Raw genomic sequence first — 57,671 nt, forward strand, 5'->3', positions numbered from 1 at the left:
TCGCACATAGCCAACCTGCTGAACCCTGCCAAAATTGTAATCGGTGGCGGTGTATCTGCAGCAGGTGACGCTCTATTTTCGCTGATCCGTAAGTCTTTTGATTCCTACACATGGAAAATTGCCGCGGATTCATGCGAAATCCTGCCGGCTACACTGGGTAATGACGCCGGTGTGATTGGGGCTGGCTGGCTAGTAAAGCAAGGGGAATCCAAGTAAATCCAGTAGTGATTTCTATCAATAGCTAGTAGATGAAGATGACTGTTAGAATCGTTATCCTGATTCTGTGATTATGTCAGTTCTGCTGATCGGTTATAACTATTATACAAGCTTGGCTCCTACTAAGAGCCAAGCTATTTTTTATTTCACTAATAAATTCTCCCGTTTAAAGAACTTCGCTGCCACTTTAATCGCTATGATTACATAGACAAGCGAGGTGAACATTACTAGAAGAGCATGCATGGGTTGAAGCTCACCATAGAAAATCTCTTTAAAAATCGCCACTCCATTAAAGATCGGCAGCAAATAGTACGCATATGGAATATCAATCGGATTAAGAGGCATCATCAGGTAAGCCGGTACTAATCCTACCAAGACGAGTGGTGTCATGTATGTCTGTGCTTCCTTAAAGGATTTGGCAAAGGAACTAATGCTTAGCATGACGCCGGCAAACATAGCTGCCAGCAATATTAGCACCACAAACAACACGATGAGCGAGCTAGTGGTGAAAAATTGCAAGGAGAGTCCTCCCGCATCGTGATTAATGGGGATAAACGAAAAAATTACCGATACACTAAGCACCGAAGCCAACGAGCTGACGCCACTCATAATCATGACGGTAAATAGCTTCGCTGTTAACACGCTATTAGCTGTTATCGGGGCACTTATCAATGTCTCCAGTGTACCTCGTTCCTTCTCTCCTGCAATTAAATCTGTTGCGGCTGGCAAGCCCCCAGAGATGAGCGAAGCAATCATAAGGATAATCAGAACCCCGGATAAAATACTTCCAGACACCTTCTCATCGCTTGCTACGCTTTCAAATGTGGTTTGCATTGGCTCTATCGCCCCAATCGTCAAGCCCACACGCTGTAAACGCTTGGAGACAACCTCTTTTTCATATTCTTTTATGGATTTTTCAATTAACGTTTTCGCATAAGTAGACTTTTGGTTAGAAGGATCGTACCAAACTGTAATATCAACAGACTCACCAGCTTGAAGCTTACTCTGCAAATGCTCCGGTAATCTAATGAACGCTCTTGCATCACCATTCTTAATTGCTGCTAGGGGGTCTTCTACCTGAATCATTTTTACACCAACATTTTTTTGCAAGATTTTCACAAGCGGATGCTGACTATCTGCATTAACAATCAGCGGCACGAAGGATTGCGCCTCTTTGGCTACCCCATTCATAGAAAAAGACATTAGAAAGACCAGTAATGGAACAACCACCAAAGGAATGACTAACGCTCCAATCCACGTTTTTCGGTCCCGAATTAGGTCGGTCATTTCCTTTTGAAAGACAATCCAGATATGCTGTCTATTCATTTTCTTTCTCACCTCCGACCGCTCGCATAAAGATGTCGTCCATATCCTGCAGATCATAGCGTTTGCGCAAATCCGAGATGGTGCCCTCCACAATCATCTTTCCTTTATGCATGATCGTTACTCTGGAGCATAGCTTCTCTACTTCCCCCATGTTATGCGTGGAAAATAAAATCGTTTTGTTCTGTTGCTGTAATTCTTTAATTAATCGCCGAAATACACTAGCTGCTGTAATATCTAACCCTGTGGTAGGCTCGTCAAATAAAATTACCTTAGGATCATGCACTAACGATCTGGCAATCGCTACCTTTTGCCGCATTCCGCGGGAAAAAGGCCCCACACGACGATCCAAGAATTCACTCATGTCCAATTGCTTGCTAACCTGTTCAATCCGCTGATCTAAGAGCTTCTGGTCCAGCCCATGCAGCTTTCCTATGTATTGAATATTTTCCCTTGCTGTCAGCCTAGCGTACAGCTCCACATCTCCGCCAAACAATAATCCAATACGCTTGCGGACTTCCATCGGATGTGTTTTAACCGAATAACCATCCATGATAATATCGCCGCTGGTAGGAGTCAAAATTGTCGCCATCATGCGCATCGTAGTAGTCTTACCCGCTCCATTTTCCCCCAAAAGCCCCAGTACCTCTCCCGGTCGACACAGAAGCGATAGTCTGTCGACAGCAACGACATCTTTAAATGCTTTTGTCACATTCTGTACTTCAATCATAGATACCCTCTCTTTCTTGAAAAAAACGCGGTTCTGCCTAATTCTGCTCGTTTCCCCAGCTTTTTTATTTTATGTAGGCATCCCTTTGCTTTGTGACTATACATTTTTTTCATAAATAGATACAATGAAAGCTTGCAGGGATTATTGCTTCACTTCTTCTATTTTACCGCAAGTTTCTCCGACTGCCTTACACAAGAAAAAAGAAGGCCTCTATTGATCAGCCTTCTTGTAGATTATTCTAACCGCTACGCATTATGCACCTGTTCATCTACAACTTCTTGAAGCCACTTCGCTACAAAAGGATGCGGCAGGTATGTTTTACCGCTGTAGGCATAGTTTAAGCCATCCAGATTGGAGGGGATGACCTTCTTAGTGAAATATCCCTCGCTTAAGAATAATGGAATCACAATCGTCCTGCCTTGATTGATTGCTTCCTCCGCCCGAGAACGAAGATTGTCCGGATGCAAAGTTCCATAGGTAGCCTCAGAGAATTTCAAGCGCTCCTTCAGAGTCTTGGTCATGCTCTGTAATACTTCTTCCCACTTCCGATGATTTTCACCTTCGTCTGCTCCGTGTCCAACCAGGAACAGGATCTCTTCTTGCGGATCTGAGGAAAGCTCTCGAATCCGTTCTTCTAAAATATCTAAAATAAACGGGTGATCGTTCATTGGCGGGCAATAAATCATTTCCATTGTTGTTTGCAATCTTTCCCAATCAGCATCCAATTTATTATCGGTAGCACCTAACAAATAGCCGATCTCATCAATATGTGTACTGCCTTCTGCAACAAAAAGGGGAATCGCAATGACTTTTTCTACACCGCGAGCCTCAAGTTCTCGTAGACCATCCTCAATGAGGCGTCCTTCTACCATTTCCAGAAAACAGGTGGTGTAAGGTACCCGGATGTCTAAACTAGCAACTGCTTGATCCACGAGCTCTACCCATGCTGCACTGCTGGAACCATGACCTATTATGAGTACTCCGACTTGCTTCATTCCGTGCTTCGCCCCTCTATCTATGTCGTTTCTTGTTTGCGATTGTAGATCATATAACCGCTAAATAAGAATAGTTATCAAATAATACAAATTCTATTATGCAAAAATTCGAGGGGAACTGCAATCATTCAAGTGTCATAAACGCGCGTTGTCACAAAAATGTGATATTTTGGTCAAAAATATGTCTATTTCTACTCTGTATCGACGGAATTTTGGCATCTCATACTAATGATGAATATTTTTCTTTCCACTTTTCTATAGAAAACGTTGCAAATAGCTTAGTGAATGATTCAGCGTCATTAAAATAGTGGCGTGATTCTTTGGCCTGAGGATTTTGTTCTAAAAAAAGAGTAGCTGCTACTTGATTGACAGGCACTCCTTCCTTCTCTTGATCGTACACTCCCTGTTGGGCTAGAAGTTTCTCGAAATAGCGGACATAGGTAACAGTAAGCGTTTTCGTTTCTGTCCCTACTTGATAAATGACAACTGATCGTTCAAAGGTGTCAGCAGGTGAGCCTCCTTTTCCAGCGGGCACACTTTCCCCTATAACAGACAGAATTTTCATTATCTCTTCCCCTTTTATTCGCATACTCGCAGACCTATATCCTTTATTATAGAATAGAGTGACTATTTCCACAAACTAGTGCATTCCTTTTTAACCCATTACAAGCGTCTTTTCATCTCATAATATCTAGTTTGAGCAATTTTTTAGCAGGAAGTGTATTACATCCAAATTCATACATTTACATTCTCGCCTTGCTAAGCAGTAGCAGTGTTGATTCTTGTCGTCCTGTACACTCGATTTCAGAGTAAACCGACACACAAGTGACTCCTTAGCAAAGCGTGTCATTTCTTGGGAAATAAATCCGACATCTTAGGTGACAGTCAATGGTCGCTCATATACCTTCCGAATTAGCTCCTCCACCTCAGCTTCATGCATGGATATATCACCAACTTCTCCCCATCTGCCTATGCTAGTAATTAAATCTATAGAAGTAACCAAACGTTTGTCGTAAAGAAACGTTACTTGTTTATCAATCAGCTCATAGGTAACGCCCGCTGGTAATGGGAATGGTTGAGGAATTGTCTTATACTCAACCTGTAACATGCTAGGTAATCCAATCTGTTCACGCAATTGCTCGATACTGCCGTCTGAAATGATCGTACCATGGTTGATAATCATCACTCTCGAACAAATAGATTCTATATCATCCATATCATGTGTGGTGAGGAGAATCGTTTTTTGCTCTTGTTTATTGATCTGCTGTAAAAAAGTCCGAATATTGGTTTTCGCAACCACATCCAGCCCGATTGTCGGTTCATCTAAAAACAATACATCCGGATTATGCAGCAAGGCAGCCACCAGATCAGCTCTCATGCGTTGCCCTAAAGATAGTTTACGTACAGGTGTATCAATAAACTCTTCTATATGTAAAAGCTCATCATACTGCAATAAGCGCGAACGATACTCCGCCTCCTCAACCTTGTACATTTCCTTGATAATTTCAAAAGAATCACGGACAGGCAAGTCCCACCATAGCTGGGTACGTTGCCCAAATACTACGCCAATTTGATGAGCCAGCTTTCTACGCTGACGCTCCGGATGCAGACCGCTAACCCTGATTTCACCGGAAGAAGGATGCAAAATGCCGCAAAGCATTTTAATGGTTGTAGATTTTCCTGCTCCGTTTGGGCCAATGTAGCCGACCGCTTCTCCTTTGCCAATCTCAAAAGAAATATCATGAACGGCATGTACAATTCGTTTTTCCCGTGAAAAAAGGCTGCGAATCGAGGAAAAACGACCCGTTTTCGGCTTTGCCAGCTCAAAATGCTTATGAATTCCTCGTGCTATAATCATCGTCATTCCTCCACTCCTTCCTCTATTAATTGCCTGTGCTGTGATAATGCCTGATACCAAAATTCCAAAAGGAAATAGCCGCTCCAAGGAAAGCAAGGGCAATAAGCGGGCTAACCAGTAGTTGTATCCAGCTTCCTCCCTTGTCTAGTAAATAAGAAAGAGCGGTATAGTTAACAAACGCAATCGGCATCAATGTAAAAAACAATGTTTTTAACCATCCGGTATACAAGCTGATCGGATATTTAGAAGCATTCATGGGAGCATAAAATAAGAAAACCTGTAAATCACTGATTCTTCCCAGCCAAAAGCTGAATGTAGCTACGATCAGCGACAAAGAAAAACAGATTAGCGCTCCCCCTATAATGATAATAGGCATCCACATCAGGATCCCTGTAATATCCTGTCCATGCCTCACCAGTTGAAAAAAAGAGTAGCCGCAGACAAGCATACCCTGTCCTAATTGTCCCAGTCTGCCAATATCAAGATTGCGACTTAAAAGCAAAACCAATGGAGAGATGGGGCGAATTAATAACTGATCGAATTCTCCCTGTAATATGTATTTTTCAAATTCATGAATTTCGCAAGCAAACATTCGGAACAACGCCTCTGAAATGCTAGCAAACCCAAAAATTAACCCTAATTCATAGAGAGTCCACCCTTGGATGTCAGTAAACTTCCATAATAATACGGTTATTCCCAAAAAATCGACTAAAAGCAAGAGCCCTATCATCACATTCGAAATAATGAAATTCCATTTATATTGCATCCGTGAGCGGATACTTGCTCGCAGTAAACGTCCGTAAATTCTCAGCATCGCTCGCTCTCCCTCCTAACCGCCTTGGATTTCCAAGCGTTTTTGTGCGAATCTAGCCAAGATCATATTACATACGGTCAGCAAAATAACCCACACCGCCTGGATAAAGATAGCTTGTGGAGCCTGCTTTTCTAGTAGAATCATGCTTGGATAATAGAGGATACCTGCATAAGGCAAGTAAGATAGGATCATCTCAAAAGAACGAGGGAAAAATTCCAAGGGTAACATTTGACCACCTAGTAATAGCATGAAGGACTGATTTAAATAGTGAGCCCATTTTACTTCGGTACTCCAAAAAGCTAAAATACCCACCATGAAATATAAATTAAGGCCAATCCCCACCGCACAGAAAGCCGATAAGAAAAACCATACTAAGGTTATGAATTTCGTAGGCACATAAAAACCAACAACACAGGAAAGAATCAAATAAATCGGAAGAAACCGATGGAAAAAATTATAAATAACCCGGCCTATTTCCTGACTCACTGTATAAAAATAAAAATGAATGGGTTTCATGATATGCAGGGAGATTTGTCCCGTACGAACCCATTCAGGTATAGAAAGTCCTGGAGTAAGAAAAGTAGTGATCCATAGCATACATTGGGTGAGAACCAAATAAAAGAGAACATCATGTAAAGCAAGAGGACTGAGTGCTTCTTTTCCATTCATGACACCTGTCCAAATCGCCATCATGACAAAGCTGAAAATACAGCTTCCTAGCGTGTTAATAAAATGAGCCATGCGATACTGAATGCTTGCCTTGTAGGTTTTAACAGCCAGTACATAATAAACCATAGCCTCCCTCCTTTATCTACCTGCATTTTTATTCTGAAAAATCAGTCAAGAGTTCCATATTAGCAAAATCTACTTTCTTTGTAAAGGAAAAAGTTCAGAAATTTTCATTGGATATTCCAAACTTTATTACAGCAAAAATTCCTTTCCTCATCCATTTAGTTGAAACAACAGAAATGCCTACCTCGTCTATGACGAAGCAGGCATTCGTTTCCGTACATTCATCTAACAACTTCAAGTCAAATACTAGATTAAATAGCGGAAGTAAATATACAGCGTTGAAATCACAATGGATAGAATCATAAGTGGAAAACCGATTTTCAGGAAGCCAAGGAATGTTATCTTTTCTCCTTCCTTAGCCGCAATGCCGGCAACGATCAGGTTAGCACTCGCTCCAACTAGAGAACCATTGCCACCCAAGCATGCTCCTAGCGCCAGACTCCACCATAGGGGTTCCAGGTTGTCTATACCCATTCGCCCCATCTCCTGAATCATTGGAATCATAGTTGCAACAAACGGAATATTATCCACGAAAGCAGATGCAATGGCACTCAGCCACAGAATTAGCAAAGCCGTTGCGGTAACGTTTCCTTTTGTTAGATTAACCGCTTCCTGTGCAAGAGATGCAATAATTCCGGTCTCGACAAGTCCTGAAACAAGTACAAATAACCCTACGAAAAAGAAGATGGTTGTCCACTCGACCTTAGTCAAGGCTTCCTCTAAATAATGCTCGCCTGTAATTAATAACAATAAAAAGGCACCGACTAAAGCTACTGTTGCTGATTCAAGATGAAGTACTTGATGTAAAAAGAAGCCAATGATCGTCAGTGTTAAAACGATCAATGATTTTACTAATAACGTCCGGTCTGTAATCTCAGCAGCGGCATCCAGCTTCATAAGCTTTTGGCGCAGCTCTTCTTTTGTATGCAGTTGCTTGCGGAACATAAAAGCAAGCACTACAATCGTAACCACAGCGATAAACATAGAGATAAGGGTCAAATTATTGATAAAGGCCACGAAAGAAAGCTCCTTGACAGCACTTCCAATCATGATGTTAGGCGGATCACCGATCATGGTTGCTGTGCCTCCGATATTTGACATCAGGATTTCTGACATCAGATACGGAAACGCAGATACCTCTAATTTTCGCGTAATGCTAAACGTAACAGGTACCATCAATAAAACGGTAGTTACGTTATCTAAAAAGGCAGAACCTACAGCAGTAATGAGCGATAACGCAATTAAAATATACAGCGGGCTGCCCTTTGCCTTTTTAGCTGCCCAGATCGCAATAGCTTTAAACAATCCTGTCTTGGCAGTAATCGCAACAATAATCATCATTCCGATCAGTAATCCAAGCGTATTAAAATCAATATGGTGTAATGCGGTTTCTTGGCTAACAATTCCTAGCATAACCATACATACCGCTCCCACCATCGCAATAATGGTGCGGTGAATTTTCTCTGAAATGATAATGGCATACGTAACCAAGAAGATTACAAGTGCAATGATTGCCTGTTGTTCCATATCTGCCTCCCCTAAGCATTCTTGTACCTTCTGTTAAATGATTTGTCCATTTTTTTATTCCGTCATCCATTTTACCTAATATCAACTATAATCTCTAGGTTTTATAGGTAAAAAAATCCTGCAAAGCACCGTTTTTTTCTTTCCAAGACAGGAAAAAACGAACTTTGCAGGCCAGTTTCTCATTCTATAGGATCATTCTAAAATTGAGGGTTACCTATCTACATACCCTCTCCATTTGTGAGCACTACTTCATCTCCCTCTTTCAAACCGCTCACAATCTCCACGTATTCTGCCCCCTCAATGCCTATTCCCACGTCTTTTGGCACCGGATTTCCACTTGGGTCCTTAACCATAACCGTAGCTTTGCCTTCCTCCATTACTTCTACAGCATTAACCGGCAAACGCAGGACATTGTCTTTCTTATGAATATAGATATCACAATCACCGCTCATGCCATGCTTCAGTTGACTGCTATCCTCAACAGCGATTTTCACTTCGAAACGCACCGATTTATCCTGCTTGCTTCCCTCTTTCGGCAGTTCTGTTACCGTACCCTTAAATGCTTTTGTTCCAAAGGCTGTGATAAATACATCAACATTTTGTCCGACTTTCACTTGTGGGAAATCTAGTTCATCCACGGCTGCTTTAAAGGTGACAGAGGAGGTGTCCATAATGATTGCCGCAGGATCACTGCCAAGCGCTTCTCCCACCTTCACATTCAATTTCGTGATCTCTCCGCTAATTGGAGCAACTACTCTTCGCTTGGATAGGTCACGCATCTTTTGGTCCATCCCAAGCTGGGCTTCCTTCCAATTTAATTCCTTCTCTTCGATCTCTGATTTATCTGCTTCTCTATCCATTTTCGCTAGGAGCTGATTCTTTTTAATGGTGTCTCCTTTTTTAAACAGAACCTCGCCAACTTTACCAGTGGTACCTGCTAAAATTTCGATATCATCTGCTTTGGTAAAAGGAGTATTTCCCTGGCTTGCGTATTTTAAGCCTTTGGCATCCGTATACTCAACTGAGCCAAGGTCATTTACATACAAGGCTCCAGAATTTTTGACCAAGACGTCTACAGCATGCTGAGCCATCTTTCTGTCTTGCTTGGTTCCTTCCATATCAATACGGTCGATTTCACCATCTACATAGGTCATTGAGCTTGGTACAAATACCTTCACCTTTTGCCCTTCCCGCAGCAATTCCGCTTCATAAGGGGAGAAGTAGCCTGTAATCTTTAAATAATTGGGGTCATTTACCTTTGCAATGACCGTCTCAGGCGATACACTGTCTCCGCGTTTAACCGATATCTCTTTGACAACCCCGCCGGCATTCGCTTCAATTCTGTCTTTTCTAGCTTTCAAATCCTTTATCTCTTTCTCCATGCGAGCCATCGATAATTTTTGTTTCTCTATTTCGAAGCCAGTATCCGTAGCCTCCATGGTAAATAACAAATCGCCCTTTTTAACATGCTGGCCTTCCTTCACCACTAGACTCTCTACTTTACCACTGACATCCGGTTTCACTTCCTGACGAGCCGTAGCTTCAACTGTACCTGTCGAATACACGGTTTTCTTAACTTCGCCCATGTCTACCGCTGCAGTCTGAAGCGCAGGTGGTTCAACAACCTCCTGTGATGCATCCGTAGCCGGAGCAAAATATTTATACCCTCCATAACCTCCACCCGCAAGTACGAGCACGGTGATGGCTGAAATAATCACTTTTTTCTTCATAGCCATGCGTTAATTCCCCACATTTCTTCCGTTTATATTTAAAAAATCTTTCTTTGCCAAAGCAGTCACCAAAAGCAAAAATCACTGTAACGTTACTGAGAGCGAATAGCCTCCAATGGACTTAGACGGGATGCACGGATGGCAGGAAGAATCCCCGCTAATAATCCGATTACAACTGAGAAAATGATGGCGAATATAGCAAGAGAAGGTGGTACCAATGCAATTTGTGCTGCTACCTCTTCTTCTGCTCCCATACCTCCTCCCATGCCCATGCCAAAGTTATCTAAAAACTCGCTGTTTTTACCCAGATAATTAATCACCGCCACAGCTCCATAAGCAAGACCCAAACCAGTCAGCCCACCTATTAAACCGATTGAACCCGATTCAATCAAAAAGAGCCAACGAATATTATACACGGTAGCACCAATAACCTTCATAATCCCTATTTCCTTGGTTCGCTCCAGAATGGACATGATCATGGTGTTTACGATACCAATCGTGGCAACTAATAAAGAGATAGCTGCTATACCGCCAAGCACTAATTGAATAACAAAGAAAAACTTATTTAGTTCTGCAAGACGACGTGCTGGCGAATAGTTGTCATAGCCGATTTGCTGTAAATCCTTAACCACCTGCTCTACTGCTTCTCTTGATCCTACCTTTACATTGATGGAATCATATTCCACAGCCGGTTTCTGATTGCGATTCTTGGAACGGTTCGGTTTGTTTATCCCCATTTCCATTTCATAATCGCTTTGTTCCCTCTTTTGTTCTATCCAGGTGTTCAATTCATTAGCCATCTTCATCGGAATATAAATAGTGGCACCACGATAGCCCTTTTCATCCTTTTGCATCTGACCGACGACACGAACACGTATTTCCTTCTTTTCATACTTCGTTTCGTTATCGACGGTGTATTCGCGTCTCAGCTCTAATATCGCCGTTTTTCCAACCATTTCCACGATTCCCGGTTCCTTAGAGCCTTCCATATCGAATCTGGCTTTATTTCCATTCTGGTTAGCATTGCGTTTTCGAGCTTCTCGGCGATCCTTCTCCACATCTCTCATTTTTCTGGGTACTTCGTAGGAAATGACAATTTCATTGTTTGCCCCAGTGAGATACTCACCCTTTTCCAGCTCCTTGGTTCTCACAGGTCCTTCTTGCTGTGGATCGACCCCGACGATTTCCAAATATCTTGCCTCTCGACGGCCTAGCTTTAAAATGGCATCTCCCCTAAAAGATTTATGCGGCATAACGGCCTCAATCCCAGGAATCGCCTTTATTTCCGGTATACTTTTACTATCTAAGCGTTTCATTTGCTCTGGCGTTCTCTCGGTGGTTCCATCTGGCATCGACCAAGCTGGATACACTTCAAGCTCAGTTAAATTACCGAAGTTCTCTAGACTTTTAACCGCATTCTCTTTTAGGCCAATACTTAACGATAGCATGGTCACAATAGCAGCGGTACCAATCATAACCCCAACCGATGTCAGTACCGTCCGTAGCTTCATACGCCAAAGATTGCGCCATACGATACGTAGCGAATCAAGCAGTTTCACAAATTACACCTCATTTTTCCCCTTGCCTTTTTAACAGATAAGAGCATATAAATTCTTGTCTTATTACATGAAAGCTCAGGCTAGCCATCGTCCGCAGGCCTGAGTATAGCCGCTTCCCCTTTATTGCTGAATGTAGCCATCCCGCAGAAAAATGGTGCGATCAGATTGACTTGCAACCTCCTGATCATGTGTGACAATCACAAAGGTTGTACCACTTTCCCGATTCATTTGACGCATGAGCTGTAAAATCTCTTCCTCTGTTGCTGTATCCAGATTCCCGGTTGGCTCATCCGCAAGCACAATTCCCGGTTCATTGACCAGCGCCCTCGCAATACTGACACGCTGCTGCTGACCACCACTTAGTTCATTCGGCTTGTGGTGCTCTCGATTTTCCAGTCCTACTCGGTTTAAAATCTCTATCGCTTTTTTACGTCGCATACGAGGACTGACTCCAGAAAAGACAAGCGGCAGTTCCACATTTTCAACTGCTGTCAAATTAGGCAAGAGATTAAACGATTGAAAGACAAATCCTAAGCAACGCCGTCTAAACAAACATAGCTGATTCTCGTTAAACTTAGAAATTTCTTCCCCATTTACATGAATGGTTCCTTGCTCGGGACGCGTTAACCCCGCCATCAGGTTCAAAAGCGTTGATTTCCCTGAACCAGATGTTCCGCATAACGAAATAAATTCGCTTTTTCCAATATGCAGGTTGATATCATGCAAAACGGGAACCTGAAGCTTGCCTGCCTTATAAAAATGATTGACATCTCGTACCGTTAATTCACCAATGCTATTACTCACTTTCTCTTCACCTCATAGCTTCCCTCTTCCTAAAATTTTAGATAATTTTTCCTTTATCCAAAAAAACACCATCCTCCACAGAGAAAGATTGTTGTTTTGACCACGTATGTACAGGAAAAAGTTTCTCTTTGAAAAGACGCTTTAGTAGGCCAAAAAGTAACATTATTTTCTTGCACTCTACTAAATTTTTGTTGAGAAATGCTGGAATTTATTGTTTATACAAAACTAGCCATAAATAGGACGAAGCTCTTAGGGGTTTGTTACAACATATCTATTTTATTCTTTGACATGTTTGCTTTTTATTGCTACGCTGTATGAAATGCTTGAAAATTCATGATACGGAGTCGATCCCATTGTAAAGCCCTTTTCAAGAAAAAGAAAAAACAAATGGAAATATCGTTTGTTGAAGGCAGAATAGCTCTGTCTATCTTTCTCATGAAAAGAGGTTTTTTTGACATGCTTACCAAACAAGTACGCTTTCTTTGGGTTGGCCAAATGCTTGCCAACGCAGGAGACGTTTTTTATATTATCTCTCTGCTTACCCTCGTTTTTGAAAAGACACATTCTGCTGTCTATACCGGCTTTGTACCGCTTACCATTATCCTAGCGCAAACCGTAAGCGGCTTTCTCGCGCCCCTTATGCAATGCTGCTTTTCCCTATCCATCCTGCTGTTTTTATCTCAATTTGCCAAAACAATCTTGTTGGGTCTGCTTGTTTTTGTAACTCAATGGTCGGCCTTGTCTTTGCTTTTAAGTTTAGGTCTTGCGTCTTTCATTTCCTTTTTGGACGGTTGGGCTACTCCTGCACGCAATGCCCTGCTGACGGATCGCACGGCCTGTTCATCTGCTGCGATTAAACAGTTTGTTTGCGACCACTGATCAGGTCATCCAATTTGTCGGTTGGGCATTAGGCGGCATGCTCGTAGCTTTTTTAGGAATCACATACCTTTTTGCTGTTAGCCTTGGATTATTCATCCTTTCAACAGTTTGTATGGCTTATTTACATGATCCAATCTCTCAAGCAACAACGCGTACGGATAGCTCTTCCAAAAAAGAAGCACTGCTTCGCGGCTGGAATTATATTCTCCAATCCCGCGCGCTCTTCACACTTACTTGTATGGATGTTCTCGAATCCTTGGCAGGGGCCATCTATGTAGCTGCTATCATGCTGTTTTATGTATCTGATGTTCTAGGAAAAGGTCAGGAATGGTGGGGATACCTCAACGCCAGTTACTTTGTCGGAATGATTGCTGGAGGTCTGCTGTTAGTCGTTATTGCGACTCATGTATCTCGTTATTTTCTTTCTTTTTTATTAGGGGCTGGACTATTTTCTGCCCTAGTAACTCTAGGATTAGGAGTTACGCATAACGCCTGGATTGCCTTATTCCTGTCATTTCTTTCGGGACCTGCCACGCAAATTCAATATGTCAGCAAGCAAACCTACTTTCAGAGAAACGTAGACTCTCTTTATTTGCCTAACGTTCTATCGGCCAAAAGCACAGTGGAATACGTAGGCTACGGCTTATCGGTACTCATCCTAACCAATGTGGTAGCGGTCTATGGTGCGGCTACGGCATATATAGCAGCTTCGGGAATACTTATTACAAGCATGTTACTTGGATTCATCCTGCGCCGAGCATTTAAGATGGAGCTAGGAAAGTTGAACGAGTCACATAAGATATAAGTAAAGCATAGAACAATCAAATATAAAAGCTCCTCCTGCTAATTTCTGATGCGAAGAGGAGCTTTTTTTGTTTACAGTGCTTCTAGTGATTCTACCAATAATTTATTGACCACACCTGGATTAGCTTTTCCTTTGGTCTGCTTCATGACTTGCCCTACTAAGAAGCCAATTGCCTGCTTCTTACCCGCTTTGTAATCTTCTACCGATTGCTGATTAGCTGCAATGATTTCATCGACAATGCGTTTTAACTCGCCCTCATCGCTAATTTGCACCAATCCTTTTTCTTCAACAATCGTTGCTGGGTCCTTGCCTGTTTCCAACATTTCTGTAAAGACTGTCTTGGCAATTTTAATGGAAATGGTTCCTTTTTCGATCAGCTTCACCATTTCTCCTAAACCCTCAGGCGTCATTTTTACGTCTGAGAACTCCAGATTGTTTGCATTTAAATATCCAAACAAATCTACCATTAAAAAGTTAGCAACCGTCTTTGGATCAGCACCTGTTGCTACTGCGGCATCAAAGAAATCGGCTGAATCACGTGTCATCGTGATAACTTCAGCGTCAGATGCAGGCAGCCCGTATTGCTCAACATAGCGTGCCCGACGAGCATCTGGCAATTCAGGGATAGAGGCTTTTATACGGTCAATCCATTCGTCAGTAATCGTAACATTCACCAGATCAGGGTCCGGGAAATAACGATAATCATGCGCTTCTTCTTTCGAACGCATTACGATGGTTTTCTTATTCGCATCATCCCAGCGCAGCGTTACCTGCTTAATTTCTCCGCCGCTTTCGATTACTTCTTCCTGACGTTTCACTTCATATTCCAAGGCGGCCTGTACATTGCGGAAGGAGTTCATATTCTTCAATTCCGTTTTTGTACCTAATTTGGTCTCTCCTACAGGACGAATTGATACGTTGGCATCACAACGAAGGGAGCCTTGCTCCATTTTTACGTCAGATACTTCCGTATATTGAATGATTGCTTTTAATTTCTCCAAATAAGCTTTTGCCTCTTCTGGAGAACTAATGTCTGGCTCTGTAACAATCTCTACTAACGGCACACCTACACGGTTGTAGTCCATCATCGTACCGCTTCCGTATTCGCAGTGTGTCAATTTACCAGCGTCTTCTTCTAAATGAAGGCGATTGATGCGAATGCGCTTGGTTTTGCCATTTACTTCAATATCAATCCAACCGTTCTTACCCACTGGTTGGTCAAACTGCGAGATTTGATATGCTTTAGGAAGATCAGGATAAAAATAATTTTTACGGTCGAATTTTGTATCACGTGAAATTTCGCAGTTAATTGCTAAGGAAGCCTTGATCGCAAACTCTAATGCTTGTTGATTCAAAACTGGCAATACACCTGGATGTCCTAAACAAATAGGGCATGTGTGCGTATTAGGCGGCGCACCAAATTCCGTTTTGCAACCGCAGAAGATTTTACTGTTAGTCGATAGTTCAGCGTGAACCTCCAAACCAATGACCGTTTCGAATTTTTGGCTCATGTTACACTTCCTCCCTTCCCAATTGTGGCTTGTTTGGGAACAGATTAGTTGATTGCTCGTACGCATGTGCCGCACGTAGAATCGTGGATTCATCGAAGGCTTTCCCAATCATTTGCAAACCAATTGGCAACCCGTTATCAGAGAATCCGCATGGAACTGAAATAGCCGGGAGACCAGCTAAGTTAACCGTTACCGTACAAATATCCTCTAAGAACATTTGCACCGGATCATTTATTTTCTCACCAAGTTTAAAAGCCGGGCAAGGAGTAGCCGGATGTAACACAATGTCAAAGTTCGCAAAGATTTCTTCAAAGTCTTGGATAATCAAAGTGCGCACTTGTTGTGCCTTTTTGTAAAAAGCATCATAGTAACCAGAAGACAAGGCATATGTCCCTAGCATAATGCGGCGTTTGACCTCTTCACCAAAGCCTTGGCTACGAGATTCCATATATAAATCCAATAGATTTTCTGCGTTATCAGCGCGTACACCATAACGAACACCGTCAAAGCGCGCTAAGTTAGAAGAAGCCTCTGATGAAGCTAATAGGTAATAAGCTGGCACGGCATATTTTGTGTGCGGCATTGATACCTCGCTCCAAACTGCACCCATGCTTTCCAATTGCTTCAAGGCTGCTAATACCGCATCGCGAACCTGTGGATCAATTCCTTCTCCAAGCAACTCTTTTGGTACCGCAATGCGCAAGCCTTTGACATCACCTGTCAGAGCAGATAGATAATCAGGGACTTCCACATCAGCCGAGGTGGAGTCGTATGAATCATGTCCTGCAATGGCCTGTAACACAAACGCTGAATCCTCTACATTCTTCGTCAACGGTCCGATCTGATCTAATGACGATGCATATGATACCAAGCCATAACGGGATACACGTCCATAAGTTGGCTTCAGACCAACCACTCCGCAGAAAGCAGCCGGTTGACGAATAGAGCCACCTGTATCCGATCCAAGGGTAAAGAAGAATTGGCGAGCAGCCATCGCAGCAGCAGACCCGCCGCTAGAACCGCCTGGTACATATTCTAAATTCCACGGATTACGGGTTGGGTAAAAACCAGAGTTTTCATTGGAACCACCCATCGCGAATTCATCCATGTTTAATTTAGCAAATACGAGTGCGTCAGCTTCCTTTAGCTTTTGACTAACGGTTCCATCATAGATAGGATCATAGTTAGACAACAGCTTGCTTGCGCATGTTGTTTGTAAGCCTTTAGTTACGATATTATCCTTCACACCAGCCGGTAGACCGAACAAGAGGCCGAGATCCTCCGTTCCTTTAGCTAGCTTTTCATCCAAAGCTCTTGCTTGGCTAAGAGCAGCTTCCTCGTCAACGAGCAAAGTCGCTTGTACATCCTTGTCCACTTCACGGATACGTGCAAGCGATTCATTAGCCAAATCTGTAACAGATAGCTCTTTCTTTTTTAGCTCGCTATGTATATCAGCTAAGCGTTTATCAAATAGGGACACAATGTCTCCCCCTTTCTCTCCTATTCAAAAACAGCCGGTACCTTGAACTGTCCGTCTTCTTGATCTGGTGCATTGCGCAGTGCCTCTGCATTGGATACGGAAGGACGGTTTACGTCAGGGCGCATAACGTTACGTACGTCAAATGCATGACTAGTCGGCTTCACATTGGTCGTATCCAATTCGTTTAATTGTGCAGCAAAGTCTAAAATCGCATCTAATTCACGCGTGTAGCGTTCCGCTTCTTCCTCTGTTAAACGTAGCCGAGCCAGTTTAGCCACGTGCTCAACTTCTTGTCGGGAAATCCTACTCATCTATTGTCCACCTCCAAATGTCCTAGTTGTACGTTTCTACATAACATTGATATTACTTGAAAAATCTAAGGTTAGTCAATTTGACCTCCCATTTTTTCTTTTTATCATTAAAGCATGAAAGAGGTTCCGACTATCCTTGAACGTTTCCGAACTGTTAAAAAAACGCCGTTTGCTCTACTTTCAGCAAAACGGCATTATGACATCCTTATTTATAATACCAGGTTAATCCTATGGCTCCAGGCCCCACATGTGTGGCAATAACTGGTCCAAAACGACTTATTGTAACCGTTACGTGCGGATAGGTCGCTTCGATGTAAGCCTTCCATTCCTCTGCTTCTTCTTGAACCTGCGCTTGGATGATGGAAAGCTGCATAGGTTTGCCTGCTTTGGCCTCTGCCTCAAATAACTCCATGATCCCAGCCTTAGCTTTGGCACGGGTTCTGACTTTTTGATAAGGAACAATCTTTTTATTCTCAAACGTTAGTATCGGCTTGATTTTAAGCATGTTGCCCAGCATTAATTGAGCCGCTGACAAGCGACCTCCGCGGTACAAGAAATCTAAATCCTCAACTAAAAAGTATGTTTTCATTTGCGTACGTATATATTCGATACGCTCAAGAATCTCTTCTCGCGGTTTACCAGCTTGTGCCATTCTGGCTGCTTCTACGACAACAGCCCCCATTGCATATGTAGTAATCTCAGAATCAATGACATCAATAGGGAAATCATCAACCATCGTGGTCGCTGTTACTGCTCCCTGATAGGTTCCACTAATGCCGCTAGACATATGGATAGCAATTGCTCGCTTATGAGTTTTGGATAATTTCATATAGGCTTCCACAAACTCGCCTACAGGTGGCTGAGATGTCGTCGGCAACTGATCACTCGTTTTTAGCTTTGAGTAAAAATCAGCCTCCGTTAATTCTACTTCTTCGCGATACGCTTTGTTTCCATAAACCACTTGCAGAGGCACTACTGTAATGTGTAATTCATCTTGGAGCTCTTTTGGAATATAACTGGTGCTATCTGTTATAATTGCAATTTCTGACAAAGATAGTCCCTCCACTTTCTTCATTCATATATGATGCTTAGAGAGGCACTCCCTATTCATCTTTGAGTAACGTTTATCGCTAGAAGCCGGATTTGATTTATATTTAATTATTGTAACATAAAATAGTGCCTGATGATAAAGCCGATAGTCCCTGGAACTTCTATAGGAAAAGTTTTACCCAAGCCAAGCAAAATTGATAAAAAAATAGAAGACCCTACCTATGAGTCTCCTATTTCAGCTTTTTCCCTGTATATAATTTACGTAACTCTTTTAATCCACGGTGGGAAATTGTTTTAACGCTTGCTTCTGTTTTTCCTAGGATGTCAGCCACTTGTGCAATGCGAAGATCGCCGAAATAACGCAAGGACAAAACATCACGCTGGTCGCGTGTCAGCTTTTCTAATGTTTCACGAAGAAGGAGCGTCTCTTCATTTGAGAGAGCATGTTCTTCCGGATTCCATGTATTATCAATACTGCTCTCAAAGAACTCCGTATGATCCATCGGTAATTCTTTCTTTTTACGACAAAAATCAATAAATGTATGATGGGCTATACTAAAAATCCATCCGGCGAACGGACTTGTACGGCTATATTGTTGGAATTTTTCCAGAGCCTTAATAAATACAACAGTCGTCAAATCGTCGGCATCCCAGGTATTATGTACGCGGCAACGCAAATAACGATTTACGCGGTCAAAAAACTCATCATACAATTCATGGAATTCGCGATCCTCATAGTATTCAGTTGTCTGAGTTTTAGCGTGCATCGGTACACCCATGTTCAACACCACTTCACCTAATTGTTGTTGAGGAGGCACGCAAGATAACGTAACTAATCTCTCGTGCCGTCCCTACATGTACAATGATACATGGTTACTCTTTCATCAATCTTACACAAACCTTAAGATTATCTTAATTTAATGGTAGCATTTTGCTAAACTTGAAGATTAGCAAGCAATTCGGCTTCCATTTCATGCAAAATTTCCGCTTTTACGTTATTTATTTTTCCGTATTTTTCCTTATATACATCTTGAACAAAACGATACCATTCTTTTTGTAAGAATCCATCTGTATCCATTGTCCATTTTACTAGTAAATGCAGCGGAACCTCTTTTGTATTCTCCCATAACGGGGGCTGCTTGTAAGGAACACCTTTCACAGGTACCAAGCCATTTCGGCCAAAGAATCGCAATCGGCGCTGAGTCAATACCTGTTCTTCCTCATCGTGTGCATCCTCTTCACGCTCTGTCTCCAGGACAAAACCAGTCAGTTCAGCACCATGCTTGCGGGCATCCTCTTGCAGAATTTTCTCAATTTTATCCATCATTTTACTACCAACACCACCGCTTTGAATAGCCGGATTCACCATCATATATACAATAAACCCTAGATTCCATGCTGCTAGGTAATGAAATGTACTAACAGCCACCACTTGTTGGTTCTCATTGGTTCCTACTAACAGATGAAAAGCATCTGGTGCTGTTGGCCCTTTAGCCGTAAGTCCTTTTAACAATATCTCATTAGGCTCTCGTAGATCTTCGGTAAACATTTGCTCGTACAATTCTAGTGCCTGTGGGATTAATGGTGACGTAATGTCCTTGATATCATGCCAAATGATCTTCATAGCTTATTACCTCTCCTTTTCTCGATGTGTAATCTTATTTGGTCGATTCCGTCTCTGAAATCTGTTCCTGCTATTTTGTGTTGTTACTTGAATGCCAAAATGATATATGTAACTTCCAGTATATCGAATAAAAATTGCCTCAGCAAATAATGGAACAATTTCGCTTAGTAAGAGCCTCGCTTCTCGTCCTATTACAAACTAGGCTGGCTGTATGCTGCAAACGAAAAGGGGCTCCAACTCTATAACCTCTATGTCTATAAAAAACACAAAAAATCCCTTCTGCCCCCACCTATCATCAAGATAAGCAGCAGAAAGGATTTTTTTTACGTGTTCTTATTCTACAGTTACGCTACTTGCGATTTTTTGCCCCATTTTTAGCACACTGCCTTCTTGAATTCCTTCTGCCCAATTCATTTTGCTTTTTTCAAACAACAAAATAACGGTGGAACCGAATTCAAACCAGCCTAGTTCTCTTCCTTTTTCAAAGAGAGGAGTGCCTCCAATCGCTTCACAAACTTGTTTTCCATTTTTTACGTTCGTGGTTTGCGTATTATACGTTACTTTTACGCTACCTACAAATAATGCCCCCACCTTGACCACAGCTACATTTCCACATGCCTTGCTCTGAACGTATGTGATCAGTCTTTCATTTCGTGCAAAAAGCTGTTCAACATGCTCAACTCCCATATTGTTCACAGGGTAAAGCTTCCCTGGCAGGTAGGAGTATTTAAACAGCTTGCCTTCAACTGGCATGTGAATGCGATGATAGTCACGCGGACTTAAATAGATGGTCATAAAGGAGCCACCATTGAAACGGCATGCCATATGTTCATCATTGCCTAGCAATTGGCTGACCGTATACGTTTTACCCTTTGCTTGGATGAGTGTTCCTTGTTGAATATCCCCCATCTGGGATACTTTCCCATCAACTGGACTGACTATCTCAGCATCCATATCGATAGGTCTCGCTTCAGGTTTCAGGCGGCGTGTAAAAAATTCCTTTAACGAGCGATACTCACGAACAGGCTTTTCAATTTCCGACACGTCAATCTGATAATGATTGATATATTTTTGGATGGCAAAACGGCTGAAACGGGAGCTAGCCACTTTTCCCATTTGTCTGGACATTACGTTTTGCGGAAGTTTGTTTATTAGCCCTTGAAACACACGTTTCTTCATAAGACCTCTCCTACTCATGGTATACATTGCTACTCTACCACGACAGGAGGCTCCCCGCAAATATTAGCAGAGGCCTTCTGCATGAGCCTTAATGCAAAGACTGACGTAAAGAGTGTGAAAGCTCGTTTAATTGGTGAATTTCCTCCGTAATACTGCTGATTTTATCACGCTGTGTCTCAGCCGAAGCGAATAGCTGCTCTAGACTAGCTACAGATTCCTCGGTAATGGAGGTAATAGTAGAAACTTCATTTGTTACCTCACTGGACCGTTGCTTTACTTGCACCATGCTGACCTGTACCAGTTCTACTGATCCCATAAAGCCCGCCATTCCTGCACGCACTTTTTCCATGGATTCAACTGTCCTATTGGCTAGTTCCTGCCCCTTGGAGACAGAGCTTTCGCCCTCTTTCATATGAACTACAGCGGTTTGGGTATCCTGATGCAGCGCTTCCAAAATTCTAGCGATCTGTTGTGTTGCCGTTGCGCTCTGCTCTGCCAGCTTACGAACTTCATCTGCCACTACACCAAAGCCTCGGCCATGTTCGCCTGCACGCGCTGATTCAATAGCAGCATTTAGAGCTAGAAGGTTGGTTTGTGTAGCAATTTGATTAATCGTTTCCACAATAGCTTCTACCTGACCAGCCTGTTGATTTAACTTATGAATCGTATTTGACGCCATATCGACCGTACTGACAATATGTTGCATTTGAGCCGTTAGATCGTTCATCATATCAATGCCTTCAGAAAGACGGCGATTATTGTGCAAGGCTTCCTCTTTCATTTCATTTGCTTGTTCATTTACTTTCTTTATTTCATGATCAATGGACTGAATATCCTCTTCCACCTTAACAGTGGACTGAGCCTGCTGTTCCATGCCTGTTGCCACTTCTTTAAAGGCAACCAGCATTTCATCCGTGTTTTGTTTCGTGATGTCAGCATTTTCATTCACTTGGTTAGAGGTCGCATCCAGATTCTCAATCATAGTTGAGACGCGGGACAATAGCTCGGTAAGCTGAGCCTCTTTCACCTCTGCTTCCTGACGAGCCTCTTCTACACACTGCAAGGAGGCACGCCCCGACAAGCATAAATATATCGAAACAATTGTAGTAAATACGACACCAACAAGACGAAGACCCAGATTAATAAGATCATGCTCACTTTTAAATAAAGTATACCAATCTGTTTGATAACCAATTAGCATAGATGCTATATACAAAAAACCTGTAAATAACACTACCTTATAATCTAAATAAGCAGACATCAATGCCAACACTACGATTGGCAGGATCGCCATTTCTGGATATGGTGTAAAATGATCAAAGGATAGTGAATAAAAGACAAATCCTACTGCAACCAAATAACGCAACCAAATACTATCCTTCTTGATAAAATACCAGGGTGAAACAAGCAGTGTCACAATGAGTCCTACCGATGTAAGATTCCACACGGATATACCTGTAAACCATGAATAGATGATCGACAGCCAAAGATGGTCCCATAAAAGGAAGATCATAAATCCTTCTTTGTTTGTCAACGTATTTCGTACTAAATCAATTGTTCCATTGATCAACCTATTGATCATTCCCGCAGCTCTCCTTTTCCCTACACCACCAGAGGAATATAATGTCATATAGAACGCCTCTGACGATAACAAATTAAATAATACAATCCCAACAGCCAACGGATCTATCGTTTTGTAGGTCGTGCTGTGCGGAGCCAATCCAGATCGGCTTACCTAGATTCTAGGTTTTCATGACAAGAAAAACAGGTATAAAGTATGATGTCTTATTTATATACCATACTTATCGTACCATAGATGTAAAAATTTCATAGTTCTATCGAAAGATATTTGTAAAAATTTAAAAAAAGGAAGCAAATCGGTTAAATTCAAGCATTTTTTACAAAAACTGACGATTCATCACATTTGTCGATTAAGTTAACAAAAAGAATATGAAGATCAAGGATAAGAAATGTAAAAATAGTGAAAATTCTTGTATAATAAACAATAGAACAATTCTGACAAAAAGGGTGAGGTAAGGTGAGCAATCAAATCGGAAAAGGAATTCGAGAATATCGTAAAAAGCTAGGCCTAACCCAGGGTGAGCTAGCTGAAGGTATTTGCAATCGCAGTTATATTAGCCAAATAGAAAAAGGAGATGTCGTTCCCTCTCCTGAAATCCTGGAAGAACTAGCTAAGAAATTACAGACCGATCTCTCCACTATTTTTACTCCAACTGTCAAACCAGCCTTTACAAAAATTGAAATCGAAAATAACTTTCGCCATCTGGTAAATAGCATTGATACACAGGATTGGGAGATCGCCCAAAAATGGTTCAATAAATTAGAAGGCGCTGAAATGAGTCTTGAGCAAACGTGTATGTATCTCTGGTCGAAAGCTGTCTTATCGGAGAATAGGAGTCATTTCGATATTGCGGAATCCCTCTTTCAAGAAAGCATTAAAATTGCCCGGGAACTTGATAAATATGAGTGGCAAGTACGTATCCTTACTTCATTGGGCTTTCATTATTGCAAGACGAAGAAAGCAGATAAAGCCCTTCCATATTTAAATGAAGCCATGCAATTGACCAACCGTTACCAAATTAATGGCTTATTACATATTACCCTGTTACATGCTACTGGCTATATGCACGTCTCCATGGGTGAAATCCATTCGGCAATCGAACATCTCAAGCAAGCAGAACAGATCTGCAAAAGCCTGCGTGCCATATATCGCATGGAGTCCATTTATTTATTATTAGGAGTTTGCCACCAAATTTTAAAGCAATACGAAGTAGCCCAGCGCTATTACGAAAAATCGTTAGATATTCTAAAAATCTCTCCTTCTCTTGCTTTAGAGGCTAATATTTACAACAATTTAGCCGTCATTTATACCGAGCAAAAGCATTACCAGCTAGCACATGAATATATCACGCGAGCTATGGCGCTTCACTCCCCTCAAGACCATGCGAAATTGATTGAATCAAAGATTGAACATGCTAATATTCTCAAAGGCCTGCAACGCTACGAGGAGGCTAGCCAGCTATGCTTAGAAATCTTTGAGCATTCAATAAATGAGCATGCATACGCAGAGGCCAAGTTAGTCTATGCTTCTATCTTATGTGAAATGGGAAAAGGCTCTGAGGCGCTGTCACATTTAGAAGAAGCCTTACATTACTTTAATGAGTACAAATCCCAGCGTTATTTGCTGAAAGGACTAGCCTTGTTAGCTAAAATAAACTTAAGGTTTGGCAAGATAGACTCCTTTTACTATCTGTACGAACAGTATATATCATAATTGTTTTCCGGTATAACGTTATCTGCACTTTGATATAAATCAAATGCTTTCAAGCAGCATAGCTTGGCTGGGCAATGTCTTGGACAGTAGCTGCAGCCAAGCTATCCTGCATACATTTTGATAGCTCGTTTTCGATCTTACTCATAAATAAAGAGGGTAGCCCAAGTAGTTTATCTACTGAGGGCTCCCTCTTTTTTGTCAGGACGCTTATAATAATTCAGACACTAATTTTGCTTGTGTAAATAGCAGGAGGTAATCAGGACCGCCTGCTTTGGAGTCCGTTCCTGACATGTTGAAGCCGCCGAATGGATGTACGCCTACTAGTGCACCTGTACATTTACGGTTGAAATACAAATTGCCTACATGAAACTCCTCACGTGCGCGTTCCAAATGAGCACGATTTCGGCTGATAACAGAACCAGTTAGTCCATATTCTGTATTGTTAGCGATTTCCAAAGCATGGTCAAAATCTTTAGCTTTGCAGAAAGCCACAAACGGACCAAAGATTTCTTCCTGCATAATCCGAGCATCTGGAGCCACATCAGCAAATACAGTTGGCATAATATAGTAGCCTTCCTCCGGCCCTTTTACTCCGCCAGCCATTAATTTACCCTCTTGTTTTCCGATCTCGATATATTCCAAAATTTTATTATATGCTTTTTCATCCACCACTGGACCTGTGAAGAACTCAGGGTTGCTGACATTTCCTACTGTTAATGCTTTCGTACGCTCAACAACACGTGCCAGTACCTCGTCGTATACATCAGCATGAATGATTGCCCGGGAGCAAGCCGAGCATTTTTGACCAGAGAAGCCAAACGCAGAGGCTGTAATCGCTTGTGCGGCTAATTCCAGATCAGCATCGTTATCAACAATAATCGAGTCCTTACCGCCCATTTCAGCCACTAAACGCTTCATCCATTTTTGACTTGGACGGTGTTTGGCCGCCAGCTCATTAATACGCAGACCCACATCACGAGAACCTGTAAATGAAATGAAACGAGTTAATGTATGTTCTACTAAATAATCACCGATTTCGCTTCCGCTGCCTGGCACAAAGTTAACAACACCAGCAGGAACGCCTGCCTCATCAAGAATCTCCATGAACTTAGCCGCAATGACCGGAGTAGTGGAAGCTGGTTTCAAAACAACAGTATTTCCTGTTACCAATGCTGCCGTGGTCATGCCTACCATAATAGCAAGCGGAAAATTCCATGGAGGAATAACAATTCCTACACCCAAAGGAATATAGTACAACTCATTATCTTCACCAGGAATGCGCGGTAGTGAATGTCGCTGACCTAATTGATCCATCTGTCTTGCATAGTATTCCATGAAATCGATTGCTTCTGCTGTATCGGCATCAGCCTCAGGCCAGCTTTTGCCTGATTCCTTGACCAACCAAGCTGAAAATTCATGTTTACGACGGCGCAGGATAGCTGCTGCCTTGTACAAATAGCGAGAACGAGCAGTAGGAGCAACACGTTTCCATGTTTCAAAGGTTTTGGCTGCTACTTGAATGGCTTTCTCTGCTAATTCTTGGTCAGCTTGAGAAACAACCCCGATGCATTCATCTTTTTGGGAAGGATTCATGGAACGGCTTTTCTTCTCCGTTTTGATACGTTCTCCACCAATGATGAGATCATATTCACGTCCAAGTTCGCTTTCAACTTTATCCAAAGCGGCTTGAAATGCTTGCTTATTTTCAGGCAGATTAAAATTAACGAACGGTTCATTTTTGAATTCCACTTGCACTTAGGTTCGCCTCCTACTTCATCTTCCATGATCAACTTGTTACACCAAATAATCTATGCAAGACATATGCCATTCTTTATAATTCTGTAAAAACGTACGAAAAAAGACACCAATTGAACAGTTCTGTCTAATTGGTGTCTCACTCTGTTTATACACATGTGTTAATTTCGATAGATATGCATGTACGATTTTCCATCAGCCGGTCGCACATAAATCGCTAATGGTTGGTTGATGGACTGAACATAAAAGTTTACATGAACCCTTTTATCTATATATTGATCTATTGCTTGAGCAATCATTTGTGTGAACTGAATCACTTCTGTCCGTGAATCATACTCGGCGGTTGCATTGATGGTCAACTCCGTCAAATCCCCATTTAAGAAGCGTGCCGTACCTGTCATTCCCACAAATTCCTGGAAGAAGCTCTGCCCCTGCTTCATCAATTTCTCGAATTGCAAGGAGGCCTGTGGATACTTACTGTATGCCGCATCTCCTGGCAGCAGGAAATATTCTTCATTGATGGGCTGCCATTTCGTAACACTGCTGTCATTCGCATTCACGATACCAGACATGATAAAATTACCCGGTACTAGGTTAGAGCTTGATTCTGGCACTTGATACATCGCTACAACAAGCGGTATCTGCGGATTCTCCGCTCTTACCTTCATGACGATTTTGGCAGCGATTTGTTGCCCCTTTGCCCGGAGCTCGTCCACACTTAACCGTTTTTCCACCCCAGACGGATCTTGATAAATGGGGGATAAAGATAGACCCAAGACTATACCCGCCAGCTTTTGATCTTTTTTATCCAGATAATTATGCTCCAGCACATTGACAAGCAATTTATTGGCTTTATCCGGATTTAAACCTTCCGGGTTCTTCTTTTCCCATTCAATCCAAGTGGTTACCTGCTTGCGGGAGATCCGCTGGCCTTCCTGAAACAAGTACGAACTCGGAGAAAAGCTTTCTTTTGCAATTTCCATCATGCCATACTCTAGGTGACTAAAATCAATGCGATATTTAGGATTAGAGCTAAGCATGCCTCGTGTTTGGTTCTTTTGATAAGGCATGGCGGCGCTGCCGTAGTAATTTTCGTCCACCTGTAAAACAGAAGACACGGCAGGCGCTACCGGATCTGCGCTATCCTTCTTTCCCGGTAATAATGAACATGCTGACAACAGCACCGAACAAGCTATCAGGAAGCAAAGACAACGTACAAGCTTTCTTTTCGTTTTCATATTGCAAACTCCTTACTTGTTACTCCCACTTTTTCCACTTTTCTTGGCTGTATCTATAGATTTGGGCTGATTCTCCAATTCCGATGATAGGTGTATCGGCTGTACCGTAGGAGATATTAATCAGTTTTTCTGGAAGGTCTGAGGATAGGAGAGTCCACTCCCTGCCATCCTTCATTAAAATACCTTTATCACTTGCTGCATATAAGGTGTCTGTAGATTTATTAACTGCAATTGAATAAATATGCGAATCGCTTTCTCGCCATTCAACCTGCCAATCGCCATCATGTATATCTATTGATAACAGTTCGTTTTGAGTTAGTACGTACAATTTATGCTCACTGGGTACATAATCCAAATCATATCCTTCTACTGTATCAATAGGGAATCGTAAATGCCAATTAGAACCGGCATCTGTTGATTCATATACGCCTTCACGGTTCACAAATGCATAGAGGAATGTACCTTTATCGGTTGGAACTCCGATTAGAGATTGAATGTCATACCCTTGTGGCAATCCGCCCTCTATCCGTTTCCAGGATTTTCCCCCATCCTTAGATACCTTGCAAACCTTTGCGCCGGCTACATATACCTGTTTAGGCTTCTTCGGATCAAAATAGATCGTCTTGACATCCGCCTGTTCCAGCTCATCTGCAACTGCTCCCCATAATCCATGATCCGCAGATGCATAGAGTCCCGCATGCGTTGCCAGCCAGACTTGTTCTCCCCCTTGATCTAGGGCCAATGAATTGATACTGTCCCCTTTTTGCAACACATCCTGGTACGTCAGTTCACCTGTGATCTGAGCCAATTTAACCGATTGTTTCACAACAGGTTCTTCCATTGTCTGGCCCGCATCTACGATTTCGGTTTTAACCGACTTATGTGTTGCAGTAGCACAACCGCTGAGCAAAAGGAGCACACTAATGCTTGCTCCCATTTGTTTAAGCGTGAATCTATCCATCACCTTCACACCTTTGCTTAATATCTCCTCAGCCCACCTATGATAATAGCGCTAAAAATGCCTCTTCATCCAGTACAGTTATACCCAATTTTTCAGCTTTTTCTAATTTGGAGCCTGCTTTTTCGCCAGCAATTACGAGATCGGTTTTTTTACTAACGCTCCCTGTTACTTTGCCGCCAAGCATAGCAATCTTTTCCTCAGCCTCCTGCCGTGTTAATTGCGTCAGTGTGCCGGTTAAGACTACTGTTTTACCTGAGAAGGGAAGATCCTCTCCTGCTTGGACGCGAACACCTTTATATTTCATGTTCACACCAGCATTCTTGAGCTTCTCAATCAATTCTTGTACTTGCGGCATGGAGAAATAGGTTAAGATACTTTCAGCCATTTTCGGACCGATCTCGTCAATAGCGATCAGCTCTTCTGCTGTCGCTTGCATGATATGATCAATGTCACCGAATTGCTCAGCAAGTACCTTCGCTGCTTTGGCTCCCACCAATCGAATTCCTAATCCGAAAAGTAGGCGCTCCACAGAATTTTCCTTGCTAGCTTCAATTGCCTGCAGCATCTTATCGACAGATTTCTCACCCATTCTCTCTAATTGTAACAGTTGTTCCCGCTTATCGTGCAGATAATATAAATCGGCGACGCTTGTAATGAGACCTGCGGCAAATAGCGAAGCTACCACTTTCTCTCCAAGTCCATCTAAATTCATCGCTTGTCGGGATACAAAGTGAGACATTCCTTCACGAATAACGGCTGGACATTCTGGATTAATACAACGCAATGCCACTTCATCCGGCAGACGAACCAATTCGCTCGCACACTCCGGGCAGTGGGTCGGCATCATAAATGGACGTTCTTCTCCCGTGCGTCGTTCCTTTAACACTTCTACAATCTCAGGTATAATGTCACCTGCTTTTTTTACAAGCACGTAGTCACCTAAGAGCAGACCTTTTTTCATAATAATGTCTTCGTTGTGTAAAGATGCTCGTTTTACTTCAGTTCCAGCCAAGATGACAGGCTGAAGCAACGCTGTAGGTGTCACCACTCCGGTACGCCCGACTGACACCTCAATATCCTTTAACTGCGTCACGACCTCTTCAGCCGGGAATTTATAAGCTATCGCCCAGCGTGGACTCTTTGCCGTAAAACCAAGCTCCTGTTGCTGAGCAAAACTATCTACCTTAATCACCATACCATCAATTTCATAAGAGAGCTCTGGGCGTTTGAGCGTCCAGCTTTGCACAAATTCTATCACTTCTTCTATATCATCAAAGGTACGGCGTTCTTGATTCACTGAAAAGCCTAGCCGTTCTAGAAAAGTAAGGCCCTCCCTGTGAGAATCAATCTGATGCCCTTCTACTTCACCGATCTGATAAATAAACGTGGAAAGAGAGCGAGAGGCTGCAATCTTTGGATCTAGCTGACGCAAGGAACCTGCCGCTGAGTTGCGCGGATTAGCAAATAATGCTTCTCCTCGCTCCGCCCGTTCTTTATTCAAGCGGTCAAAAGCAGTTTTTGACATAAAGGCTTCTCCCCGAACCTCCATGGTAATTGGTTCTGGTAAACGCAACGGAATAGAGCGAATCGTTTTCAGGTTTTGGGTGATATCCTCCCCGGTAGTCCCGTCTCCACGTGTTGCTCCCTTTACGAAAAGTCCGTTTTCATAACGAAGAGAGACAGCTAGCCCATCAATTTTTAATTCGCAGACATAGCGAACAGTTTGGTTTCCTAAGCCCTGACGCACACGACGATCAAAATCGCGTAAATCATCCTCATCAAAAGCATTCCCAAGGCTTAACATCGGTGTTTTATGCACAACCTTTTCAAAAAAAGGCAATGGCATACCTCCGACACGCTGGGTAGGAGAATCAGGAGTAACCATATCCGGCCATTGGTCCTCCAGGTCTTGCAATTCACGCATCATTTGATCATATTCCTGGTCCGTAATCTGCGGATTATCCTCTGTATAATAATGACGGCTTTCCTCTTCAATCCGTTTCTTTAGTTTTGCAATTTGTTGTTCTGCAGCAACACGATCCACGTATCTCTTCATCCTTTCCGTTCGTTCAAAATCAACCTTTTTCAATAGGAGCAAACTTAGCAAGTAATTTCTTAATGCCTACTGGGCTAGGGAAGGCAATATCCAGCTCGGTGTTATCACCTGCACCTTTAACACTAACCACTGTTCCTGTTCCCCATTTACCATGCTTAGCCTTATCTCCTACCTTCCAATCTGTTTGTGAGGCTGCTCCGTGTGCCGGCAATTTTGTTGCCTGGTTCAAGCCACGAAATGCGCTTGGCTGCATTGAGACAGTTGATTCTGTAGGTTTAGGGGAACGTCCAAATGTACCCCCTGTACGTCCGCCTGCACCGAATCGACCAGTTTGACCTTTGCGGCCAGCACCAAATCCTGAGCCTGAGCCGAAGACACTGCTTGAACCAAAACCACCTTCAGACCCACCGCCTGAGCCGAGGTCACCAGTAAGCAGTTCCTCTGGTATTTCCGTGAAAAAGCGGGATTGCATATTCATATTTGTACGTCCATATAGCGTACGCATTCTTGCTCGTGTCATAAATAATTTTTGTTCGGCACGAGTAATTCCCACATAAGCCAGACGTCGTTCCTCTTCCATTTCACTGTCATCAAACAGAGCACGACTATGCGGGAAAACTCCTTCCTCCATACCCACTAGGAAGACAACAGGAAACTCCAAGCCCTTTGCGCTGTGCAAGGTCATTAGCACGACTTGCCCATCGTCTGGTACCGCTTCCTCAGTATCATCATTGCCAAGAGAATCAATATCTGCCACCAATGCTAGGTCCGTTAGAAAAGCCAGCAAGGTTTTATCCTCGCTCTTTTTCTCAAACTCTTGCGTAACAGACAGAAACTCGTCAATGTTTTCTAAGCGAGCCGCTGCTTCTAGTGATTTATCCTCTTTTAATGATTCACGATAGCCCGATTGCTTCAGGATTTCCTCCACAAGCTCGGTTACACTTAAATAATCCACCATCTGCATCAGGTTCTTAATCATATCCGAGAAGGCTAAAATAGCATTGGTTGTTCGAGCGGCCAGCCCCATATACGCTACTTCCTGAATGGCCTGAAAGAGTGTCAAACCATGTGCGCCTGCATAGGCCTGCAGCTTTTCTACCGTAGTATCCCCTATATTACGCTTTGGTACATTAATAATACGGGTCAAGCTGATGTCATCGTCAGGATTGGATACTAAGCGTAAATAAGCCAGTACATCTTTAATCTCCTTGCGATCGTAGAACTTCGTGCCTCCGACGATGGTATAAGGAATAGTCGATTTAACCAGCACATCCTCCAGTACACGCGACTGGGCATTCGTACGATATAAAATGGCAAATTTATCGTATCGTTTATAGGTTTTCAGTTGTTCCCGAATCATATCCACAACAAAGTAGGCTTCGTCATGCTCTGATTCAGCCTGATAGCAATAAATTTTGTCTCCTGCCTCTTTGTTGGTCCAAAGATTTTTTTCTTTGCGGTTCTTATTATTTTTAATGACGTGGTTAGCCGCTTCTAGGATATTTTTCGTCGAGCGGTAGTTTTGCTCCAGCTTTATTAATTTCGCATGAGGATATTCCTTCTCAAAGTTAAGAATGATCGAAATATCAGCACCGCGCCATTTGTAAATACTCTGGTCTGCATCACCCACACAGCAAATGTTTTTATGCATGTCGGCAAGCATGCTAATCAGCATATATTGGGCTCGGTTTGTATCCTGATACTCATCTACATGGATATATTTGAACTTGCGCTGATAGAATTCCAACACTTCCGGCACTTCTTTAAATAAACGAATTGTCGTCATGATCAGGTCATCAAAATCAAGCGATTGGTTCGTTCTCAGTTTCTTCATGTACAGCTCGTACACTTGTGCTACAATGCGCTGGAACTGATCTCCCGCTACTTGCTCATAACGCTTTGGATCAAGCAATTCGTTCTTCGCTCCGCTAATTGCGCCTAAAATAGACCGGGGTTCAAATTTTTTCACATCAATATTTAGCTCTTTCATACACTGCTTGACCACAGTCAACTGATCGCCCGCATCCAAAATGGTAAAATTACGGCTAATGTTAATCCGATCTATATCTCTTCGTAAAATGCGTACACACAGTGAATGGAAGGTAGAAATCCAAATATCGTCCGCTCCAGCATCCCGACCAACCATTCTTTCTACACGTTCTTTCATCTCACGAGCCGCTTTATTCGTAAAGGTAATCGCAAGAATGCTCCAAGGAAACACCTGCTTATATCCAACTAAATATGAAATTCGTTGGGTAAGAACGCGGGTTTTACCACTGCCTGCACCTGCCAGAATCAGCACTGGTCCCTCTGTGGTCTCCACTGCTTTTTTCTGTTCGGGATTTAAACCCGCGAAAAAATTATCTTGAGTTAACATGCCGTAAGCCACCTTTCATTTTGCTTCTTTTCCTTCGTCCCAAAAGAAAGCATATGTTCCTATTTTGTCATAACTTTCCCTGTTATGCCACTCACTCTTTTAGGAAAAAAGACTCCTTTTTTATTCCATTTTTTATCTGAAAGAAAAGAAACTCCTCGGCATTGGCTCAAGGAGTTTCCTGTAAATCATGTGTGAGTAAAACTAAACTAGAAACGACGCTCTGTCTCTTTTACCGCAGCAACAGTAGATAGAGCCTGTTCCAAAGAATCATAGATGATATTGCCAACAACCACTGTATCGGCGATTGCTGCCATTTCACGGGCTTGGCTTGCATCCGTAATCCCGCCGCCATACATGAGGTGTCCTTCATCCAAAGCTGTTTTGCATGCCTCAACCATCTGCGGGTCGCCATATGTACCGCTGTATTCGATATACACGATTGGCAAACGGCATAATTTCGTTGCCGTTTGCACGTAAGCCTTCGCTTCTGCTTTTGACGAAATGGCACGAGCGCCGGTTACCTCAGCTACCGCAGAATCCGGATTAAACACCAAATACCCTTCCGCTACAATATCATCCCAATGTATATAGCTTCCCAGTGAGCTTAGAGCCTCTACATGCGGAGCAAAAATCACATCTGGATTGCTTGCATTTAAAACGATAGGGATAAAGTAGCCATCAAAGCCTGGAACAATGGCCTGCAAATTGGAGACCTCCAGCATGCACGGTACAGCATAGCGTCTAATGCGCGACATTAGGTCAAGCGTGTTGTCAAATGTGACACCAAGGGTTCCCCCTACAATAATCGCATCTGTACCTGACTCGCAGATTTGCTCCAATTGATCGTCTTCAATAGGCTTTTCTGGGTCGAGTTTAAAAACATGTCGCCAGTTGCTAAATTCAATCACGTTGATACCTCCGCTTTATTTACCGATCCGATCCAATGCCAGTTGGTAACCATCATTACCGTAATTAAGGCATCGCTTAACACGAGAGATCGTCGCTGTACTCGCACCTGTTTCTGATTCAATGTGGTTATAGGTATATCCTTTACGCAGCATACGCGCCACTTCCAAGCGTTGAGCAAGTGACTGCATCTCATTTACCGTACATAGATCATCAAAAAATTTATAGCATTCTTCCATGTCTTTTAAGGACAAGATTGATTCAAAAAGTTGTTCAATTCCCTTACCCTTCAATTTCTCTAATTGCATGAAAAATCACCCCGTGATCGTCTTGGGAACTTTTTCTCTCTGTAAAGTTTTTAAGCACTAAAGTTCTGCTTTCATGATAGAGCAAAAGACTTCTCTGCGCAAGACGATGTTTATCAATTTTATCTGTTTCCTAAAGTTTGGTTATTGAAAGCTAAGATGCTGGTCTAGGCTTGGTGTATTCGGCACGATGTTTACCCATGTATTGCCCGGAAGCAAAGGGATTTCCTTCGTTAGGGCATCGTCCTCAAATGCTCGAATAACGCCATCCTTTCTCGCCCATTTGATTGGTTTTGCTTTTCCTTGCTGGAACAGATAGCCTTTTCCAGGACCATTTACATCGACCTCACGCCGGCCTTCATTATCCAGCACCTTATGCTTAGTTGAAATCACCAGTACATTCGTGATTTCAAGTTGTTTGTTTGATGTTAGATCCTTATGAGCCTCACCCTGTGTAAAGCGTAAATATTTCCCCTTATCCGCATCATATTTGTAACTAAGCGAGTATTGCGGATGCGGTTTGATCTTAATTTCTGCTGCAGGCTGTCCTTGCTCTATTTTGGTATCTTTAGGCAGGAAGGGGAAAAACGGCAGATCAGAGGTCATACGCATATTTTTCGCCTGCATTGCTTTTTCGATATGGCTTAGATCGGTATATACATTATGAGGAGCGGAACGGAATTTTTCCCTCCAGAAATACATGCTGTTACTGATCTCATTAAGATCGTCATCTGCGCCTTTAAGCATGGAAAGAGCATCCGGGCTGCCGCCTACATGCACCAGAATGGAATCCAATCCTCTGCCCAATTTAATAAAGTACGGGCGAATACTTCTTACTGGTCCAATCGTTTTAGGAGTTTGACTGTGAAAAATGGCTAAAAAGCGTGTCACTTCGCCTTCCGACAGCACTTCGTACACGATATCAGCTTTATCCAGTCCAGATTGCGGTCTAGCTTTTGGATGATTATTAATCATAACCATTACGGGACGATGATCGATTCGCTCATCCACCCCCATCCCTGTAAGCGGAGTTGTATAAGGAAATGTCTTTTCTTGTAAAGGTTCAGAAACTGGTGGCGTTACTGGATTGGGTTGCGGTGGTTGTTCTTTATTTGCAAACGGGTTACATGATGCCAATAAAGCTGATGCTGAAACAACGACAACCGCATACTTCCAGAAATGTGTCATATATGCCTCACTCCTTTTTTGTCCCTACTATTTTTCGAGCAAGTTCTGCATAATTCCTGCCACAACTTTCCCACATTCCTTCTATGTGGTTCCCACATGTCTTTATGCAAGCTATGGTACTATGATAGATAGAAAGGAAGGATGACCATGACTCAGACCACACCTTATCTGGTTTATCTGGTTGATGATGAAACGAATTTATTAGAGCTATTGCGCTCCTATCTTGTACGGGCAGGACTTGAAGTAAAAACTTTTCAGAGCGGTGAAGAGGTTCTGGCTGTTCTTGACGATACGAAACCGCACTTATGGATTCTTGATATTATGTTGCCTGATATAGATGGATACGAGCTTCTTAGATTAATCCGAAATAAATGGGAAGACGTTCCGATCATGTTCATTTCTGCTCGGGATCAGGATATTGATAAAATTATCGGGCTCGAGCTAGGCAGCGATGACTATTTGGCAAAACCTTTTTTGCCTCGTGAGCTAGTTATTCGCACACAGCGTTTGTTGCATCGAACCTATGAAAAGACTGGACTATCTGTAACAACAACTGCCCAATCTCCGGCAGTGTATGAGGACTGGATAAATGTCTCTTCGTATTTCATTTCGGAAAAAGGCAGATTGGTTAAGGAAAACGAGCAAATGATTGATTTAACGACAAAAGAGTTTGATTTGGTGCTTTACTTTATTAAAAATCAGGGTCAAGCTTTGCAGCGCGAGCAAATCCTTACGGCTGTTTGGGGCGATGACTACATCGGATCAGATCGTGCCGTGGATGATCTGGTAAAACGGATTCGTAAAAAGATGCCTGATTTTCCATTGGAGACGGTATATGGCTTTGGTTACCGGATGACGAAATGAGAGGAAAATTTTCGTTACAGAACATGCCGTTAGCCAAACAAATTTTTTTACTGTTTTTATCCATGACAATCGTGCTTGGGGCAAGTGTAGCCATTCTTTATCCGTATACTTTAAAGCAGATTCTACTGGATAATACGTATTCATTGCTTGAAGATGAAATTGAGAAGGTGTCGGAGAAAATCTCCTTTACGCAAAAGCACGAGCTTGTACCGCTGCCAGCTTTCACCTCTCCACAAATGCTGAGGTTATTGTTACAAGACTATAATTATTCTTTTCAGATGATGGTGTTTAGTACAGATGGTCAACTGATCGGGTTCCAGCATCTGCCCAAGAAAGGCGTTCCATTGAAGGTTGCAGCTGGACTTTTTAAAGAAGCTTCTGCTCACAAAGGCTCAACCCCTTATAAAGGAAGCACCGAGTGGGATAATGAAAATTTCTTGATGGTAAGCCAAAAAATGGATTATTTTGGATTCCCTTATTACCTAGTGATATTTACAAAGGAAAACGAAATCATTCAAATCAATAACATGCTTACCAAAAGATTCTTCATTATTTTTGCCTTTTTTATCTTTGTCAGCTTGTTATTAGCTGGTTGGTTTAGCGGGTATTTAAGTACCCCCTTACGCCGTTTAGAAGAATCCTGCCAAAAGATTGCGCGCCGCCAATTTGACATTCCTCTAATGGTTGATCGCAAGGATGAGATCGGTCAGTTGGCTCGCTCCTTTGACATGATGAAAAAGCAATTGAAGGATCATGACGAATCTCAGCAACATTTTGTGCAAAATATTTCCCATGAATTAAAAACGCCAATTATGGCGATTCAAGGCTATGCACAAGGGTTGATAGACGGCGTTTTTCAAGGTGCTGAGGCCAAAAAAGGCTTGTCCATTATTATGGAGGAAAGCAACCGTTTGGAGAATGTGGTTGAACAACTCTTGTATTTAACCAAAGTAGAATCAGTTGATAAAATGATGACCTTTGCTTCATTAGACCTAACAGAAATGATAGGACTGCTACATCAGCGCTATCATCTTCTGCACCCACATTTAGCATGGCAGATCGAGATACCGGAAACCCTACCAATGAAGGGCGATGGCGAACAGCTTTACAGTGCTTTTACTAATATTGTGGAAAATCAGCTACGATACGCCAAAACCACAATCACCATCACAGCCGAAGCGGTAAAAGAACAAATCGAAATCGCTATTTCTAATGACGGTCCGCCTATTGAAGAAAGCGTCATGCCCTATTTATTCCAACGTTTCCGCAAAGGGAAAACGGGTAAGCACGGCTTAGGCCTCGCTATTGCACGTGCTGTTCTGGAAGCGCACGGGGGATCGATTACGGCTAAAAATATTTCTGAGCAGCAGGGGGTTATGTTTATTGCGACCTTGCCGCAAAAGCAATCTCATTTAGAATAAAAAAACGGTAATTGGGAGGAATTTTCCCGGTTACCGTTTTTTACGCTCTCCCAGCATAAACCTATTTTTGCAAGTAACGTGTATAACTTTTTGTCAATTGCCACATGTTAAAACTAACAATCAGGATAAAACTACCTTTATGATTAGAAAGGAGAGAAGAAATGCCACGTCTCTTCTCACGCGTCTTCATCTTGTTGTTGGTGATTAGCTCTTTGCTGGTAGCTTCTTGTCAATCGGGTTCACCATCCCAAAATAAATCCGCTGCCTCTGCTCGAAATACTTCTCCCCACTTTGCATCCGTTCACGAGACTCCTACTATACAAAACGTAATTTCCAGCACCAGACCCAGAGAGGTGCTTGGGTTTTATACAGAATCGGAGGAGCCTTATCCTGGATCTCTTCCGACCTTATCTGCTCAGCATGAACAGCTTAGTACAATCGTACCCTTTTGGTATAAGCTAGATGATAAAAATCCTGGATATTTAACAACAACCCTTTCCAAAGAAGAGCAGCAAAAGATCATAGATCGGGCTCATGCCAATCAGGTTCAAGTCTATCTGTTAGTTCATAATCTGTTCTATGGTTCCATCCAAAAAGGAAAAGATGTTGCGCGAGATATCTTACGCAATCCTAAGAATCAGCGTTATTTTTTGCGGAATTTAGAACGCGAAGTGCTTTCCATGGGCTATGACGGCGTTAATTTGGACATTGAAAATCTATATTTAGAAGACAAGTTTGCATTCACTCAGCTGGTGAAAAATGTAACGCAATTGATGCACCGGTATGGCAAGACCGTCACAGTCTGTGTTCCTGCTAATACAGGCGATGAACGTTCCAATGCATGGTCTCCTTGGTTTGATTACAAGCTACTGGGCCGCTACGCTGATCGATTGGTGATCATGGCCTATGATGAGCATAATCCGCGAACCAAGCCAGGACCTGTTGCCTCCATTCAATGGGTTGAAGATACGGTGCGCTATGCACTCTCACAGGGGGTTCCTGCGCAAAAAATCTTACTCGGGGTTGCCGGGTATGGCTGGAACTGGAACAGCAGCGGTGAAAAAGCCGAGTATCAGTCCTATAAAAGTCTTATGGAGCAAAGCAAAATCCACGGGGCCACTCTTAATTGGGATCAGGAACGTCTCTCCCCCCATATGCAATACATGGATGAAGCGGGGAATATGCACATTGTTTGGTTTGAAAACTCTTTTAGCACCCGTTCCAAGCTAGATTTAATTGAGAAATATGATCTGGCTGGGATAGCTCTCTGGCGCTTGGGACTAGAAGACCCAACCATTTGGGATAACCTTTCCGGTCAAATTGATGTCTGGAAAACAGATACCATTCATTAATCTTAAGGCAAGCCCTGTATACAACAAAAACCTTGAATTCTGGAGTGAATTTCAAGGTTTTTGTTGCTATTCTATGCCAAATACGCCTCTCTCACCTGAGGATCAGATAGCAGATTTTTGGCATCATCCTTCAAAATGATCTCACCCGTCTGGATGACATAGCCTCGGTGTGCAATGGCAAGTGCCTGATTTGCATTCTGTTCTACCAACAGGATGGTCATACCTTCTTGATTTAATTCCGTGATGATCTCGAAGATTTGCTCAACTAAAATGGGAGCTAATCCCATAGATGGCTCATCTAACATCAGAATTTTGGGCTTCATCATTAATCCACGGGCGATAGCCAACATTTGCTGTTCACCGCCTGACATCGTGCCGCCTTTTTGAGATACTCGTTCTTTTAAGCGCGGAAAATAATGAAAGGCTCGTTCGATTCCCTCTTCAATCACTTTTTTATCCTTGATAGAAAAGGCCCCCATCTCCAAATTTTCCTTAACAGTCAATTTTGGAAATATCCGCCTTCCCTCCGGAACATGGGCAATTCCTAATGCTGAGATATCATGCGGTTTTTTACCGGTAATAGCTTGCCCGTTAAATAACACTTGGCCTTCTTTGGCACGTACTTGACCACATATGGCTTTTAAGGTAGTTGATTTTCCAGCTCCGTTAGAACCTATAAGAGTTACAACTTCTCCCTGCTCTACCGTAATACTTAGACCTTTTAACGCATGGATGCCACCGTAATAGGTATGAACCTCCTTCAATTCCAATAATGCCATCGCTCTTCCCTCCTACGAAGCTTCTGTCGCGCTCTTGCCCAGGTACGCCTCAATTACCTTTGGATTTGTTCTTATGTCGTCTGGAGTCCCCTCCGCAATCTTCCTTCCGTAATCCAGAACATGAATATATTCGGACAACCCCATAACCAGCTTCATATCATGCTCGATTAAAATAATGGTTAATTCTAAATCGCGTTTAAGCTGGCGTATAAAGTCTGTCATTTCCACCGTCTCTCTTGGATTCATTCCTGCCGCCGGCTCATCTAACAAAATAATCTGAGGGTTCGTAGCTAAGGCCCTAGCGATCTCTAGCCGACGCTGCAATCCATACGGCAAACTTCCCGCGGTTTCATTAGCAATCTGTTCAATTCCTACATATTCAAGAATTTGATAAGCTTCAATCCGTGCTCGTTCCTCTTCTTCCCGCACTCGTTTTGAATGGAACAAAATTCCCAGAAGACCTGCTTGAAGGCGCCCATGCTGACCAATCATTACGTTCTCTAACGCCGTCATTTGTTTGAACAGTCTGACATTTTGAAATGTCCGTGTAATGCCTCGGGTTGCTATTTGATCAGGTTGAAGACCTTTAATGCTCTTTCCATTTAATACAACATCCCCCTCGTCCGGCTCGTAAAAGCCTGTCACCATATTAAAAAAGGTGGTTTTACCTGCCCCATTTGGACCGATGACTGCCGTGATGCTTCCTTTTTCAATATCAATCGACACGTCTTCATTAGCGATTAGACCACCGAATCTCTTGGTTAAATGTCTCGCCTCTAACAATGCCATGCTACCTCCCTCCTCTAGCCCACTTTGTTTCGTCCAGTCAGCTTAGCAAGAATGCCCTGCCGTTCTTCAACCTGAGCGTGATTTTTAATGGACTCCATGTTTTCTTTCCTTCTTTTTGCTGGAATTAATCCGTTTGGACGATAGAGAGCCGCTAATACCAGTAGAATTCCAAACACCATCCGCTGTAGCTTGGACGGGTCTAGCTGACTGGGCAGATACAGGATTCCTGCCTGAGATAACTCATGTAAATAGTTGGATAACTCCTTTAAAATCTGAACCTGTAGCAGTGTAACAAACGTGGCCCCTACAATAACACCGGGAATGCTGCCACTCCCACCTAAAATAACCATTACCAATATGCTAAATGACTCCATCAATGTAAAGGAGGTAGGATCAACAAAGGTTTGCTTTGCTGCAAAGATAACCCCCACTACCCCTGCAAAGGATGCTCCTGTAGCAAATGCCGCTAATTTCGTTTTTAACAGAGAAATGCCCATAGACTGCGCTGCCAGCTCATCTTCACGAATCGCAATCCAAGCCCTCCCTAGTTTGGAATGCTCCAAGCGAATGTTGGCAAATACAATCAATAAAATCACCACTAGCACAATAAAATAGAAATGGAAAGCATCGGAAAATGGTTCACCCCACATTTGCGGGGCATTAATAGACGTTATCCCCTGAGGTCCATTTGTTATATTGATTGGCTTATCCAAATTATTAAAGACTATTCTGATAATTTCACCAAATCCTAAGGTAACTATGGCCAGATAATCTCCTTTTACGCGGAGAACGGGGAGTCCTAACAGAATCCCAAAAATAGCAGCAACCAGCAAACCGACCACTAAAAATGCCCAAAACCACTCTCCACTTAACGGAAACAAACCTCCCGGAATAAAATGATTAGCCTGTGCGGTAGCAAATATGCCGTATGCATATGCTCCTGCGGCAAAAAAAGCAATATAGCCTAAATCCAATAACCCTGCAAATCCAACTACAATGTTTAAACCAAGCGCCATCGCTACATAAATACCGATATTGGTCGCCACTTCCATATAATAGCTGTTATCATAAGCAAGTAATGGAATAAGACCGAACAGCACGAACACCCCTAAAAACATTTGCATCCATTTATTCGTATTTGTGTAGTAGATGAGCAATACGGAAAAAATGAGCCCCACAAAGCTTGTTACCGATTGCTGTAATAAATAGAGTGCTACCGAGCATGCCACAATCCACACCAGCGTAAGAAGAAGCGGGATTGGTTTTTCCTTTGCCAGCACATTTTTAATAGTTCCCATTTCTTTCACCTACACTTTCTCTTTTACGGCTTCTCCAAGCAGACCCTCTGGTTTGAACAGAAGCACCAGAATAAGAATGGCAAACCCGATGACATCCTTATACTCTCCACCGAAGGCTCCCCCTGTTAACGGCCCCATATATGCACCAGCCAACGATTCAATCAAACCAAGAATCACTCCGCCCAGCATCGCTCCTCTGAGGTTGCCAATCCCGCCTAATATAGCAGCAGTAAAAGCCTTCATGCCCAAAATGAATCCAATGAAAGGATCAATCGTTCCATAATTTTGTGCAAACAATACACCTGTTGCTCCGCCTAAGCTTGAGCCAATAAGGAAGGTTAGCATGATAACTTTGTCCACATTTATGGTCATAAGTGATGCTGTGGACTGATCCTGTGAAACGGCGCGCATCGCGATACCCCATTTTGTCTTATTAATAAAGAAGGTTAATGTAATCATCATTACGATAGCTACGATAACAACAATGACAGCTTTTGAGGGAATTTGGGCAATTCCGATATCAATTTTTCCAGGGAATAAAATCGGCCCTGTTAAATAAAAGGTATCCCGATGAAGCGCTTCTGCAAAACGAACGACATCCTGCAAGAAGAAGGATACACCAATAGCAGATATCAGCGGAACCAGCCGCGGCGCATTACGTAGAGGTCGATAAGCAACCCGTTCAATCCCTACACCCAATAACCCGGTTACGATCATACTGATAATGAGAGCAAGAATCAGAGCCAAAAACGGATTCATTCCTTGCAATGCACCGTTAGCATCCATAATCAGAAGCACTTCTGTTCCGACAAAGGCTCCCACCATAAAAATTTCTCCGTGGGAAAAGTTAATAAACTCCAAGATTCCATAAACCATTGTGTAACCCAGGGCTACAACTGCATACATGAAGCCGAGGGTAAGTCCGTCGACCAAAACTTGAGGTAGGATCTGCCACATGTACATTCCTCATTTCTTGTATATTTTTGTTTTCACTGTAAATGCAGATCATTTTCCCTAAAAGCAAATAGGGCTTTTCCTCAATCATTCACAAAAGAAGGGCGCTTCTATGTGTCGTCCCCTTACTACAACGGTAGAAAGCGTCCTTTTTAATTACTACTCTGCTTTGCCTACATACGTGGCTTTGCCGTTTTCAAATTTGTAAACGAAAATCTGAGCATATTCATTGTCTCCTTTTTCTGTAAAGGTGACCTTGGTAAATTGACCTTGAAAGTCTTTCGTTTTATGAACTGCTTCTAATACTTGCTCTCTGCTAGGCTTCTTATTTCCATTTGCTTTAATAGCGGTTTTTAGGCCGTGGAGTAATACCTTCATCGCATCATACCCGTAAACGGAATAGGCTTCTAGTTTTTTGTTAGTTGCCTTTTCATAAGCTTCAGCCCATTTTTTGCCTTCAGCAGTTTGGGTCACGTCCCCCGCTGCCGATGTATAGATCACTCCTTCAGCAGCACTGCCAGCAATCGTCACCAATTCTGAGGAATCAATTCCATCCCCGCCCATAAATATGCCCTGATACCCTTTATCGCGAGCCTGTTTAAACAGCAGACCTCCTTCCGAATAAATCCCTCCAAAGAAAACGAGGTCTGGTTTACCTGTGACTACCTGATTAACCACAGCACTATAATCCTTTTCCCCTACCGTAATTCCTTCGAAACCGAGTATTTCCACCCCATCCTTTTCAAATTGAGCTTTTACTTGCTCAGTTAATCCTGTACCATACGCCGTCTTATCCGTAATAATGAATGCAGTTTTTACACCAAGCGTATTTTTGGCGTATCTAGCTGCTGCTGGGCCTTGTGCATCGTTTCGTGCGCAAATTCGATGGACTGTCTTCTTCCCTTCTTCAGTGAGATTGGTGCCTGTGTTAGCGGGAGAGACCATGACCAGTTTGCCAGCTTCATACTTAGAAGAGGACGGAACAGCAACACCGGTATTGTAGTGGCCGATCACTCCCAGTACGTCCTTATTGGCAACCAGTAGCTGGGCATTAGTAACACCCTGTTTGGGATCAGCCTGATCATCCTGAGGAAAAAGCTGCAGATCAAACCCCATTTTCGCAAATTCTTCCTTCTCTTCCTGCAAGGCGTACCCTGCGCCCTGTTTAATTGCGTCCCCAATGTTTGCGTATGCACCGGACAGCGGGCTTTGTGTAGCTATTTTAATTACCTCTTTTCCGTTGCTTTGGCCTGCCCCTGCACAGCCTGATAAAGCTAATCCAGTAATCAATATGGCGGTCAAGAGTCCCATGCTGGCTTTCTTGTTCATGGTATCAAATCCCCCTTATTTTCTTCTTTCAACTAAATCAGTTTATTCTCAGATCGTCAGGATTTTGACAACTATAGGGTAGCAAGATTCGTTTTGTGTTAATGATTATTTTTCATTGTAAAATAACTCAGAAAATTTACAAGAAAAAAATAATTTTTATCGAAGCGATTTAACCGCGTCATTGGTACTATTTTACACATATCGACAAGGAATAGAAGCTTTATTGATAATCTATCAGCCAAACTTTAGAGCGGACTAGCAGGATAAATCACAGTACCTGTCTTCACCTCATAGATTCCATCCCTGGTAAAACGAACAAAAGGTAAATGGGTAGCGGTAAAAAATAATAAGGAATAAATTGGATCCTCAAAACGATAGCCGCGTTCTCTCATTAAAGCAGTAAAAAGCTCGCTTTTTTCCATGACGGTCTCCATTGGTTCGTCTGTCATTTTCCCGCCGATAGGCAGGGGCATATGAAATAACACTTCTCCCTTTTCAATGATCGCCACTCCTCCTTTTGATGCTACGATCTCCTGAAGGGCCGCTTTCATCGCTTGCGGATTACGACTTAATACGAGAAATTCTGTGGATGCATGGAAGGTGGTCGCTAATGCTTCTAGTTCAACAGCAAAGCCTCGTAAAATGGCCTTTGTGAGTTGTTTCGTCTTGGGATCAATTAAGACTGCAAGCATCGCATCCGGTAGTTGAATAAGCTCCTCCCAATTATGAATAACAGTTGTTGTATCTAATTTGCTAATAACCGCATTCAGCATACAGATGACAGGGAGAGAATCCAAATGAAGGGCTGATTCTTGTTTTTTATCTGGAAACAAAAACCAATGATCAGACACCGTTTCTTCCAGAGTGGAGCCGAGGGAAATAAACTCACTCAGTTGCCTTTTTGGTATCTTTGCTTTAGCTTGTCCCTCGTCAGCGATGAGAAGTCCATTTGCGATAACCGTTTCTGGAGTTGGATTCTTTTTCTCTGTAAGCAGCAATATATCAGCTACACGTCCAGGAGCAATTCCGCCTATTTCCGTATCCATTTTGTAATAAGTAGCAGGATTTAATGTTGCCATCACGTAGGCTTCCTCAATAGGCATACCGGCCTGAATCGCAACTCGGATCGTGAAGTCCATCACTCCGTTTCGAAGCATCGGCGCTGTAGCTCCATCTGAGGTAAGCATCATGCGAGGCGACCAAGGTAAGCCTAATTGCTTCCATTCTTTAATCAGTTTAGGCAGATCGGGCCGGATGGAGGAATGACGGAGTGTAGCATACATCCCCACTTGCAAACGGTTCAGAAGCTCCTCGGCCGTCATACTTTCATGACAAGCTCCTACACCGTGAGCAGCTGCTAAAGCCAATGTCTGATAAGAAGCCCCTGGATGGTGACCCTCTATTCGTTTACCCAGATCCAGAGCGTAGCGCATGCCTTCTAACAGCTCTTCTCGTTCATTCACTATCCCTCTCCAATCCGTTAATTCCCCAGCCTGAATCACTAGAGGATGATCCAATAGCTCCTTTATCCTTTCTCGCTGGAATACTCCTTCTGGATCAGGCAGCGTTTGCGAATCCAGCCTAGCCAAAAAAAATTGCTTCACGGGATGCTTGTTTATCTCGTCTAAAAGCGAGGAGAGCTTATCGTAGGGCAACAATCGAAAAAAGAACAAGCTATCGCTTACCATCGTTGTGGTCCCTGTCTGCAATGCATAATCAGCTAAGGTGAACGGATTATACCATTGAAAAGGATGGGCATGCGGTTCTATGTATCCCGGGACGATATACTTGTCTTTTGCATTTATACAAATTGTATCCTGATTTACTAACGGTGCTTTTTCTCCCACGTAAGCAATTCGCTCCCCGGACAAGACGATGTCTGCTTGGCGCCAGGACTTCGTATATACATCTAATATGGTACCCCCAGTAATCCACACACTAGCAGCTTCAAGTCCTTTTGCAGTATGAATTAATTGTTTATAAGCAACTTCTGTTAGTTTTCTAGCCCTCATTCATTCCCTCTCCTCTCTTGTTAGCACGGTTATTTACTACTTATATGGCTCACTCATTGATCCCTGCTTTTCTGCCATTTTTTCCTTGGGTGGACGATCGCTTCTCAACACAAACTAACACAAGGAAGGAGGCTGGATAAACATGAAAAAAAATGTTGGTAGGCTGGACGCCTATATTCGTATAACCCTGGGGCTAATCGGTTTAGGGTGCGCTATAAGCAAAATGTCAAATCATCGCTATCGTAAAAAACCTTATGGTCTTCTGCTTTGGTCTGCTATGAAGGTAGCCGAGGGAATCACGCGCTTTTGTCCAATCCTCTTGATGTTTGGTATCAGTACTAGAAAAGAGGATGTAATACGGCAAGCGATGGATAAAATTATTCCAACTGGACTTTCGCTTTACAACAAGACCAGAGAAGCTACGTCGTCGATGAAAAACCGAGTAACAAAGCGCACTTCCACAGATCATACCCAAGCAAATTCTGATTATGAGAAGGCAACAAACCATAATGCTGAAAACACGTATGTTGAAGAACTTGCTCAAAAGGCATTCGAAAGCTTTGTAGAAAGCGAAAAACAAGGTGAGCAAGCATCTCTTCAATCATCTACCCGGCAAAAAGACTCACATAATAATCAAGCCAAGAATAAAAATGCGTCTAATCATGATGCTAAGTAAAATCAAACAAAGGGATCAGGCCATAGAGGCCCAATCCCTTTTGTTTGTTCAATCCAGACTACTTGTTCTTCCGGACTGTCTATACCTTTTTAAAAGCTTTATCAGCAATATCTCTGCGATAATGTGCACCTGTAAAGGATATGTTGGCTACAGCCTGGTATGCCTTTTCTTTGGCTAGCTGCAAAGAATCTCCTAAAGCAGTCACGGCAAGCACCCGTCCACCATTTGTTACAAAATGGCCGGCTTCCTGCTTCGTACCAGCATGGAACACCATTTCCTGTTTGGCTCCTTGAGGCGAATCAGCTACAGGTACATCCAGACCACTTATGACAGCTCCCTTAGGATAATCACCCGGATATCCCGGTGAAGCCATCACAACTGTAACCGCACTCTGCTTACTCCATTTGATATCTAAATCGGCCAAGGTTTCATTTATGGTGGCCATCACAATATCTACTAAATCCGTTTCCAATAAAGGCAGGATGACTTGTGTTTCTGGATCACCAAATCTGGCATTAAATTCTACAACCTTAGGACCATCCTCTGTAAGCATCAGCCCCGTGTACAAAACACCTCGAAACGGGATGCCTTCCTTTACCATAGCAGATGCCATCGGTTGAACAATCGTATCTATTATATACTGTAGATCGCTATTTTTTACTTGAGGCACAGGAGCATACGCCCCCATTCCGCCGGTATTCGGCCCTTTATCTCCGTCAAATACCGTCTTATGGTCTTGAGAAGGAATCATTGGCTTAACAGTCTCTCCATCAATAAAGGAGAGCAACGTCAATTCTTCCCCGCGCATAAATTCTTCAATAACAACACGACTCCCAGCTTGACCAAACTTACTATCCTGCATGATCTGACGGATTGCTTCCTCTGCTTCCTCTAGGCTAAAAGCTAGAATGACACCTTTTCCTTGTGCCAGACCGTCCGCTTTAATAACGATAGGAGCCCCTTTTTCTCTTACATAAGCGATAGCAGATTCAAAATCAAGGAAAGATTCATATTCCGCAGTTGGAATATTATATTTTTTCATCAGACATTTAGCAAAGGATTTGCTGCCTTCCAGCTTTGCTGCTTTCGCAGTCGGACCATATATAGGTAGATTACGCAGAGTAAAGAAATCTACAATTCCTCCTAAAAGCGGATCCTCAGGACCTACAATGGTAACATCAATTTCCTCGTCTTTCGCAAACTGTGCCAGTGCCGCATAATCTGTCACCTGGATCGGAACGTTTTGCACCAGAGCAGCGGTTCCACCATTGCCCGGAGCGCAGAAAATTTTCTCCACTTTAGGGCTTTGTGCCAGTTTCCACACAAGAGTGTGTTCCCTTCCCCCGCTGCCTACTACCAAAACTTTCATTCTATTTGTCCTCCCCTTAATGTTTAAAATGACGGACACCTGTGAAAATCATAGCAATGCCATGACGATTGCACGCATCGATCGATTCTTGGTCTCGAATAGAGCCACCAGGCTGAATAATAGCTGTAATTCCTGCTTGAGCTGCTGCTTCTACTGTATCAGACATTGGGAAAAATGCATCTGAGGCAAGAACTGCTCCCTTAGCCTCTTCTCCAGCTTGTGAGATCGCAATTTGGGCTGAACCTACTCTGTTCATCTGCCCCGCACCAACTCCGACAGTTTTATCTGATTTAGCTAGAACGATCGCATTAGACTTAACGTGTTTAACCACCTTCCAAGCAAACTCTAGTTGAGTTAGCTCTTCTTCACTTGGTGAACGTTCAGTTACGACCATTATAGCAGTAGGGTCAAGGGCTTTGCGATCCCATTCTTGCACAAGCGCTCCGCCGTGCACAGAAGTGATTTGATAAGCAGAACCTAATGCATCTTTATGCTCAGCAGAGGCTATCTCGTCCATCTGAAGTAAACGCACATTTTTCTTTTCCTGCAAAACAGCCAACGCCTCTGGTTCAAAAGCTGGGGCAATAATGATTTCTAAGAATACCTCTTTTAGTAGTAAAGCTGTTTCACGATCAATCGGGCGATTCGCTGCTACAATCCCACCAAAAATAGAGACAGGATCAGCATCATACGCTTTTTGATAAGCCTGATGAATGGTCGCTCCCACACCTACCCCACATGGATTGGTATGTTTTACGGCAACCACTGCTGGCTCGCTGAATTCAGCCAAAATAGCCAATGCAGCATTAGCATCGTTAATATTATTATAGGAAAGTTCTTTACCGTGAAGTTGTTTGCACGAAGCGATATTGCCGCTAGTGGACAAAGCATCTCGATAAAATGCTGCCTTCTGATGAGGGTTTTCTCCGTAGCGAAGCCCTTGAGCTTTTTCATAGGTAACCGTAAAGCTCTCTGGCAATTCCTCCCCTGTTTGTTCGCTTAAATAACGTGAAATGAGAGAATCATAGGCAGCCGTATGACGAAATACTTTAGCTGCTAGGCGTTTGCGCGTTTCTAAACTGGTGTTTTGTTGTTCGCGGATTTCATTCAATACAAGCTCATAGTCATTAGCGTCAACAACTACAGTCACGTATGCATGATTCTTTGCAGCCGAGCGAAGCATAGTAGGGCCGCCGATATCAATATTTTCTATCGCGTCCTCATAGCTGACATCTGTACGAGAAATTGTTTCCTTAAACGGATAAAGATTAACCGCTACGATATCAATATATTCAAAACCTTGGGCCGCCATTTGTTCCGCGTGCTCATCATTATCGCGAACCGCGAGCAAACCGCTGTGAATAGCTGGATGCAGGGTTTTTACCCGCCCGTCCATCATTTCTGGGAACTGGGTTACCTCCGATATTCCTGTTACCTTAACTCCTGCATCAGCTAAAAGAGTCGCTGTACCTCCAGTTGAAATAACCTCAAAACCTAGCTCGACAAGCTGTCTTGCAAATTCCACCACGCCTGTTTTGTTAGATACGCTGATCAGTGCTCTCTTTTTCCCCACGGAAAGAACCTCCTGACATGTAATTACTCGTTTAACACGAACATTTCAAGCTAATAATATTATAAATGTACGTTTTTTTCAACATTTTTACTGCTCAAATAGCCTATTACCTTTTATTTACTTTCCAATTACTTTTTGTGATAATGTTCTTTTTTTTCTGGCAAAAATAGGAGATAATAAGAAAGATTGAATAAGTCAGAAAGGATTGTTGACATGCTCCAAAAGAAAACAGCCCTTCTTGCGGGTGCAAGCGGACTGGTAGGAGGACATTTACTCACTTTTTTATTAAAAGCTCCCGAATACAAGTGTATTTATGCGATTGTGCGACAGGCGCTACCAATTGATCATCCGAAACTCGAACAAGCTGTTCTTTCTTTTGAAAATCTGGATCAATACGACTCGCTTTTTTCTTGTACGGATATCTATTGCTGTCTTGGCACAACACGAAAAAAGGCTAAAAGTAAGAAACAATTTCAGCGAGTTGACTATGAATATCCGCTGACTATGGCACGCCTGGCTAAACAACAAGGCGCTGAAAAATTTCTATTGGTTTCTGCTTTAGGTGCTAATGTAAACTCGCTTTTCTTTTACAATCAAATAAAAGGGAAGCTGGAACGAGATATTGCAAATCTGCAATTGCCTGCTGCCTTGTTCTTTCGTCCTTCCTTATTACTGGGTAAACGTGATGAGTATCGAATTTCCGAACATTTGGCAGGTAAGCTTGTTCCTTTTCTCACTCCCTTGTTGATTGGCTCATTAGCAACATATCGTGCTATCCCTGCCGAAGAAGTAGCCTATAGCATGTACCAAGCGGCCCAACAAAGCATTATCGGAAATCATGTATACAACTCATCTCTTATACATGATATTGCTCAATCACGCTTTTCTACTTCCTAATGTACAGTTCAGATACCTGCCTAGTCCCTTGTCACGTATGTCAACATAAACTGATTACTAAGTCGTCAGAGAGGAGGAAGAGTCGTGCCGGCAATATCCGATTTAGTGGGGAATCTTGGTGTTTCATCAGATAATTTAGCATTTTGGGCTGCTATACTTAGTCTCATCAGCTCTGTACTAGCCTTCCTCGCCCTTGTCATTGATAGACAAAAGAAAGGTTCCAAAAAGTGCTAACAGACTTTTCTTTGGCATCAAAAGGCCATGGTTATCATCTTTACCTTCCATTCGAATAAATGAATGGTTGAATAAATACTCAGCCATCCAAGTAACAGATAAAGGATTTGTTGGTTTCTTGGAGATGTGTTTTTTACATTCATGATTAAAATAGATCCAACTACAACACCGATGGTAAACCATGCTACTTGTATAGAAGGTACCATTCCCTCAGCGTTATTCCACATCAGCACCCATATCAGAGTGGCAACAAAATAGGAAGCAATAAATCGCCAAAATGAGTTCACTGTTCTCACCTCACGACCACTTGACATTCTTATTTACAAATAAAATACTGAAACTGTATAAACACCTTACTTTTTACAAAAAAGGAACCGATATAACTAGTGGATATATTAATTTTATATAGTAGCTAGTATAGTTCTATATGATGGGAGTCACTTATTTTATACTATATATATTACAATCAAAAGAGATTGCAACGGACAATCAGATCAAAAACTGCTGTCTCATTATTCCGGGGGGTATTTCATGTGCGCAAAACCTTTTTCCGCATTTTTTGGTTCTAACCACAACAAGAAAGCGTTCTCACTTGATGAGCAAGCGCATGCAAAGATTGTATCTCTGAACGTGCCAAAACATTCCGATGTCGTGAAACAATTGGAAATGATTCAACTTTCCGAATCCGATCTTCGAATTGCCCGATGTCTCCAGCCACTCGTTGAACAGCATATCGATGAGATGGTAGATCAATTTTACAAGAATCTGAAGCACGAGCCTTCCTTGATGGTCATCATTGAACGCCACAGCTCCATTGACCGTTTAAAATCAACACTGCGTACTCATATTTTACAACTGTTTAACGGCATTATAGATGAAAACTTCCTACAACAGCGTAAGCGTATTGCAATCGCTCATGTAAAAATTGGTCTGCTGCCAAAGTGGTATTTATGTGCCTTTCAGGATTTGTCAATCTCGTTGTTCAATATGCTAGACATACATATAGACAGTAAATCTGATTACCATAAATCAGTGAAAGCCATTACCAAATTATTAAGTATCGAACAACAAATTGTGCTGGAAGCGTATCAGGATGAAATCAACCGTTTACGTGACTTAGAGGAAGATAAGAAAGTGATTGTCCGAGAAAAAGTCAACCAGTCCGCTCAGGAACTAGCTGCTATCTCCGAGGAAACGAGCGCTTCTGTCGAGGAGCTGAGTGCCCAAGCTGGGGAATTTGTGATTCATGCGAAGCAAGGAACGGCTTCTTCGATTGAAGCACAAAATTTGTCCATAGAGGGTACCACCAAGCTTGACGAACAGGTCAGCCAATTTGATCTGCTTCAGTCTAGTATGAAAGAGATCTCCGTTGAAATGAAAGCTCTAGAAAATACTTCAGAGCAAATTCGGGGCATCGTTAGCGTAGTAACGGGCATCGCCGAACAAACCAATCTCCTTGCCTTAAATGCGGCCATCGAGGCAGCGCGTGCTGGTGAACAAGGGAGAGGCTTTGCTGTGGTTGCAGATGAAGTGCGCAAGCTCGCGGAACAAACGAAAAAGTCGGTCTCTGGTGTAACTCAATTGATTGAGCAAACACATAATCAAACCTCCAGAGTGTCTTCGCTCCTCGACCGTGTAGAAGAATTGATTGTATCCTCTACGTCTTCGATGAGCGAAATAACCTGCTTTTTTGCCAATATCCAAAAAGCTGTCAGTATTAGTAAGGAACGTAGCAACCTGATTGAACAAGAGCTTGTCACCTTTTCGCGCGTCATTGAAGAAATGAATCAAGCTGTTTCTCATGTTGCACATTCAGCAGAGAACTTATCTGAGGTAATGGATACGTTATAGGAACTGTTGCTGGGAATAACCGTACCTCCCATATGTGGGCTGTACGGTTTTCTTTTGTTTTATACGCGCTTCTTTTTCCCTTTTTTATTACTTAGTTTTTTTAGACTGTGATAGAGACTTTTAGAGCTTTTGCTTGATTTTTTATGCAAAGGTTCCTTTGCATATTCTCCTTTTGTTTTTTTACTTGATTTGTTCACCTTTTTTGCTTTTTTCTCTTTTTTATCCAGACTACATTCGGTAGATAATTCTACCTCTTCAACAGGATGATTAAGCACTTCATTTTTAATACCGGTGAAATCCTTGTTTTTGACCTTGCTTAATACCTGATCACGTGCCTCTTGGGACACGTTCAATCCCATGTCAGATATCTCATTTAGCACTGAAGTTATATTTTTACTATTTACTTCAGGTAGCTTTTGCGCCAATCGATATATGTCATGAATGCTCCACTCTCTTCCTGTTCGCTCACTAAGCTTGCTAAGCAAATTGGATACGATATCCGCCATTCCAGTTGTTCGCCTCCTTGTGTGCGTGCCCACTTGCTTTATCGTATGAATAGAGCAAGCAGATGGTGAGTGGGAAAGTTGCGGAAAGATACTTTTGGGTGTTTGGGATCGTTCTCGCCTTGCTGCGAATGAAACACGAAAAAGCGTTTTCCTTCATCCTGAAGGAGAACGCTTTACTTATGTTGCTTGCCTCGCTGTTTGGCTAGTTAAGATTCCCCTTACCTTCTATTCCTAACCGGGCTTCTTCGCCAAGACTCTGTAACACACGAATTAACAGCCTATGCTCTACCTCATGTATCTTTTGCTGCAAGCTTTCTTCGGTGTCTTCCTTATGAACAAAAATAACTTCCTGATCAATGATGGGACCTGTATCCATTCCTTCGTCCACAAAATGAACAGTCGCCCCCATCACTTTTACTCCATATTCCCAGGCTTTTTTAATAGCATCTTTTCCTGGAAATGCCGGTAATAAAGATGGATGTAGATTGATCATTCGCCCTTGGTAGCTGGTAAGCAGGACATTCCCTATCAATCGCATATAGCCAGCTAGTACAATAAAATCAATTTCCTCTTGCTTTAATTGAACCAAAATCTCTTGTTCAAACGCTTCCTTAGACACATAATCTTTGGCTGAAAACAAAAACACAGGGATGCCAAGGCGCTCTGCTCTCTTAATCGCATAGGCTTTAGCTTGATCACAGACTAATAAAGCTACCTCTAAGGAGGGAAGGCGTCCATCTCGAGTTGCTTGCACAATCGCTTCAAAATTAGATCCGCTTCCAGAAGCAAACACCGCTACCCTCATTGGTGCTCCCCTTCCACATACAAAACCCCGCTATCTCCCTGCTGTACCTTCCCGATCAGATACGCTTCCTCTCCAGCATCCCGAAGCATGTTTACTACTTTTTCAGCATTCTCCAGAGCCACTGCAAGCACCATTCCAATTCCCATATTAAAAGTCAGGAACATATCCTGCTGGTTGATATTACCTGTTTTTTCGATCAATTCAAAAATTGGCAATACCGGCCAGCTTCCTAATGCAATGGAGGCTTGCAGTCCGTTTGGCAGCATTCGGGGAATGTTTTCTGTAAATCCACCGCCCGTAATATGAGCCATGCCTTTCACTTCAACCTGTTTTAGCAAGGAGAGGATTGGTTTCACATAAATCTTTGTAGGAGTAAGCAAGACCTCGCCCAAGCTTTTTTCAAAGCCTTCTACTTTGTCGTGCAACGAAAATCCGGCATCCTGAAGCAATACCTTTCGTACTAGGGAAAAGCCATTACTATGAACACCACTCGAAGCAATACCGATTAATATATCCCCTGCTTGAATGTTACTTCCATCAATTATTTTGGATTCCTCAACAACTCCAACAGTAAAGCCCGCAATATCATATTCGCCGTCTGCATACATCCCGGGCATCTCGGCCGTTTCTCCGCCTATGAGCGCACAGCCTGCTTGCTCGCAGCCGTCCGCGATTCCCTTAACAACGGATTCCAGCTTCGTCGGGATTACCCTATCGCATGCAACATAATCTAAGAAATATAAAGGCTCAGCGCCTTGCACCACAACATCATTGACACACATCGCTACCGCATCAATTCCTATTGTATCATGATGATCCATTTGAAAAGCGAGCTTGAGCTTCGTCCCAACACCATCTGTTCCAGATACAAGCACGGGTTGCTTGTACTCTGCTACATTTAGACGAAATAAGGCGCCAAAACCGCCGAGTCCACTCATCACCTCAGGGCGAAACGTGCGTGTAACGTGTTTTTTCATTCGCTCAACCGCTTCATTTCCAGCAGCGATATCAACACCAGCTTCTTTATATGCTTGACTCATCTGTAATCGCTCCCTTTTAGCATTTCGTGATTGGTAAGGCTTCCTCGAAGTTAATCTCTGTCGGGTATCTGCCTGTAAAGCATGCCAAACAATGCCCACGATCCGGTGCGTTATCGGTGTCTACACGCCCGATAGCATCAACCATGCCCCTTGGTGTCATAAAGAGTAAAGAATCCGCTCCAATGTACTGACGAATCTCTTCAACCGATTTATTCGAAGCGATCAGCTCATCAAAGGATGATGTATCAATGCCATAAAAACACGGATTTTTTACTGGCGGAGAACTGATTCGAACATGTACTTCGATAGCTCCCGCGTCTCTTAGCATCTGCACAATGCGACTACTTGTCGTTCCTCGCACAATCGAATCATCTATCATGATCACTCGTTTACCTTCTACAACTTTACGAACCACCGAGAGCTTCATGTGCACGCCACGCTCACGCAGCTCTTGAGAAGGCTGAATAAAGGTGCGACCCACATAACGGTTTTTAATAAACCCGATCTCATAGGGAATGCCTGTCGCTTCAGCAAAACCAATCGCCGCTGAAGTGCTGGAGTCGGGTACCCCGATGACCACATCACCTTCTGCAGGCGCTTCATAAGCTAATTGCTTCCCAAGCCGTTTACGAGCCATGTGTACATTAATCCCATCAATGTCACTATCCGGTCGTGCAAAATAAATATATTCAAAAGTACATAATGTACGATTTATTTTCGGTGCAAATCGCTGTGATTGAATACCATGCTGATCAATAATTAATAACTCGCCTGGCTCAATCTCACGCCAATAGGAGCCTCCTACGATGTCAAAAGCGCAGGTTTCGGAAGCAACTATAATCGCTTCGCCCAATGTTCCAAGCGACAATGGACGTAAGCCATTCGGATCAAGCGCAACAATTAATTGATCCTCGTTCATGACCAACAGCGCATAGGCGCCTTTAATCTCCTGCAAGGCTTCCTTAACTGCGGAAGGTAAGTCCTGCTTTGATGACCGTGCTATAAGATGCGCAATCACTTCTGTATCGCTGGTTGTTTGAAAAATAGAGCCTTTTTTCTCCAGTTCCTTGCGAATAACTCCTGCGTTTACCAAATTTCCATTGTGAGCTACAGCCATGCTGCCCTGTGCATAGTTAAAAAATAAAGGTTGGGCATTTTCAATCCTACTTGAGCCTTGTGTAGTATAACGTGTGTGTCCAATAGCTAAATGCCCATGGAACTTCGCTAATTCGCCTTGCCCAAATGCTTCACTTACTAATCCCATTCCGCGATGCTTATACCATTTTTCTCCGTCAGAGGAACAGATTCCGGCGCTCTCCTGACCTCGGTGTTGAAGAGCATGCAGCCCCAAATACGTAAGCGGGGCTGCCTCCTTGTGATTGTATATTCCAAAAACACCGCACTCTTCATTTAACTTATCCCACATTATTGGATCAAACATGGTATCGCATCCTTCCATGCTGATTTTAGACGAGTAAGTGATGCATTCACGATTTCTTTGCCCTGATGAGTGATAACCAAATGATCTAATCCTGTTGTGCCAAGGACTTGGCAAACCACTCCCTGCTCTGCTGCTAATCGTTTCACCTGATTAACATTGTCCTGAGTCGTGCTTACTAGAATACGTGATTGTGACTCACTGAATAGCGCCAGATCAGCTCGCAAGTCGTCAGTTAGTTCAATGGTTGCTCCAATATCATTTCCGAAGCAGCCCTCTGCAATAGCGACAGCCAAACCGCCCTCTGCCAAATCGTGAGCCGATTGTATATACCCTGCCCGAATCGCAGACAGCACTACTTTTTGAACATTTGCTTCCTTTTCTAAATCAATTTGTGGAGGGCGACCGGAGATTTCGCCTGTCAGTAGCTTTTGATACTCAGAGCCTCCTACTTCTGCGTGAGTTTGACCCAATAATAAAATGACGTCTCCCTCTTGTTTAAAATCCTGCGTTGTAATATGGTCCACGTCTGTAATGAGTCCAACCATTCCGACTACCGGTGTTGGGTAAATGGCCTCGCCACTCCGTTCGTTATAAAGGGAAACATTCCCGCCGATGACAGGGGTGGACAAGGCATTGCAAGCAGCACTCATACCATCCACTGCTTTCTCGAATTGCCAGAACACCTCTGGTTTTTCCGGATTTCCAAAGTTCAGGCAATCTGTGATAGCTAAGGGCTCAGCACCCGAACAAACCACGTTTCGTGCCGATTCGGCAACGGCTATTGCTCCACCCACTTCTGGATCAAGGTAAACATATCGCCCGTTACAATCCGTACTCATAGCCAGAGCCTTACGTGTTCCGCGAATCATCACCACCGCTGCGTCTGAGCCTGGCGTTACAGCAGTTGAAGCGCGAACAATGTGATCATACTGCTCATATACCCATGCTTTATTAGCAATTGTTGGCTGTGCTAGCAATTGAACTAGCGTTTGATTTAGGTCAGCAGGCATTTCAAAGTCTGTGGAATCTATATTCGCATTCTGCTCATAGTAAGCAGGTACCTTTGACGGCTTATGATAGACAGGCGCATCCTCTGCCAGACTATCTACTGGTACATTGGCGACAATTTCGCCATGATGAAGTAAGCGCAGCATGCCATCGTCCGTTACACGTCCGATTTCTGCTGAGTAGAGACCCCATTTCTCAAAAATCG

Annotated in this window: 52 protein-coding genes (2 of these 52 running past the window's edge); 11 read left to right on the forward strand and 41 right to left on the reverse strand. The window is 42.8% G+C overall.

Features of this window, described 5'->3' with window-relative positions; all coding sequences use genetic code 11:
• Nucleotides 1-216, forward strand: partial view of an ROK family glucokinase gene (locus tag QZ995_RS12050; protein WP_301807058.1) — the 3' end only. Its footprint begins 750 nt before the window's first position; only the last 216 of its 966 coding nucleotides appear in the window; the start codon falls outside the window, past its left edge; its stop codon occupies nt 214-216.
• A 141-nt stretch (nt 217-357) separates the two neighbouring features.
• Here the strand turns inward: QZ995_RS12050 and QZ995_RS12055 are convergent, their stop codons facing one another.
• The 11 genes from QZ995_RS12055 to QZ995_RS12105 all read right to left on the reverse strand — a co-directional run bounded on the left by QZ995_RS12055 (nt 358) and on the right by QZ995_RS12105 (nt 12,348).
• A complete protein-coding gene (locus QZ995_RS12055; RefSeq protein ID WP_301807060.1) occupies nt 358-1,542 on the reverse strand; it encodes an ABC transporter permease in 1,185 nt (394 codons plus the stop codon).
• Nucleotides 1,535-2,269, reverse strand: a complete 735-nt coding sequence (locus QZ995_RS12060; RefSeq protein ID WP_031412046.1) for an ABC transporter ATP-binding protein — start codon at nt 2,267-2,269, stop codon at nt 1,535-1,537. Before QZ995_RS12060 ends, QZ995_RS12055 begins: the two co-directional genes overlap by 8 nt.
• A 245-nt stretch (nt 2,270-2,514) precedes the next feature.
• Entirely contained in the window at nt 2,515-3,264 is a 750-nt protein-coding gene (locus QZ995_RS12065) for a sirohydrochlorin chelatase (protein WP_301807064.1), read from the reverse strand.
• Between the two features lie 220 nt (nt 3,265-3,484).
• Nucleotides 3,485-3,829 (reverse strand): hypothetical protein, encoded by a 345-nt coding sequence (locus QZ995_RS12070; protein WP_031412049.1) that lies wholly within the window; start codon nt 3,827-3,829, stop codon nt 3,485-3,487.
• Nucleotides 3,830-4,138: 309 nt separating this feature from the next.
• The gene (locus QZ995_RS12075) at nt 4,139-5,122 is read right to left on the reverse strand and encodes an ABC transporter ATP-binding protein (protein ID WP_301807067.1); all 984 of its coding nucleotides are present in this window, start codon (nt 5,120-5,122) and stop codon (nt 4,139-4,141) included.
• 25 nt (nt 5,123-5,147) lie between these two features.
• The gene (locus QZ995_RS12080; protein WP_301807069.1) at nt 5,148-5,936 is read right to left on the reverse strand and encodes an ABC transporter permease; all 789 of its coding nucleotides are present in this window, start codon (nt 5,934-5,936) and stop codon (nt 5,148-5,150) included.
• Between the two features lie 15 nt (nt 5,937-5,951).
• The gene (locus QZ995_RS12085) at nt 5,952-6,731 is read right to left on the reverse strand and encodes an ABC transporter permease (RefSeq protein WP_301807071.1); all 780 of its coding nucleotides are present in this window, start codon (nt 6,729-6,731) and stop codon (nt 5,952-5,954) included.
• Between the two features lie 243 nt (nt 6,732-6,974).
• Nucleotides 6,975-8,255 carry an SLC13 family permease gene (locus QZ995_RS12090; protein ID WP_064017195.1) on the reverse strand — a complete coding sequence of 427 codons (1,281 nt, stop codon included), beginning with the start codon at nt 8,253-8,255 and terminating at the stop codon, nt 6,975-6,977.
• Between the two features lie 218 nt (nt 8,256-8,473).
• Complete coding sequence (locus QZ995_RS12095; protein WP_301807077.1) at nt 8,474-9,991, reverse strand: HlyD family efflux transporter periplasmic adaptor subunit; 1,518 nt, start codon at nt 9,989-9,991, stop codon at nt 8,474-8,476.
• Nucleotides 9,992-10,077: 86 nt separating this feature from the next.
• Entirely contained in the window at nt 10,078-11,544 is a 1,467-nt protein-coding gene (locus tag QZ995_RS12100; RefSeq protein ID WP_301807079.1) for an ABC transporter permease, read from the reverse strand.
• 120 nt (nt 11,545-11,664) lie between these two features.
• Nucleotides 11,665-12,348: an ABC transporter ATP-binding protein gene (locus QZ995_RS12105; RefSeq protein WP_301807081.1), complete on the reverse strand. Its 684-nt coding sequence runs from the start codon at nt 12,346-12,348 to the stop codon at nt 11,665-11,667.
• 456 nt (nt 12,349-12,804) lie between these two features.
• Between QZ995_RS12105 and QZ995_RS12110 the strand changes: the two genes are divergently transcribed.
• Complete coding sequence (locus QZ995_RS12110) at nt 12,805-13,227, forward strand: hypothetical protein (protein ID WP_301807084.1); 423 nt, start codon at nt 12,805-12,807, stop codon at nt 13,225-13,227.
• A complete protein-coding gene (locus QZ995_RS12115; RefSeq protein WP_301807087.1) occupies nt 13,211-14,032 on the forward strand; it encodes an MFS transporter in 822 nt (273 codons plus the stop codon). The genes QZ995_RS12110 and QZ995_RS12115 overlap by 17 nt, the downstream gene beginning before the upstream one ends.
• Before the next feature lie 71 nt (nt 14,033-14,103).
• Here QZ995_RS12115 and gatB read toward each other — a convergent pair whose 3' ends face one another.
• The 8 genes from gatB to QZ995_RS12155 all read right to left on the reverse strand — a co-directional run bounded on the left by gatB (nt 14,104) and on the right by QZ995_RS12155 (nt 22,769).
• Complete coding sequence (gene gatB / locus QZ995_RS12120) at nt 14,104-15,543, reverse strand: Asp-tRNA(Asn)/Glu-tRNA(Gln) amidotransferase subunit GatB (RefSeq protein ID WP_301807089.1); 1,440 nt, start codon at nt 15,541-15,543, stop codon at nt 14,104-14,106.
• 1 nt (nt 15,544) lies between these two features.
• On the reverse strand, nt 15,545-17,023 hold the full coding sequence (gatA, locus tag QZ995_RS12125) for an Asp-tRNA(Asn)/Glu-tRNA(Gln) amidotransferase subunit GatA (protein ID WP_301807091.1): 1,479 nt from the start codon (nt 17,021-17,023) through the stop codon (nt 15,545-15,547).
• 20 nt (nt 17,024-17,043) lie between these two features.
• A complete protein-coding gene (gene gatC, locus QZ995_RS12130; protein ID WP_003335653.1) occupies nt 17,044-17,334 on the reverse strand; it encodes an Asp-tRNA(Asn)/Glu-tRNA(Gln) amidotransferase subunit GatC in 291 nt (96 codons plus the stop codon).
• Between the two features lie 205 nt (nt 17,335-17,539).
• Nucleotides 17,540-18,409 carry a DegV family protein gene (locus QZ995_RS12135; protein ID WP_301807104.1) on the reverse strand — a complete coding sequence of 290 codons (870 nt, stop codon included), beginning with the start codon at nt 18,407-18,409 and terminating at the stop codon, nt 17,540-17,542.
• A gap of 205 nt (nt 18,410-18,614) precedes the next feature.
• Nucleotides 18,615-19,163 (reverse strand): RNA polymerase sigma factor, encoded by a 549-nt coding sequence (locus tag QZ995_RS12140; RefSeq protein ID WP_004432758.1) that lies wholly within the window; start codon nt 19,161-19,163, stop codon nt 18,615-18,617.
• Between the two features lie 155 nt (nt 19,164-19,318).
• Nucleotides 19,319-20,008, reverse strand: coding sequence for a GNAT family N-acetyltransferase (locus QZ995_RS12145; RefSeq protein ID WP_301807109.1), 690 nt, complete (start codon nt 20,006-20,008; stop codon nt 19,319-19,321).
• 333 nt (nt 20,009-20,341) lie between these two features.
• The gene (asd, locus tag QZ995_RS12150; protein WP_031412067.1) at nt 20,342-21,187 is read right to left on the reverse strand and encodes an archaetidylserine decarboxylase; all 846 of its coding nucleotides are present in this window, start codon (nt 21,185-21,187) and stop codon (nt 20,342-20,344) included.
• Nucleotides 21,188-21,275: 88 nt separating this feature from the next.
• Nucleotides 21,276-22,769 carry a methyl-accepting chemotaxis protein gene (locus QZ995_RS12155; protein WP_301807113.1) on the reverse strand — a complete coding sequence of 498 codons (1,494 nt, stop codon included), beginning with the start codon at nt 22,767-22,769 and terminating at the stop codon, nt 21,276-21,278.
• A 456-nt stretch (nt 22,770-23,225) separates the two neighbouring features.
• Here QZ995_RS12155 and QZ995_RS12160 point away from each other — a divergent pair, with 456 nt between their 5' ends.
• Nucleotides 23,226-24,482 carry a helix-turn-helix domain-containing protein gene (locus QZ995_RS12160; protein ID WP_301807114.1) on the forward strand — a complete coding sequence of 419 codons (1,257 nt, stop codon included), beginning with the start codon at nt 23,226-23,228 and terminating at the stop codon, nt 24,480-24,482.
• A gap of 207 nt (nt 24,483-24,689) precedes the next feature.
• Here QZ995_RS12160 and pruA read toward each other — a convergent pair whose 3' ends face one another.
• From pruA to QZ995_RS12200, 8 genes are all read right to left on the reverse strand, one after another.
• Complete coding sequence (gene pruA / locus QZ995_RS12165) at nt 24,690-26,237, reverse strand: L-glutamate gamma-semialdehyde dehydrogenase (RefSeq protein WP_301807115.1); 1,548 nt, start codon at nt 26,235-26,237, stop codon at nt 24,690-24,692.
• A gap of 161 nt (nt 26,238-26,398) precedes the next feature.
• Nucleotides 26,399-27,475 carry a CamS family sex pheromone protein gene (locus QZ995_RS12170; protein ID WP_301807118.1) on the reverse strand — a complete coding sequence of 359 codons (1,077 nt, stop codon included), beginning with the start codon at nt 27,473-27,475 and terminating at the stop codon, nt 26,399-26,401.
• A 19-nt stretch (nt 27,476-27,494) separates the two neighbouring features.
• Nucleotides 27,495-28,436 (reverse strand): WD40/YVTN/BNR-like repeat-containing protein, encoded by a 942-nt coding sequence (locus tag QZ995_RS12175; protein WP_301807121.1) that lies wholly within the window; start codon nt 28,434-28,436, stop codon nt 27,495-27,497.
• 37 nt (nt 28,437-28,473) lie between these two features.
• Nucleotides 28,474-30,480: an NAD-dependent DNA ligase LigA gene (ligA, locus tag QZ995_RS12180; RefSeq protein ID WP_301807124.1), complete on the reverse strand. Its 2,007-nt coding sequence runs from the start codon at nt 30,478-30,480 to the stop codon at nt 28,474-28,476.
• 31 nt (nt 30,481-30,511) lie between these two features.
• Nucleotides 30,512-32,869 (reverse strand): DNA helicase PcrA, encoded by a 2,358-nt coding sequence (gene pcrA / locus QZ995_RS12185; protein WP_301807126.1) that lies wholly within the window; start codon nt 32,867-32,869, stop codon nt 30,512-30,514.
• A gap of 206 nt (nt 32,870-33,075) precedes the next feature.
• A complete protein-coding gene (locus tag QZ995_RS12190) occupies nt 33,076-33,777 on the reverse strand; it encodes a heptaprenylglyceryl phosphate synthase (RefSeq protein ID WP_301807128.1) in 702 nt (233 codons plus the stop codon).
• Nucleotides 33,778-33,792: 15 nt separating this feature from the next.
• Nucleotides 33,793-34,083 (reverse strand): YerC/YecD family TrpR-related protein, encoded by a 291-nt coding sequence (locus QZ995_RS12195; protein WP_003335673.1) that lies wholly within the window; start codon nt 34,081-34,083, stop codon nt 33,793-33,795.
• A gap of 141 nt (nt 34,084-34,224) precedes the next feature.
• Nucleotides 34,225-35,268 carry a DUF3048 domain-containing protein gene (locus tag QZ995_RS12200; RefSeq protein WP_301807131.1) on the reverse strand — a complete coding sequence of 348 codons (1,044 nt, stop codon included), beginning with the start codon at nt 35,266-35,268 and terminating at the stop codon, nt 34,225-34,227.
• A 147-nt stretch (nt 35,269-35,415) separates the two neighbouring features.
• On the opposite strand from QZ995_RS12200, the gene QZ995_RS12205 reads away from it, so the two are divergent.
• From QZ995_RS12205 to QZ995_RS12215, 3 genes are all read left to right on the forward strand, one after another.
• Entirely contained in the window at nt 35,416-36,132 is a 717-nt protein-coding gene (locus QZ995_RS12205; protein WP_301807134.1) for a response regulator transcription factor, read from the forward strand.
• Complete coding sequence (locus QZ995_RS12210; RefSeq protein WP_301807136.1) at nt 36,129-37,553, forward strand: HAMP domain-containing sensor histidine kinase; 1,425 nt, start codon at nt 36,129-36,131, stop codon at nt 37,551-37,553. Before QZ995_RS12205 ends, QZ995_RS12210 begins: the two co-directional genes overlap by 4 nt.
• Before the next feature lie 161 nt (nt 37,554-37,714).
• Nucleotides 37,715-38,905, forward strand: coding sequence for a glycosyl hydrolase family 18 protein (locus QZ995_RS12215; RefSeq protein WP_301807138.1), 1,191 nt, complete (start codon nt 37,715-37,717; stop codon nt 38,903-38,905).
• Nucleotides 38,906-38,976: 71 nt separating this feature from the next.
• Here the strand turns inward: QZ995_RS12215 and QZ995_RS12220 are convergent, their stop codons facing one another.
• The 6 genes from QZ995_RS12220 to QZ995_RS12245 all read right to left on the reverse strand — a co-directional run bounded on the left by QZ995_RS12220 (nt 38,977) and on the right by QZ995_RS12245 (nt 46,066).
• Nucleotides 38,977-39,684 (reverse strand): ABC transporter ATP-binding protein, encoded by a 708-nt coding sequence (locus QZ995_RS12220; protein ID WP_301807141.1) that lies wholly within the window; start codon nt 39,682-39,684, stop codon nt 38,977-38,979.
• Nucleotides 39,685-39,696: 12 nt separating this feature from the next.
• Nucleotides 39,697-40,473: an ABC transporter ATP-binding protein gene (locus QZ995_RS12225; protein WP_301807144.1), complete on the reverse strand. Its 777-nt coding sequence runs from the start codon at nt 40,471-40,473 to the stop codon at nt 39,697-39,699.
• Nucleotides 40,474-40,487: 14 nt separating this feature from the next.
• Complete coding sequence (locus QZ995_RS12230) at nt 40,488-41,771, reverse strand: branched-chain amino acid ABC transporter permease (RefSeq protein WP_301807146.1); 1,284 nt, start codon at nt 41,769-41,771, stop codon at nt 40,488-40,490.
• Nucleotides 41,772-41,780: 9 nt separating this feature from the next.
• Nucleotides 41,781-42,728, reverse strand: coding sequence for a branched-chain amino acid ABC transporter permease (locus QZ995_RS12235; protein WP_301807149.1), 948 nt, complete (start codon nt 42,726-42,728; stop codon nt 41,781-41,783).
• A gap of 156 nt (nt 42,729-42,884) precedes the next feature.
• Complete coding sequence (locus tag QZ995_RS12240) at nt 42,885-44,054, reverse strand: branched-chain amino acid ABC transporter substrate-binding protein (RefSeq protein ID WP_301807152.1); 1,170 nt, start codon at nt 44,052-44,054, stop codon at nt 42,885-42,887.
• Between the two features lie 245 nt (nt 44,055-44,299).
• A complete protein-coding gene (locus QZ995_RS12245) occupies nt 44,300-46,066 on the reverse strand; it encodes an adenine deaminase C-terminal domain-containing protein (RefSeq protein WP_301807153.1) in 1,767 nt (588 codons plus the stop codon).
• A 142-nt stretch (nt 46,067-46,208) separates the two neighbouring features.
• Here QZ995_RS12245 and QZ995_RS12250 point away from each other — a divergent pair, with 142 nt between their 5' ends.
• Entirely contained in the window at nt 46,209-46,742 is a 534-nt protein-coding gene (locus QZ995_RS12250) for a YgaP family membrane protein (protein WP_301807154.1), read from the forward strand.
• A gap of 79 nt (nt 46,743-46,821) precedes the next feature.
• On the opposite strand, the gene purD is transcribed toward QZ995_RS12250, so the two are convergent.
• Both purD and purH read right to left on the reverse strand, forming a co-directional pair.
• Nucleotides 46,822-48,111: a phosphoribosylamine--glycine ligase gene (gene purD, locus QZ995_RS12255; protein WP_301807155.1), complete on the reverse strand. Its 1,290-nt coding sequence runs from the start codon at nt 48,109-48,111 to the stop codon at nt 46,822-46,824.
• A 16-nt stretch (nt 48,112-48,127) separates the two neighbouring features.
• A complete protein-coding gene (purH, locus tag QZ995_RS12260) occupies nt 48,128-49,684 on the reverse strand; it encodes a bifunctional phosphoribosylaminoimidazolecarboxamide formyltransferase/IMP cyclohydrolase (RefSeq protein ID WP_301807157.1) in 1,557 nt (518 codons plus the stop codon).
• Between the two features lie 186 nt (nt 49,685-49,870).
• Between purH and QZ995_RS12265 the strand changes: the two genes are divergently transcribed.
• The gene (locus tag QZ995_RS12265) at nt 49,871-50,581 is read left to right on the forward strand and encodes an NAD-dependent epimerase/dehydratase family protein (protein WP_301807159.1); all 711 of its coding nucleotides are present in this window, start codon (nt 49,871-49,873) and stop codon (nt 50,579-50,581) included.
• Nucleotides 50,582-50,665: 84 nt separating this feature from the next.
• A complete protein-coding gene (locus QZ995_RS12270) occupies nt 50,666-50,815 on the forward strand; it encodes a hypothetical protein (protein WP_301807160.1) in 150 nt (49 codons plus the stop codon).
• A gap of 17 nt (nt 50,816-50,832) precedes the next feature.
• Here QZ995_RS12270 and QZ995_RS12275 read toward each other — a convergent pair whose 3' ends face one another.
• Entirely contained in the window at nt 50,833-51,102 is a 270-nt protein-coding gene (locus QZ995_RS12275; protein ID WP_301807162.1) for a hypothetical protein, read from the reverse strand.
• Between the two features lie 244 nt (nt 51,103-51,346).
• Between QZ995_RS12275 and QZ995_RS12280 the strand changes: the two genes are divergently transcribed.
• Nucleotides 51,347-52,666, forward strand: a complete 1,320-nt coding sequence (locus QZ995_RS12280) for a globin-coupled sensor protein (RefSeq protein WP_301807164.1) — start codon at nt 51,347-51,349, stop codon at nt 52,664-52,666.
• 59 nt (nt 52,667-52,725) lie between these two features.
• On the opposite strand, the gene QZ995_RS12285 is transcribed toward QZ995_RS12280, so the two are convergent.
• The 5 genes from QZ995_RS12285 to purL form a co-directional block, all read right to left on the reverse strand.
• Complete coding sequence (locus tag QZ995_RS12285; RefSeq protein ID WP_301807168.1) at nt 52,726-53,172, reverse strand: hypothetical protein; 447 nt, start codon at nt 53,170-53,172, stop codon at nt 52,726-52,728.
• 202 nt (nt 53,173-53,374) lie between these two features.
• Nucleotides 53,375-53,977, reverse strand: a complete 603-nt coding sequence (gene purN / locus QZ995_RS12290) for a phosphoribosylglycinamide formyltransferase (protein WP_301807170.1) — start codon at nt 53,975-53,977, stop codon at nt 53,375-53,377.
• Nucleotides 53,974-55,017 carry a phosphoribosylformylglycinamidine cyclo-ligase gene (purM, locus tag QZ995_RS12295; RefSeq protein WP_301807171.1) on the reverse strand — a complete coding sequence of 348 codons (1,044 nt, stop codon included), beginning with the start codon at nt 55,015-55,017 and terminating at the stop codon, nt 53,974-53,976. Before purM ends, purN begins: the two co-directional genes overlap by 4 nt.
• A gap of 16 nt (nt 55,018-55,033) precedes the next feature.
• Entirely contained in the window at nt 55,034-56,458 is a 1,425-nt protein-coding gene (purF, locus tag QZ995_RS12300; protein WP_301807174.1) for an amidophosphoribosyltransferase, read from the reverse strand.
• Nucleotides 56,443-57,671: the 3' portion of a phosphoribosylformylglycinamidine synthase subunit PurL gene (gene purL / locus QZ995_RS12305; RefSeq protein ID WP_301807176.1), read on the reverse strand. Its footprint extends 1,012 nt past the window's final position; 1,229 of the gene's 2,241 nt are visible here — the last part of the coding sequence; its start codon lies beyond the right edge, outside the window; it ends in the stop codon at nt 56,443-56,445. The genes purF and purL overlap by 16 nt, the downstream gene beginning before the upstream one ends.

The sequence above is a fragment of the Brevibacillus laterosporus genome (assembly GCF_030489605.1).
GTDB lineage: Bacteria > Bacillota > Bacilli > Brevibacillales > Brevibacillaceae > Brevibacillus_B > Brevibacillus_B laterosporus_E.

Coding starts and splice junctions, on each gene's coding strand:
- asd (WP_031412067.1), bottom strand. CDS start 21,187: ATGAAGAAACGTGTGTTTCAAGGGCTAATAAACAAACTTCCGCAAAAC.
- gatB (WP_301807089.1), bottom strand. CDS start 15,543: ATGAGCCAAAAATTCGAAACGGTCATTGGTTTGGAGGTTCACGCTGAA.
- QZ995_RS12090 (WP_064017195.1), bottom strand. CDS start 8,255: ATGGAACAACAGGCAATCATTGCACTTGTAATCTTCTTGGTTACGTAT.
- QZ995_RS12280 (WP_301807164.1), top strand. CDS start 51,347: ATGTGCGCAAAACCTTTTTCCGCATTTTTTGGTTCTAACCACAACAAG.
- QZ995_RS12215 (WP_301807138.1), top strand. CDS start 37,715: ATGCCACGTCTCTTCTCACGCGTCTTCATCTTGTTGTTGGTGATTAGC.
- QZ995_RS12220 (WP_301807141.1), bottom strand. CDS start 39,684: ATGGCATTATTGGAATTGAAGGAGGTTCATACCTATTACGGTGGCATC.
- QZ995_RS12250 (WP_301807154.1), top strand. CDS start 46,209: ATGAAAAAAAATGTTGGTAGGCTGGACGCCTATATTCGTATAACCCTG.
- QZ995_RS12070 (WP_031412049.1), bottom strand. CDS start 3,829: ATGAAAATTCTGTCTGTTATAGGGGAAAGTGTGCCCGCTGGAAAAGGA.
- gatC (WP_003335653.1), bottom strand. CDS start 17,334: ATGAGTAGGATTTCCCGACAAGAAGTTGAGCACGTGGCTAAACTGGCT.
- QZ995_RS12060 (WP_031412046.1), bottom strand. CDS start 2,269: ATGATTGAAGTACAGAATGTGACAAAAGCATTTAAAGATGTCGTTGCT.
- purM (WP_301807171.1), bottom strand. CDS start 55,017: ATGAGTCAAGCATATAAAGAAGCTGGTGTTGATATCGCTGCTGGAAAT.
- QZ995_RS12170 (WP_301807118.1), bottom strand. CDS start 27,475: ATGAAAACGAAAAGAAAGCTTGTACGTTGTCTTTGCTTCCTGATAGCT.
- QZ995_RS12145 (WP_301807109.1), bottom strand. CDS start 20,008: ATGAAGATCATTTGGCATGATATCAAGGACATTACGTCACCATTAATC.
- QZ995_RS12225 (WP_301807144.1), bottom strand. CDS start 40,473: ATGGCATTGTTAGAGGCGAGACATTTAACCAAGAGATTCGGTGGTCTA.
- purF (WP_301807174.1), bottom strand. CDS start 56,458: ATGTTTGATCCAATAATGTGGGATAAGTTAAATGAAGAGTGCGGTGTT.
- QZ995_RS12175 (WP_301807121.1), bottom strand. CDS start 28,436: ATGGATAGATTCACGCTTAAACAAATGGGAGCAAGCATTAGTGTGCTC.
- pcrA (WP_301807126.1), bottom strand. CDS start 32,869: ATGTTAACTCAAGATAATTTTTTCGCGGGTTTAAATCCCGAACAGAAA.
- QZ995_RS12285 (WP_301807168.1), bottom strand. CDS start 53,172: ATGGCGGATATCGTATCCAATTTGCTTAGCAAGCTTAGTGAGCGAACA.
- QZ995_RS12075 (WP_301807067.1), bottom strand. CDS start 5,122: ATGATTATAGCACGAGGAATTCATAAGCATTTTGAGCTGGCAAAGCCG.
- QZ995_RS12095 (WP_301807077.1), bottom strand. CDS start 9,991: ATGGCTATGAAGAAAAAAGTGATTATTTCAGCCATCACCGTGCTCGTA.
- QZ995_RS12080 (WP_301807069.1), bottom strand. CDS start 5,936: ATGCTGAGAATTTACGGACGTTTACTGCGAGCAAGTATCCGCTCACGG.
- QZ995_RS12235 (WP_301807149.1), bottom strand. CDS start 42,728: ATGTGGCAGATCCTACCTCAAGTTTTGGTCGACGGACTTACCCTCGGC.
- QZ995_RS12110 (WP_301807084.1), top strand. CDS start 12,805: ATGCTTACCAAACAAGTACGCTTTCTTTGGGTTGGCCAAATGCTTGCC.
- QZ995_RS12085 (WP_301807071.1), bottom strand. CDS start 6,731: ATGGTTTATTATGTACTGGCTGTTAAAACCTACAAGGCAAGCATTCAG.
- QZ995_RS12210 (WP_301807136.1), top strand. CDS start 36,129: ATGAGAGGAAAATTTTCGTTACAGAACATGCCGTTAGCCAAACAAATT.
- QZ995_RS12240 (WP_301807152.1), bottom strand. CDS start 44,054: ATGAACAAGAAAGCCAGCATGGGACTCTTGACCGCCATATTGATTACT.
- QZ995_RS12055 (WP_301807060.1), bottom strand. CDS start 1,542: ATGAATAGACAGCATATCTGGATTGTCTTTCAAAAGGAAATGACCGAC.
- QZ995_RS12065 (WP_301807064.1), bottom strand. CDS start 3,264: ATGAAGCAAGTCGGAGTACTCATAATAGGTCATGGTTCCAGCAGTGCA.
- QZ995_RS12135 (WP_301807104.1), bottom strand. CDS start 18,409: ATGAAGAAAGTGGAGGGACTATCTTTGTCAGAAATTGCAATTATAACA.
- QZ995_RS12205 (WP_301807134.1), top strand. CDS start 35,416: ATGACTCAGACCACACCTTATCTGGTTTATCTGGTTGATGATGAAACG.
- purN (WP_301807170.1), bottom strand. CDS start 53,977: ATGAGGGTAGCGGTGTTTGCTTCTGGAAGCGGATCTAATTTTGAAGCG.
- QZ995_RS12140 (WP_004432758.1), bottom strand. CDS start 19,163: ATGGGTGTACCGATGCACGCTAAAACTCAGACAACTGAATACTATGAG.
- purD (WP_301807155.1), bottom strand. CDS start 48,111: ATGAAAGTTTTGGTAGTAGGCAGCGGGGGAAGGGAACACACTCTTGTG.
- QZ995_RS12230 (WP_301807146.1), bottom strand. CDS start 41,771: ATGGGAACTATTAAAAATGTGCTGGCAAAGGAAAAACCAATCCCGCTT.
- QZ995_RS12155 (WP_301807113.1), bottom strand. CDS start 22,769: ATGATCAATAGGTTGATCAATGGAACAATTGATTTAGTACGAAATACG.
- QZ995_RS12195 (WP_003335673.1), bottom strand. CDS start 34,083: ATGCAATTAGAGAAATTGAAGGGTAAGGGAATTGAACAACTTTTTGAA.
- QZ995_RS12200 (WP_301807131.1), bottom strand. CDS start 35,268: ATGACACATTTCTGGAAGTATGCGGTTGTCGTTGTTTCAGCATCAGCT.
- QZ995_RS12245 (WP_301807153.1), bottom strand. CDS start 46,066: ATGAGGGCTAGAAAACTAACAGAAGTTGCTTATAAACAATTAATTCAT.